The organism is Enterobacter cloacae complex sp. ECC445, assembly GCF_021892025.1.
Taxonomy (GTDB): Bacteria; Pseudomonadota; Gammaproteobacteria; order Enterobacterales; family Enterobacteriaceae; genus Enterobacter; species Enterobacter chengduensis.
This window is the reverse complement of sequence record NZ_JAKLRZ010000009.1, coordinates 1-55113: the sequence shown is the minus strand read 5'-3', so window position 1 is coordinate 55113 and position 55113 is coordinate 1. Positions and strand designations below refer to the sequence as shown.

Annotated in this window: 65 protein-coding genes and 1 pseudogene (1 of these 66 only partly in view); 52 read left to right on the top strand and 14 right to left on the bottom strand. The window is 51.3% G+C overall.

Features of this window, described 5'->3' with window-relative positions; all coding sequences use genetic code 11:
* The 3 genes from L6R44_RS10715 to L6R44_RS10705 form a co-directional block, all read left to right on the top strand.
* Positions 1 to 169, top strand: the 3' portion of a protein-coding gene (locus L6R44_RS10715; protein WP_237424147.1) for a hypothetical protein. The gene continues 29 nt to the left of window position 1, outside the view; only the last 169 of its 198 coding nucleotides appear in the window; its start codon lies beyond the left edge, outside the window; the stop codon is at positions 167 to 169.
* A complete protein-coding gene (locus L6R44_RS10710) occupies positions 166 to 921 on the top strand; it encodes a hypothetical protein (RefSeq protein ID WP_237424146.1) in 756 nt (251 codons plus the stop codon). Before L6R44_RS10715 ends, L6R44_RS10710 begins: the two co-directional genes overlap by 4 nt.
* A gap of 292 nt (positions 922 to 1213) precedes the next feature.
* A complete protein-coding gene (locus L6R44_RS10705; protein ID WP_237424145.1) occupies positions 1214 to 2062 on the top strand; it encodes a hypothetical protein in 849 nt (282 codons plus the stop codon).
* A 37-nt stretch (positions 2063 to 2099) separates the two neighbouring features.
* Here L6R44_RS10705 and L6R44_RS10700 read toward each other — a convergent pair whose 3' ends face one another.
* Positions 2100 to 2921 (bottom strand): DNA adenine methylase, encoded by an 822-nt coding sequence (locus L6R44_RS10700; protein WP_337249839.1) that lies wholly within the window; start codon positions 2919 to 2921, stop codon positions 2100 to 2102.
* Positions 2922 to 3327: 406 nt separating this feature from the next.
* Between L6R44_RS10700 and L6R44_RS10695 the strand changes: the two genes are divergently transcribed.
* The 6 genes from L6R44_RS10695 to L6R44_RS10670 all read left to right on the top strand — a co-directional run bounded on the left by L6R44_RS10695 (position 3328) and on the right by L6R44_RS10670 (position 11491).
* Complete coding sequence (locus L6R44_RS10695) at positions 3328 to 4437, top strand: DNA-binding protein (RefSeq protein WP_237424144.1); 1110 nt, start codon at positions 3328 to 3330, stop codon at positions 4435 to 4437.
* Positions 4438 to 4634: 197 nt separating this feature from the next.
* Positions 4635 to 6296, top strand: coding sequence for a DUF4942 domain-containing protein (locus L6R44_RS10690; protein WP_237424143.1), 1662 nt, complete (start codon positions 4635 to 4637; stop codon positions 6294 to 6296).
* 14 nt (positions 6297 to 6310) lie between these two features.
* The gene (locus tag L6R44_RS10685; protein WP_237424142.1) at positions 6311 to 6499 is read left to right on the top strand and encodes a hypothetical protein; all 189 of its coding nucleotides are present in this window, start codon (positions 6311 to 6313) and stop codon (positions 6497 to 6499) included.
* A 198-nt stretch (positions 6500 to 6697) separates the two neighbouring features.
* The gene (locus L6R44_RS10680; RefSeq protein WP_237424141.1) at positions 6698 to 9157 is read left to right on the top strand and encodes an Ig-like domain-containing protein; all 2460 of its coding nucleotides are present in this window, start codon (positions 6698 to 6700) and stop codon (positions 9155 to 9157) included.
* Positions 9158 to 9362: 205 nt separating this feature from the next.
* The gene (locus tag L6R44_RS10675) at positions 9363 to 10226 is read left to right on the top strand and encodes an Ig-like domain-containing protein (protein ID WP_237424140.1); all 864 of its coding nucleotides are present in this window, start codon (positions 9363 to 9365) and stop codon (positions 10224 to 10226) included.
* A 338-nt stretch (positions 10227 to 10564) separates the two neighbouring features.
* Positions 10565 to 11491: a replication initiation protein gene (locus L6R44_RS10670; RefSeq protein WP_237424139.1), complete on the top strand. Its 927-nt coding sequence runs from the start codon at positions 10565 to 10567 to the stop codon at positions 11489 to 11491.
* Positions 11492 to 12651: 1160 nt separating this feature from the next.
* Here the strand turns inward: L6R44_RS10670 and L6R44_RS10665 are convergent.
* Entirely contained in the window at positions 12652 to 12978 is a 327-nt protein-coding gene (locus L6R44_RS10665; RefSeq protein WP_237424138.1) for a hypothetical protein, read from the bottom strand.
* Between the two features lie 488 nt (positions 12979 to 13466).
* On the opposite strand from L6R44_RS10665, the gene L6R44_RS10660 reads away from it, so the two are divergent.
* Positions 13467 to 14096: a hypothetical protein gene (locus L6R44_RS10660; RefSeq protein WP_237424137.1), complete on the top strand. Its 630-nt coding sequence runs from the start codon at positions 13467 to 13469 to the stop codon at positions 14094 to 14096.
* Positions 14097 to 14135: 39 nt separating this feature from the next.
* On the opposite strand, the gene L6R44_RS10655 is transcribed toward L6R44_RS10660, so the two are convergent.
* Positions 14136 to 14345 carry a hypothetical protein gene (locus tag L6R44_RS10655; RefSeq protein ID WP_237424136.1) on the bottom strand — a complete coding sequence of 70 codons (210 nt, stop codon included), beginning with the start codon at positions 14343 to 14345 and terminating at the stop codon, positions 14136 to 14138.
* Between the two features lie 318 nt (positions 14346 to 14663).
* Positions 14664 to 17084, bottom strand: a complete 2421-nt coding sequence (locus L6R44_RS10650) for an Ig-like domain-containing protein (RefSeq protein WP_237424135.1) — start codon at positions 17082 to 17084, stop codon at positions 14664 to 14666.
* A gap of 249 nt (positions 17085 to 17333) precedes the next feature.
* Here L6R44_RS10650 and L6R44_RS10645 point away from each other — a divergent pair, with 249 nt between their 5' ends.
* Positions 17334 to 17540 carry a hypothetical protein gene (locus tag L6R44_RS10645; protein WP_237424134.1) on the top strand — a complete coding sequence of 69 codons (207 nt, stop codon included), beginning with the start codon at positions 17334 to 17336 and terminating at the stop codon, positions 17538 to 17540.
* 228 nt (positions 17541 to 17768) lie between these two features.
* Here the strand turns inward: L6R44_RS10645 and L6R44_RS10640 are convergent, their stop codons facing one another.
* The 5 genes from L6R44_RS10640 to L6R44_RS10620 all read right to left on the bottom strand — a co-directional run bounded on the left by L6R44_RS10640 (position 17769) and on the right by L6R44_RS10620 (position 21181).
* Positions 17769 to 18020, bottom strand: a complete 252-nt coding sequence (locus tag L6R44_RS10640) for a hypothetical protein (protein WP_202668460.1) — start codon at positions 18018 to 18020, stop codon at positions 17769 to 17771.
* 71 nt (positions 18021 to 18091) lie between these two features.
* Positions 18092 to 18841, bottom strand: coding sequence for a methyltransferase (locus L6R44_RS10635; protein WP_237424133.1), 750 nt, complete (start codon positions 18839 to 18841; stop codon positions 18092 to 18094).
* 58 nt (positions 18842 to 18899) lie between these two features.
* A complete protein-coding gene (locus tag L6R44_RS10630; RefSeq protein ID WP_237424132.1) occupies positions 18900 to 19664 on the bottom strand; it encodes a hypothetical protein in 765 nt (254 codons plus the stop codon).
* Positions 19665 to 19830: 166 nt separating this feature from the next.
* A complete protein-coding gene (locus L6R44_RS10625) occupies positions 19831 to 20628 on the bottom strand; it encodes a hypothetical protein (RefSeq protein WP_237424131.1) in 798 nt (265 codons plus the stop codon).
* A gap of 202 nt (positions 20629 to 20830) precedes the next feature.
* Positions 20831 to 21181, bottom strand: a complete 351-nt coding sequence (locus L6R44_RS10620) for a hypothetical protein (RefSeq protein ID WP_237424130.1) — start codon at positions 21179 to 21181, stop codon at positions 20831 to 20833.
* A gap of 417 nt (positions 21182 to 21598) precedes the next feature.
* Between L6R44_RS10620 and L6R44_RS10615 the strand changes: the two genes are divergently transcribed.
* From L6R44_RS10615 to L6R44_RS10590, 6 genes are all read left to right on the top strand, one after another.
* A complete protein-coding gene (locus L6R44_RS10615; RefSeq protein ID WP_237424129.1) occupies positions 21599 to 22069 on the top strand; it encodes a hypothetical protein in 471 nt (156 codons plus the stop codon).
* 48 nt (positions 22070 to 22117) lie between these two features.
* Complete coding sequence (locus L6R44_RS10610) at positions 22118 to 22414, top strand: type II toxin-antitoxin system RelE/ParE family toxin (protein WP_202668454.1); 297 nt, start codon at positions 22118 to 22120, stop codon at positions 22412 to 22414.
* Positions 22415 to 22423: 9 nt separating this feature from the next.
* The gene (locus L6R44_RS10605; RefSeq protein ID WP_237424128.1) at positions 22424 to 23605 is read left to right on the top strand and encodes a flavin reductase; all 1182 of its coding nucleotides are present in this window, start codon (positions 22424 to 22426) and stop codon (positions 23603 to 23605) included.
* Between the two features lie 220 nt (positions 23606 to 23825).
* Positions 23826 to 26213, top strand: a complete 2388-nt coding sequence (locus L6R44_RS10600) for an Ig-like domain-containing protein (protein ID WP_237424127.1) — start codon at positions 23826 to 23828, stop codon at positions 26211 to 26213.
* 311 nt (positions 26214 to 26524) lie between these two features.
* Positions 26525 to 26788 (top strand): hypothetical protein, encoded by a 264-nt coding sequence (locus L6R44_RS10595; protein ID WP_237424126.1) that lies wholly within the window; start codon positions 26525 to 26527, stop codon positions 26786 to 26788.
* Between the two features lie 90 nt (positions 26789 to 26878).
* Positions 26879 to 28129, top strand: a complete 1251-nt coding sequence (locus tag L6R44_RS10590; RefSeq protein WP_237424125.1) for a site-specific DNA-methyltransferase — start codon at positions 26879 to 26881, stop codon at positions 28127 to 28129.
* Between the two features lie 41 nt (positions 28130 to 28170).
* On the opposite strand, the gene L6R44_RS10585 is transcribed toward L6R44_RS10590, so the two are convergent.
* Entirely contained in the window at positions 28171 to 28620 is a 450-nt protein-coding gene (locus L6R44_RS10585; RefSeq protein WP_237424124.1) for a hypothetical protein, read from the bottom strand.
* A 248-nt stretch (positions 28621 to 28868) separates the two neighbouring features.
* On the opposite strand from L6R44_RS10585, the gene L6R44_RS10580 reads away from it, so the two are divergent.
* The 10 genes from L6R44_RS10580 to L6R44_RS10535 all read left to right on the top strand — a co-directional run bounded on the left by L6R44_RS10580 (position 28869) and on the right by L6R44_RS10535 (position 37848).
* Positions 28869 to 29180, top strand: coding sequence for a hypothetical protein (locus tag L6R44_RS10580; protein WP_237424123.1), 312 nt, complete (start codon positions 28869 to 28871; stop codon positions 29178 to 29180).
* Positions 29181 to 29750: 570 nt separating this feature from the next.
* Positions 29751 to 30536: a hypothetical protein gene (locus tag L6R44_RS10575; RefSeq protein ID WP_237424122.1), complete on the top strand. Its 786-nt coding sequence runs from the start codon at positions 29751 to 29753 to the stop codon at positions 30534 to 30536.
* A gap of 58 nt (positions 30537 to 30594) precedes the next feature.
* Positions 30595 to 31041 carry a hypothetical protein gene (locus tag L6R44_RS10570; RefSeq protein WP_237424121.1) on the top strand — a complete coding sequence of 149 codons (447 nt, stop codon included), beginning with the start codon at positions 30595 to 30597 and terminating at the stop codon, positions 31039 to 31041.
* Between the two features lie 182 nt (positions 31042 to 31223).
* Positions 31224 to 33641 (top strand): phosphoadenosine phosphosulfate reductase domain-containing protein, encoded by a 2418-nt coding sequence (locus L6R44_RS10565; RefSeq protein ID WP_237424120.1) that lies wholly within the window; start codon positions 31224 to 31226, stop codon positions 33639 to 33641.
* An 86-nt stretch (positions 33642 to 33727) separates the two neighbouring features.
* Positions 33728 to 33931, top strand: a complete 204-nt coding sequence (locus L6R44_RS10560; protein ID WP_237424119.1) for a hypothetical protein — start codon at positions 33728 to 33730, stop codon at positions 33929 to 33931.
* A 51-nt stretch (positions 33932 to 33982) separates the two neighbouring features.
* On the top strand, positions 33983 to 34204 hold the full coding sequence (locus L6R44_RS10555; protein ID WP_237424118.1) for a hypothetical protein: 222 nt from the start codon (positions 33983 to 33985) through the stop codon (positions 34202 to 34204).
* 37 nt (positions 34205 to 34241) lie between these two features.
* Positions 34242 to 34850 carry a DUF6012 family protein gene (locus tag L6R44_RS10550; RefSeq protein ID WP_237424117.1) on the top strand — a complete coding sequence of 203 codons (609 nt, stop codon included), beginning with the start codon at positions 34242 to 34244 and terminating at the stop codon, positions 34848 to 34850.
* A 214-nt stretch (positions 34851 to 35064) separates the two neighbouring features.
* Positions 35065 to 35850: a toxic anion resistance protein gene (locus L6R44_RS10545; RefSeq protein ID WP_237424116.1), complete on the top strand. Its 786-nt coding sequence runs from the start codon at positions 35065 to 35067 to the stop codon at positions 35848 to 35850.
* A complete protein-coding gene (locus L6R44_RS10540) occupies positions 35847 to 36959 on the top strand; it encodes a toxic anion resistance protein (protein WP_237424115.1) in 1113 nt (370 codons plus the stop codon). The genes L6R44_RS10545 and L6R44_RS10540 overlap by 4 nt, the downstream gene beginning before the upstream one ends.
* Positions 36949 to 37848, top strand: coding sequence for a hypothetical protein (locus L6R44_RS10535; RefSeq protein ID WP_237424114.1), 900 nt, complete (start codon positions 36949 to 36951; stop codon positions 37846 to 37848). The genes L6R44_RS10540 and L6R44_RS10535 overlap by 11 nt, the downstream gene beginning before the upstream one ends.
* A gap of 72 nt (positions 37849 to 37920) precedes the next feature.
* On the opposite strand, the gene L6R44_RS10530 is transcribed toward L6R44_RS10535, so the two are convergent.
* A complete protein-coding gene (locus L6R44_RS10530) occupies positions 37921 to 38367 on the bottom strand; it encodes a hypothetical protein (protein WP_237424113.1) in 447 nt (148 codons plus the stop codon).
* A gap of 96 nt (positions 38368 to 38463) precedes the next feature.
* Positions 38464 to 38754 (bottom strand): hypothetical protein, encoded by a 291-nt coding sequence (locus tag L6R44_RS10525; protein WP_237424112.1) that lies wholly within the window; start codon positions 38752 to 38754, stop codon positions 38464 to 38466.
* 282 nt (positions 38755 to 39036) lie between these two features.
* Between L6R44_RS10525 and L6R44_RS10520 the strand changes: the two genes are divergently transcribed.
* The 17 genes and pseudogenes from L6R44_RS10520 (at position 39037) to L6R44_RS10435 (ending at position 48755) form a co-directional block, all read left to right on the top strand.
* Positions 39037 to 40767: a hypothetical protein gene (locus tag L6R44_RS10520; RefSeq protein ID WP_237424111.1), complete on the top strand. Its 1731-nt coding sequence runs from the start codon at positions 39037 to 39039 to the stop codon at positions 40765 to 40767.
* Positions 40768 to 40856: 89 nt separating this feature from the next.
* Positions 40857 to 41396, top strand: coding sequence for a DUF262 domain-containing protein (locus L6R44_RS10515; RefSeq protein WP_237424110.1), 540 nt, complete (start codon positions 40857 to 40859; stop codon positions 41394 to 41396).
* A 304-nt stretch (positions 41397 to 41700) separates the two neighbouring features.
* Entirely contained in the window at positions 41701 to 42057 is a 357-nt protein-coding gene (locus tag L6R44_RS10510; RefSeq protein WP_237424109.1) for a hypothetical protein, read from the top strand.
* Complete coding sequence (locus L6R44_RS10505; RefSeq protein WP_237424108.1) at positions 42057 to 42350, top strand: hypothetical protein; 294 nt, start codon at positions 42057 to 42059, stop codon at positions 42348 to 42350. The genes L6R44_RS10510 and L6R44_RS10505 overlap by 1 nt, the downstream gene beginning before the upstream one ends.
* A 160-nt stretch (positions 42351 to 42510) precedes the next feature.
* Complete coding sequence (locus L6R44_RS10500; RefSeq protein ID WP_237424107.1) at positions 42511 to 42783, top strand: hypothetical protein; 273 nt, start codon at positions 42511 to 42513, stop codon at positions 42781 to 42783.
* A gap of 16 nt (positions 42784 to 42799) precedes the next feature.
* A complete protein-coding gene (locus L6R44_RS10495; protein ID WP_237424106.1) occupies positions 42800 to 43345 on the top strand; it encodes a hypothetical protein in 546 nt (181 codons plus the stop codon).
* Positions 43346 to 43569: 224 nt separating this feature from the next.
* Complete coding sequence (locus L6R44_RS10490) at positions 43570 to 43881, top strand: hypothetical protein (protein WP_237424105.1); 312 nt, start codon at positions 43570 to 43572, stop codon at positions 43879 to 43881.
* A 2-nt stretch (positions 43882 to 43883) separates the two neighbouring features.
* Positions 43884 to 44375 (top strand): DUF3085 domain-containing protein, encoded by a 492-nt coding sequence (locus L6R44_RS10485; RefSeq protein WP_237424104.1) that lies wholly within the window; start codon positions 43884 to 43886, stop codon positions 44373 to 44375.
* Between the two features lie 94 nt (positions 44376 to 44469).
* Positions 44470 to 44661: a hypothetical protein gene (locus L6R44_RS10480; RefSeq protein ID WP_237424103.1), complete on the top strand. Its 192-nt coding sequence runs from the start codon at positions 44470 to 44472 to the stop codon at positions 44659 to 44661.
* Complete coding sequence (locus L6R44_RS10475; protein ID WP_237424102.1) at positions 44646 to 45092, top strand: hypothetical protein; 447 nt, start codon at positions 44646 to 44648, stop codon at positions 45090 to 45092. The genes L6R44_RS10480 and L6R44_RS10475 overlap by 16 nt, the downstream gene beginning before the upstream one ends.
* A 274-nt stretch (positions 45093 to 45366) precedes the next feature.
* Positions 45367 to 45525, top strand: coding sequence for a type I toxin-antitoxin system Hok family toxin (locus L6R44_RS10465; protein WP_202668434.1), 159 nt, complete (start codon positions 45367 to 45369; stop codon positions 45523 to 45525).
* A 330-nt stretch (positions 45526 to 45855) separates the two neighbouring features.
* Positions 45856 to 46142: pseudogene (locus L6R44_RS10460) on the top strand (type II toxin-antitoxin system TacA family antitoxin).
* On the top strand, positions 46130 to 46615 hold the full coding sequence (locus L6R44_RS10455; protein WP_237424099.1) for a GNAT family N-acetyltransferase: 486 nt from the start codon (positions 46130 to 46132) through the stop codon (positions 46613 to 46615). Before L6R44_RS10460 ends, L6R44_RS10455 begins: the two are co-directional and overlap by 13 nt.
* A 413-nt stretch (positions 46616 to 47028) precedes the next feature.
* Entirely contained in the window at positions 47029 to 47259 is a 231-nt protein-coding gene (locus L6R44_RS10450; RefSeq protein ID WP_237424098.1) for a hypothetical protein, read from the top strand.
* A complete protein-coding gene (locus L6R44_RS10445) occupies positions 47237 to 47863 on the top strand; it encodes a hypothetical protein (RefSeq protein ID WP_237424097.1) in 627 nt (208 codons plus the stop codon). Before L6R44_RS10450 ends, L6R44_RS10445 begins: the two co-directional genes overlap by 23 nt.
* Before the next feature lie 223 nt (positions 47864 to 48086).
* On the top strand, positions 48087 to 48257 hold the full coding sequence (locus L6R44_RS10440; RefSeq protein WP_237424096.1) for a hypothetical protein: 171 nt from the start codon (positions 48087 to 48089) through the stop codon (positions 48255 to 48257).
* A gap of 78 nt (positions 48258 to 48335) precedes the next feature.
* Positions 48336 to 48755, top strand: coding sequence for a hypothetical protein (locus tag L6R44_RS10435; protein WP_237424095.1), 420 nt, complete (start codon positions 48336 to 48338; stop codon positions 48753 to 48755).
* Between the two features lie 116 nt (positions 48756 to 48871).
* Here L6R44_RS10435 and L6R44_RS10430 read toward each other — a convergent pair whose 3' ends face one another.
* Together L6R44_RS10430 and L6R44_RS10425 are read right to left on the bottom strand one after the other, a co-directional pair.
* The gene (locus tag L6R44_RS10430) at positions 48872 to 49303 is read right to left on the bottom strand and encodes an ATP-binding protein (protein ID WP_237424094.1); all 432 of its coding nucleotides are present in this window, start codon (positions 49301 to 49303) and stop codon (positions 48872 to 48874) included.
* 39 nt (positions 49304 to 49342) lie between these two features.
* Entirely contained in the window at positions 49343 to 49912 is a 570-nt protein-coding gene (locus tag L6R44_RS10425; protein ID WP_237424093.1) for an HAD domain-containing protein, read from the bottom strand.
* A gap of 379 nt (positions 49913 to 50291) precedes the next feature.
* Here L6R44_RS10425 and L6R44_RS10420 point away from each other — a divergent pair, with 379 nt between their 5' ends.
* The 8 genes from L6R44_RS10420 (at position 50292) to L6R44_RS10390 (ending at position 55023) form a co-directional block, all read left to right on the top strand.
* The gene (locus tag L6R44_RS10420) at positions 50292 to 51515 is read left to right on the top strand and encodes a DNA-binding protein (RefSeq protein ID WP_237424092.1); all 1224 of its coding nucleotides are present in this window, start codon (positions 50292 to 50294) and stop codon (positions 51513 to 51515) included.
* A 541-nt stretch (positions 51516 to 52056) separates the two neighbouring features.
* Positions 52057 to 52353 (top strand): hypothetical protein, encoded by a 297-nt coding sequence (locus L6R44_RS10415; protein ID WP_237424091.1) that lies wholly within the window; start codon positions 52057 to 52059, stop codon positions 52351 to 52353.
* Between the two features lie 39 nt (positions 52354 to 52392).
* Positions 52393 to 52830, top strand: coding sequence for a hypothetical protein (locus L6R44_RS10410; protein WP_237424090.1), 438 nt, complete (start codon positions 52393 to 52395; stop codon positions 52828 to 52830).
* A complete protein-coding gene (locus L6R44_RS25005) occupies positions 52802 to 53158 on the top strand; it encodes a DUF905 family protein (protein ID WP_442876504.1) in 357 nt (118 codons plus the stop codon). The genes L6R44_RS10410 and L6R44_RS25005 overlap by 29 nt, the downstream gene beginning before the upstream one ends.
* 78 nt (positions 53159 to 53236) lie before the next feature.
* Positions 53237 to 53527, top strand: a complete 291-nt coding sequence (locus tag L6R44_RS25000; protein WP_442876503.1) for a hypothetical protein — start codon at positions 53237 to 53239, stop codon at positions 53525 to 53527.
* Positions 53514 to 53798, top strand: coding sequence for a hypothetical protein (locus L6R44_RS10400; protein WP_237424088.1), 285 nt, complete (start codon positions 53514 to 53516; stop codon positions 53796 to 53798). Before L6R44_RS25000 ends, L6R44_RS10400 begins: the two co-directional genes overlap by 14 nt.
* A 545-nt stretch (positions 53799 to 54343) precedes the next feature.
* On the top strand, positions 54344 to 54661 hold the full coding sequence (locus L6R44_RS10395) for a hypothetical protein (protein WP_237424087.1): 318 nt from the start codon (positions 54344 to 54346) through the stop codon (positions 54659 to 54661).
* A 26-nt stretch (positions 54662 to 54687) separates the two neighbouring features.
* Positions 54688 to 55023 (top strand): hypothetical protein, encoded by a 336-nt coding sequence (locus L6R44_RS10390; protein ID WP_237424086.1) that lies wholly within the window; start codon positions 54688 to 54690, stop codon positions 55021 to 55023.
* Positions 55024 to 55113: the final 90 nt, after the last annotated feature.

Here is a 55113-nt window from a genome sequence, read left to right as displayed (position 1 = left end):
AACATACAAGTCCCTCCTTATTACCAAGGAAGCACTTGAGAAAAATATTGAACTTATCAATGCTGGTCACCGGTTTGATAACAGTGAAGGTGGCCACAACGAATTTGTTGACACTATCCAAAAGTCACTGTCCATAGTTAATCAACGACTCAAGGTGCTCGAAAAATGACGGAGATTTTTTTCACACACGATTACTTTTTAATTCCGTCTTCACTTAAGGTTTACGAAGAAGAAGGACGTTCTTTTGCATACATTGTTCGTGAGTGCCCGACTTGCGTTGATCTGCTTTTGCCCAGTAAAGATTGCAGTATTTGCCTTGGTTCAGGTACTGCCGCACCTGAAAAGGAGCCACTGTTCAAATTCAACAGCCCCAGCATTTTTGAGGATCTACCTGCATTTTTGAAGTGCCCTGCTCTTGAACGCTGGAAGCAGTCTAATGCTATGGCACTAAAGTTACTTTATGAAGATGGATCAGAGTTTGCTTCTGGTTTGAAACGTCAACTGGACGCTGGCTTGTTTCTTACCACAAGACAATTGCAGAGCTTTAATTCCTCGTTTGGTCAGGGCTTTGAAACCCCTGTTGTTGTTAAGAAACCTGTGGCAGAGGCAGAAACACCCTTAGCTTCCTCTACTGATATTCATGTGAACAGACGTTATAAACCGGGAGATGTAGTTAAGGTCATTATCGCGTTTACAGAAATCAGGGCTCAGTATTCAAAATCAAGCGGTTCTAAGTTCTTTACCTTTACCGGAATGACTAATCTTGGTGGGTTCGCATTCACACACAAGAGCCAGGATGCCGTTGAATTGGGTGAGAGCTACACGCTATCAGGGAAAATTCGACGTTATTTCACTTACGACTCTACATCCTATGCCATTACATCACTAACCCGTCTGACGCGGAATACAAATACAGCCTGACGGAGCAGGCTGTTATTCTGGCACTGTCGTGCCGACTCACTCACGGTAGACCAGGCTACGCACTATTCTTAACCGGTTTTTTTTCACGCCCAATAAAACTTTTCATTTTTTTTAGTCTGCCATTCAATAAAAAATATCTTTTTTAACTGATAATCTAAATAAAACGGACTATTTATTATTTAACACCCACTCGCCTGTAGATCGGAATCTTTGATTTTTAATACGGTTTAATTGTCGGCCGGGATATGCATATCAGTGCTAAGTGGAGAATGAGAAATTATCGGAGGATGTTTTGAATAAAGATCTCACGTTTGGATTTATTGCCAAATCAATTAGATCTTCTGGTAAGTCTGCTCAGCGAAAGATTGTAATCCCGTCAGACGCTGGATTATTCCAGCCAGACGCGGTGGGCAGTGACTTGTCTTCCTCGGTGTCCTTAAATGGCGTCCAGCTACAGCCAGTATGTCGATATCCATACTTGCAGTTACTGATGCATGTCCATAATCAGATTCTCGCCAATGCTCACATTATTCATGATGACGTCAGTTTTGCCGTAAATATAAAGGCCAATGACTGGCTTAGCCGTTCCCGACTGGTATTTTCAGATTACAGTTCGATGCGAAACAGTGAACGCATGGGTTTAATCACCCACGGTAACATTGAGGAGTTGCTGATTTGCCTTTCAACAACGCTCGCTGAATATGCCCCTTATTACAGAAAGCGTTACACGTTCAGTTTTCTGTTGGCATTCTCGTATTCTCAGGCTTCTGATACGTACACCCTGACTTTTCCCCTTCGGCTTCTGACGATGATTGATATTACCGGCGATCTCATCCAGACAAACCTCACAGAGCATCTTTTAAAGCGCAGGGCCATCCTCTATCCGCTTTATGATTACTTGCGAAAAGCCAATCGCACTGCGTTTCGGGTATGTGAGCTGACGAAATGCTTAGGCCCTGGCAGGGAGCGAGTCAGAATTATGCCTAATCTCATCTGTCTGGCTGAGATGGGGCTAATCCAGTTTGTCAGCGACGGGCGAGGGGAGTCACGCATCATTGAGGAGCTGGAGATTATCCCTTATGCGCAACGGGCACTTAACGACGCACTCACAATTGAAGAGATATCGTCCGCAGCTGCCTGACGTATATTGTGAACGATGCTGCTGCGGCACCAACGGTCTATTCGAGCACGGCGAGAATTTCGTCTGCGGCCTGGCGGCTACCTGTTGACGAGCCAATTGACCGATAAACACTCCTTGAATGGATAGCAAACCCCCGCTCTTCATACAGCGCTCTGGTAAATGGCGTATCGCTGTTCGAGACAGCGACCCGGGCTCCTTTGATAGCGGCACTCACCAGAAGGTCTGCCAGGCGGGTATGTGCCGCTTTGTCAAAGGGCGTTCCGTCATACGACACAAAGCTACTTTTGGTGATCTTGTCATAGGGCGGGTCGCAATAAATTTGGTCCTGCCCACCAGCTCCCGCCAGCGTTTCTTCAAACCCGGACAGTTTCAGTTCAATTCCCGACAGCCGGAATGAGAGATAATCAAGTTTTGCGGAGCTCAGCTTGAAGCTACTACGCTGACCCCAGGTTACTGAGTATTCCCGGGCCAAGTTATAACGGCAAAGCCCGTTGAATCCGAGCCGGTTAAGGGCATAGAAAAGCACGGCCCGCCGCAGGCTGTCGGACGTGTTATTGAACTCTGTACGCAATGCATAGTAATCCGGTTTCGAGAAGGTGCATTCTGCCAGTTGATTAACCTGATGACGAAATTCCGCTTTGTTTTCCCTGATGCAGCGATAAAAATTAATCAGATCGGGGTTACTGTCTGCCAGGAGCGCCTCTGTCGCAAACATGTTGAGAAACACCGATCCGGCACCAATGAAGGGTTCAACCCATCGGCGTTGCTCATCTCTCTGGAAGTGGGAGCGAATGAAGGGCATAAGCTTTGTCTTGCCTCCGGCCCACTTTAGCATTGGCTGATGTAGATTCTGGTTCACATTCGCTCCGTATTCTGGAAGAGTCAAAGAGTCAGTCAGTCAGTCAGTCAGTCAGTCAGTCAGTCAGTCAGTCAGTCAGTCAGTCAGTCAGTCAGTCAGTCAGTCAATCATAGCGAAACCACTAAGATAGCTAACAGTTTACGAGGACAAATTCGGCTGCTGCTGGCTCATAAAAGTTATTTTTGATTTTTTTTGCTATTTTTTAGAAATTTACAATTCTTACATTAAATTCCTCACCATGTTGATTTAACACATTTTTTTCATGCTTTTGAATTCATCATAAAGTAACTTTTTTCCCACCAAAACGTCATAAACCGAAAAAGTGCCTTTTACCCAACCTTGCTTACCGAATTTTTTAGATAGCATTTCCCTCATCAAGCCCCCCAGAATGATTACCGGAGTTACTATGAGTGAGATTATGACTGAGCTTAAGACTGCTAAATCTACCCCCTCCCCGATGCCGACAATTGCGTGTCAGAACATGACCGGGACAGGGCGTGTTATCTCTGGCATTAAGCAATTTCGTGATATGAACATTGATCTGTGTGCAGAGGTTTCTGAGCTGAAAACCTACGCTCTGCATCCCGGCGTCATTCAGGTCACTCCCGGTTTCAACTCCCGCGAAATGGGCATGGGTGCCGACTTTTACAAGCTGCCGGAAGTGGCTGAGCACATCGCTAACATCAAAGCGGCTTTCATTCGTGGTGACTATGTAGACCCGATCCGCATTCGTTTCATTGATGGCGTTCCTTTCGTCCGTCAGGGCCACTGCCGGTTAATAGCTGCACAAACTGCCCTGGCGGAAGGTCACGACATCAGTATCCGTGCCACCGAAATCAAAGAAGATGAAGTCGGCTGCGAACTGGCCACTATCGACGGCAACCGTGGGATGGCACTCTCTCCTGTGGCACTCGGTGTATCTTACCGTCGTTTACAAGAAATCGGTGGCTGGTCCCTGGAGCGTATCGCCCAGCGAGAAGGCAAAAGCGCTACGGCTATCAGTGCTCTGATTCGGCTGGCATCCATCCCTGTGTATCTGAAGACGCTTATTCATGCCGATGCAATCTCCTACGTCGCAGTGCTTGACCTGTTGGATCAGTTTGGTGAAACGGAGGCGATTTCACGTATTGAGAAGTTAATCGCCGATCTTGAAGAGGCTTCGTCCAAAGGGGTGATTGTCCGTAAAACGCCTCAGGGTCAAGTACGCCTTCGCCCGTCCGACTTCAAGGCACCACGCATTCCACCTGTGCTGGCAACCCGCGTGGTGGAAGGGGTTAAAGTTATTAACGAACAGCTGTTGCAGAAACTTAACGCCATCGAGTTGCCGGAGGTCACGGATTCCAGTGCAGATGTGGAAATCCCAGTGACATTGAACCGAAGTACTATTGAGCTGCTCAAGTCGCTTGCCAGTGAAATCACCGCGTCTGAAAACAAAGCGCTTCGTCGTGCAGAAAAACGTCAGGCTAAATTAAATGGCGGAACAGATCCCAATAATGGATCTCCGGCAGAAGAGTAAGATAGCGGCCCCAAATCCGAGTAAATGAAAACCCCAACCTGTAGCAAGGTTTGTTGTTTGTTCTGACTTCGTTAAATCCAATCCCCATGCTGTTTGTTAGCCCCCTTCGTGGGGCTTTTTTTTTGGCGCTGGGGATTATTAGGTTTTTTCGTCGATTTGCTAACCTGGCGATATACCTTCACTGAACAGGCAGCATCATGAACACACTGGCGCTTACCACCAACCCTCACGCCGCAGAGCCACGCGCTCATGCAGCACTTTATACACAGGACACCTTCCCTGAAATGCGGGAAGAGCTCAACATCATTGCGAGCCTGGTCGGGGAGTACAATGATGACCTCATAGCACTCCGCAGCCTTGCGGACCTGTTTTCGAAGGGAAGTACCCGCACCTTTTACAGCTACCTGTCGGGTTATAACCACCAAATCACTGATAAAGATGCGCTCTATGCTGAAAACGCGCTTCGCTCAGACTACTGGAAGCGCGTCATGGCCCTGACAGATGTGCTATCGGTTATGGACGCGGAAAAGAAAAAAGCCTGGGATAAGCAGTTCACCGCAGATCGTTATTTTAATCCACCGCAGGTTATCCCGGAATTCACTCTGGACGCCGTGACCAGTACCGTTGTCAGCCTGCTCAATGATCGCAACCAGTTCATGCATGAGCGGGTTTACGGCGTCTTCAAATCGCTCAGTGTCCACCATAAAACCAACAAAGCGTTCGGCTTTTCAACACGTATGATTACCACCGGAGCCTGCTCCCGGGAGCGGTATCCCTCCGGCAAGTTCATCACTGAAGTCAGGGAGTCCGGTCTGGAGGCGCTTTCCGAGCTACGCGTGGTGTGTGCCTTCTTTCGGGGTGAAAAGCTGATGCCGGTACATGACACCACAAAAAGGGTCGAAGAGGCTCTGGAGCATGTGGGGTTCGGCCAGTGGTCCGCATTCGACGGCAACAGCCTGCGTTTCCGCCTGTTTAAAAATGGATCACTTCATATTGAGGTCCATCCGGACATTGCCGGGAAACTCAACAACATTCTGGCCGCGTATATTCCGCTGGCTCTCCCGGCGGACCGCTCAGCCCATGCCCGCAAGACGGTCAAAGCTTTTCCCGTGCTGAAGAAGTGTATCGATTTCCATTCCCGGATGCTCATTGGTGATCTGACGGCAAATAAGACCGCTCGCGAGGGTAAGCCCGCCTGGTCAATCTGGCTGTCCTCTTCGTTGCTGGCGGAGAACGCGGGTAAGAACACCATTGCCGACGTCCTCCGTTTTATGGGGGCGAAGCTCGACCGGCACACCGCCGAATTTGATTTTGACCCGAGTGAGCCGCTGCGGCATGTTGCCCGCATGGGTGATGTGCCTGATGTGGTCTCTCACCAGTTTTATCCCTCCTCAAGCACTCTCAGCGAGTACGTTGACTCGCTTCTGGGTCCCGGCGAGGGTGATACATTGCTTGAACCCAGCGCAGGGCAGGGAGGCTTACTTCAGGCAATCTCACCGACGGTGGACATCACCTGCGTGGAGCTCGATGCCCTGAATTGTGAAATCCTTCGCGCCCGTGGGTATCAGGACGTGACTGAAGGCGATTTTCTGGCCTGGTCTCAGAAGAATGCTTCACGAAAATTCAGCTGTGTGGCGCTCAACCCGCCTTTTTCCGACCGGCGGGCGCAGCTCCATCTGGCGGCTGCGGCATCACATCTTGCGCCCGGGGGACGTCTGGCGGCGGTGCTGCCGCTCTCCCTGGAAAAACAGGATCTATTGCCCGCTGACGCGTTCTTTATGCAATGGGGGGATGTGTTTCATAAACAGTTTGCCGATACCGCTATTTCAGTCCGCGTTCTCTATGTTGAGCGCCATTAACCACCGGAGGCACAATGACGAAAGAAGATAACCGCAGTCGAAATGAACGGGAGCAGGGTGACGTAGACGAAGACGTTCCCTTTACCATGGACGCTTTTGAACGCAACCGCCCCACCCGTTATAAGGTGCAGCATGTACAGTTAAGAGGGGAATCGGCGCAACGCCACGATCCTGACAGTAATCACCAGCTGGATGACCTCTGATCCCAGGGAGCGCGTCACTCGTCACCGACGCGCTTTCAGACTTCATTTCCCCCTAATCAACTGCCCCCCCCTCCACCAAAAGTAACTTTTCGAAATGGCACTAATGCCGCTGTTGGGCATTGAAATTAATGTCGTAACTGGAAAGGCAACTTACACGATCCCGGTACAATAGGCTGACTTTTATCCCGGGAGTAAACCATGCGTAAAACGACATTGAGCTGCATGCTGGTCATGGCACTTGTCTCATCCTGTTCGGTCAATGCTCAGGTCTTTAGTTTTTCTTTCAAAGACACCAATTCGACTGACCGCAGCGTGAAGCCCACTGCACTGACCTATCTCAATCCCACCAGCACCATGACGCTTAACCTGATCTCCGGTCTGGACCGCTATGAGCGGATAAAAGTCATCCGCGACAGTGATCAGAAAGTGATGCATTCCGCTATGACATCGCTTGTCGGCGTGGCCGACCGTGTTACTGCGGCGGACGGGAGCGAGTATTATGGCAAAAACATGGCCCTGCCAGCGCTGGGTGAAGGCAGCTATACTATCGTAGACGAAACCCTGGACATCCATCAGGCCGTGGTCAGTTCCGCCACCTATAAACTGATGCTGGATGTCACCCGGCCCGCATACACCTCCTTTTACCCACGTCAGGACGCAGGATATGGCATGGTGCTGAGCGGTCCCCTCTGGGAACTTGGCCGTGCCGGTGCTGGCCAGTTTGATATTTTCCTCGACGGTGTCACCGATGCTAATGACATTGACAACGTGAGACTGGTGATCAGACGCGCCGATGGGAGCGCGATTTCAGACCAGTCCATGAATTACGATCCGGCCAAAGATCGGGCCTTCTACACCTGGGCTAATGACATGGCCTCAGCGAAAACGATGCCCACCAGCGATTTGGATGAGACCTTTACTTTTAATGTCTTCATTTCCGACAAAGCCGGAAACATCCGCACGGTCCCGCCGCAGTCGTTTAAATATGACGATCAGCTGGGTGAGGTCACCGCATTTGCAGTTCATGACTCCCGGTCGCCGACCAGTAACGTGCCCGGCATCTCAAGTGGATATGTTCCGTACAAAGCCGGTCTATCTGTGCTGGAAAACCCTTACCGCGTGGTGCTACGTATTCCCAGGACGAACTGGAAGGCTTACCGAAACGGGGGGATAGACGTCACGAATACCTACGGCGGAAACAGCATTATAGCCAGTGACAGCACCTATATTTATCTCGAAGCAAAATTACCCCAGGGAGTGATAGACGGTAACTATTTCCGCCCGAACAACACCTATCAATGGGGAGGAGGAGATTTAACCTATGTCGGGAGAGAACTCACATGGGACCCGGCATCATTGAAATCCCCAGTCTGGGCGGGGAAAAAAATCGAGCGTCAAAAGGCAGACGGAACCTGGATTGACAGTGTGAACTGGAGCCTGTTTACGGCCGCAGACCTGCCCCTGACCTTCAAGGCTATTCGCTTTACCGTTGAGGCTCGCCCGTACGACCAATACATAACCAACGTTACCAACTGCAATATCCCGGCAGGATCCACATCCTGCACAGTAAGCCTCTCTCGGACTCTGGCACAAAATACGACCGGATATATGCACGACGGGTTTAACATCAAAGCCAGTCAGGAGGCTACATTTAATACCCCTATGTGGGAAAATATCAGCTGGCATGCACTGAAAACCTCGGTCACGGGCTACAATTACGACGAAAAAACCAATTTGCTGAACGCCTATGTCAACATTCCAGGCGATGGGAGCTATTTCGACCGGGTTAAAGCTAAAAAAGTCTGGCTCAGCGACAAAAACCAGGCTGACAAAGAGATACTCACTGGTACTCAGACATCCCGAAATGTCTCCACGGGAAACAACACCTTCCAGTTCGACATGAAATCCATCCCGGAAGGAAGTTATAACCTCATCATTAACGCCGTAGATACCTACGCCAACGCAAGTTCACTGCCATTCAGGACTTTTATCGTGGACCGAACGCCTCCTGTGGTAAACGTCAGCTATGAGGGGAAACAGGTCGATAAGAACGTCACCGTCATGGGCCTGGAGAACCTTCGGATCAGCCTCAGTGATACGCTGACCACGCCGAAAATCAGCCGAATCGTGATGCGTGGGGGTCCCACCAGCGACTTTGTCGAACTGTCCTGGGCGAGCCTTGGCAACAATGTGTATTCCCTGAATTACCCGCGCATCTTCCCGTCACTCAATGAAGGTGAGACCTACCGGCTCACGGTGACTGCCACCGATGAGATGAACAACACGAAGGATTACGAGTCAGAATTTGGCTACCTGCCGAATAACCTGGTTCGTCTGGATAACCTGCGCACACTTGCCGTCAATGCGAGCCTCAAGACCACAACAGATGTGCCGCTTGCCGTCCTCAGTACCGGAATGCTTCGGCGTAAAGATGGCCAGCTGGCAACCGGGGTCCAGAATGCGATCCTGACCGTCAGGCGTGATGCACAGTACGGGATAAACCTTAACGGAACGGCGGCAGCGCCTGGGGAGAGTAAAAACCTCGTGCTGGATCTGGGCCTGGGTGATCCCCGGACGTTTCCAATCTACCCGACGGAGTCCGGGAAAACCGGGACGTCTGAGTTCATCATAGAGATCCCTGAATTGGCGAGCCAGTAGTAAAGTATGCCGCCCGAAAGGGCGGGATTTAGGCGGGCCTGCATACCGTAACGCTTTAAATAACACTCAGCAAAAGATCTACATGGTTAATCACACAGTTATCCCCCGAAAATGTGGATAACTGTTTTTCAGCTCAGGTTCACATCAGGAATGCAACAAAATCCGGGGCCGTTAGCTACCCGGATGAGTAAGCCATCTCGTTAAAATGACCGAAGATTTTTCCCTGACTCTGAAAGATGTTGCCGGGAAAGACACCGCGCTCAAACCGGCGACAACCAGTGTCATCAACTATCAGCAGAAGAGCCTCACTTTTAATTATGCCGCATTGCCATCAGGCCGCTACACTGCCACCGCAACGGTGAAAGATAGCTATGGCAACGTATCTACGGCAACCCTGCCCGGAGGCATTCTGCACGACACCATAGCACCTGTCGTCTCGATTGACTTTAAAGGCAAGCCAGCTGAAGGGCAGCTGGTGAAGGGGCTGGAAAATCTGGTCATTCAGGTCACCGACGATCTGACTAAACCATCGGTAGTCAGCATTACGCTAGATGGTGGGCCGACGTCAGATAAGGTGAATGTTGGCTGGTATCAGACCGGAGCCAACAGCTTTGCTCTTCAGTATCCAAGGGTGTTCCCGTCGAGCGATGATACTGACGCCTACAACCTGATCGTCACAGCCATTGATGAAGCAGGAAACTCGACAACAAAAACCAGCCATTTCCGCTATGTGCCGGACAACATGATTGAGTTTAATACCCTCAAAACCCTGGCGGTCGGGCAGGCCCTTAAAACTTCTGATGACAAACCGCTAGCCTACATCCAGTCAAACAGCATCCGGAAGAAAGACGGGGCGCTGCTGACCGGCGATCAGAATGCTGTGCTATCTGTCCGTCGTGATGCCAAATTTGGTGTGTCAGTGAATGGAGTCAGCGTTGATCCCGGCGAGTCAAAAGAGTTCATCCTCAACTTTGGTACCGGCGAGGGAATTCTGATACCCGTTTTTCCGAATCAGTCCGGTATAAGTGGTGCGGCAGACTTTATGGTGGAACTGCCCCAGATTATGTGATTTTTTGTGGATTTTTAGGTCCCCCTTTTGCCCTTTTCAGTGAGAAGAGTAAAAGGGGTATACTTCTGCAATGGCAGTTCCACGGCTTGTGAGTAACTTCAACGTGAAGTCCTGGTTTCTCAGAATCGTGGAATTATTGACACTTAATTATTCACAGGCAATTTCCAGACTACTTCCAGCATAGTGCACGGATCTGCAAAGATCGCCATGCTTTCATCTTGCAGTTACCCACTTATCCACCGGATTCTTTTTAATAACATTTTCATCCTTTTTAATTTCTTTTTCTTCTTTTTAGGAGGCTGGAACCCGCGCCATATCTGGGTTCAGGAGGGGGAACTATGGGGAAGACATCAAGTAGTCATGGGAGACACCACAAGATCCTATGGGGATCACATCAAGATCCTATGGGAAAGGCATCAAGTTGCTATGGGAAACAGCTCAAGTTTGATATGAGTTGTACACAGTTTTCTTTAACAGATCCTTGTCAATATGATTCAGGCATGTACACTGTGGGTAACTTGAAATTCCCCACAATGAAAATTGGCGACCTTAATATGGCGGCGGCACAGATAAGAAAAAGTGTAAAGGCTTTGAAAATCAGTCAGTCGAACGAATTGACTGAGGCGGCATACTATTTGCCGCTTCAGGCAAAGCGGGCGCTGTGGCTATGCCTTGTTGAATGTTATGCAAAAAAAGACGAAGAACAGATAGCCGAGACCAACTTTACTATCTTGGTGTCTGATTATCAGGCTCACTTCAACGTCAGTGTGGAGACCGCCAGCCGGGATTTGAAGAAAGGAATTCAGGCCTTATCTGAGAGCAGTGTGACCTTTTTCCCCAAGGGCGGTAAATATGAAGAGGTAAAAATGCCCTGGTTAGCACTTTCCGGTTTACGTCGTGGAAGGGGGCAATGGGAGGTTGAGTTCAACCATCACATGATGCCCTATATTCAGGGACTGACATCTCAATTCACGACTTACGGGCTTGTTGATGTAGAGAAAATCAGCTCAGTCAGAACTATCCGGCTTTACGAAAGCCTCTGCCAGTATCGCTCTACGGGGATTTGGAAAGTAAGCCAGGAGTGGCTTGCAGATCGCTTTAAACTTCCCGATACACAGCGCAGAAACACTGCGGAGCTGAAGAGAACATTTTTGAATCCTTCGATCAAGCGTATCAATACCAGCACCCCGCTTCTGACTGAAGTTAGCGATGACGGTAATGGTAATTTCATCTTCACGATACTGCCCAAGAAAGATAAAGCTTGATGTAATTACCCTATGTTCTGTCTTGCCGACTTCTCCCCAGCCGGTAAGACAAAATTCCTCTGCATTGAAGTGGCTGGTTCGTTACGCTACCTCGCAGCATGGCCCCTCAAGTTCTGAAAACCTTCAGACGATAGTTATCCACTTATTCACAGCCTTCTTTTTAAATCCTTTTCTCCTTTTAAATCCTTTTCTCCTTTTTAACAGGCTGGACCCCACGTTGTGTCTGGGTTCACAAGGCATACGTGTGGGAAACACCGCAAGTAAAAATGGGAATCACAGCAGGTATCTATGGGGTTCACCTCAAGAATGTATGGGAACCTGATCAAGTTACTATGGGAAACACCTCAAGTGATTTTTTCATTATCCACAAGGTTTTTACACCAAGTAATTGCCCGTAATTCAGAGCACTGCAATTTTGATGGTCCTTTCTTCAGGCTAACCTGCTTAATTGTCAGTATGGGGAACGGCTCAAGTAAGTATGGGGATTAGGTCAAGTTGATATGGGAAACACCTCAAGTTCAAATGGTAAATGTGAGTTTTATCCAGATTTCAGCCCATTTTAAGCCCTTCAGATGGGTTAACTTGAGCTGTTTCCCATAGTCATGAAACTAGTTAAATTACATGCCGCATAAATATCCTTTATAATCATTATCTTAAAGTTCGTATTGTTTTTTTTCCGCAGTGGATTTCCCTCAACATCCACCTGTCTACGAGAATACGAACTTGAGCTTTTCCCCACAATTACGATCATAAAACGCTCTGATTGAATGCATTACGAGCAGCGTTATACCCTGACCAGACCATATCCGATACCTTGCGTGGCTCCCCACGTCCTGACTGGTGCTGCAAACTTGCGGTGTTCCCCACATCCCCGCCTGTGCTGCAAACTTGCGGTGTTCCCCATATCCCGGCCTGTACTGCCAACTTGCGGTGTTCCCCATATCCCGGCCAGTGCTGCAAACTTGCGGCGTCCCCCACATCCCGGCCTGTACTGCCAACTTGCGGTGTTCCCCATATCCCGGCCTGTACTGCCAACTTGCGGTGTTCCCCATATCCCGGCCAGTGCTGCAAACTTGCGGCGTCCCCCACATCCCGGCCTGTACTGCCAACTTGCGGTGTTTCCCACATCCCGGCCAGTGCAGCTAACTGGCGGAGTACACTCAACCGGCTGGGCATAGTAACTTGATCTGTTTCCCACATAAGCCGCAGCCAAAGTAACTTGTGCTGTTTCTCACACCAGCCGAAGCCAAAGTAACTTGAGCTGTTTCCCACATAAGTCGCAGCCAAAGTAACTTGAGCCATATCCCACACCAGCCGCCGCCAAAGTGACTTGATCTGTTTCCCACATCAGCCGCAGCCAAAGTAACTTGAGCCATATCCCACACCAGCCGGAGCCAAAATAACTTGAGCTGTTTCCCACACCAGCCGGAGCCAAAGTAACTTGATCTGTTTCCCACATCAGCCGGAGCCAAAGTAACTTGAGCCATATCCCACACCAGCCGGGACCAAAGTAACTTGAGCTGTTTCCCACACCAGCCAGGGGCAAAGTAACTTGAGCTGTTTCCCACACCAGCCGGGGCCAAAGTAACTTGAGCTGTTTCCCACACCAGCCGGGGCCAAAGTAACTTGAGCTGTTTCCCACACCAGCCAGGGGCAAAGTAACTTGAGCTGTTTCCCACACCAGCCGGGGCCAAAGTAACTTGAGCTGTTTCCCACACCAGCCAGGGCCAAAGTAACTTGAGCTGTTTCCCACACCAGCCGGGGCCAAAGTAACTTGAGCTGTTTCCCACACCAGCTAGGGGCAAAATAACTTGAGCTATTTCCCACACCAGCCAGGGCCAAAATAACTTGAGCTGTTTCCCACATCAGGCAGAGGCACGGCGTTATCCGTCGTGAAAAACTATTAGATAACCGCAGCCTTCAGATACACTACAATCAATGCCAGTCCAAGAGACCATACAAAAAAAGAGGCTTTATGGAATTTGATTTTCACAATTTGCCTGTGACCGACGGCACATCCGGGGAATGGGCTATTGAATCTTTTTACGTCAGCGAGGTTGAATCAGCGTCAACCCTTCTCAGATCTGCCTATACGAAAGATGACGACGCGTATATTCCGGCAGGGGACTATCGTCGGCTAATGAAATCTGGCGAAGTTGTGATGTCAAATACTCCCATGGAGATACGCACCTGCACCGAATTTCTGGAGAATGCCCGGGGCAGTCTCCTGATAAACGGACTGGGTTTGGGAATGGTGCTTCATGCTGTATTGCAACTGCCGCAGGTCACCCGCGTGACGGTCATTGAGCGTGAACTGGATGTTATCAAGCTTGTCGGGAATACCTTCAGCTCCGATCCACGTGTAGAAATCATTCACGCCGATGCCTTCCTGTTCTGTCCACCTGCCGGAGCTATCTATGACGCGGCCTGGCATGATATCTGGCACTTCCATTCACACCGCAATCTGGATGAAATGGAAGCGCTTGAGAGGAAATATCTGTCTCTGACGAACTGGCAGGGCTGCTGGGGCAAGCAGGAATGCGAGAGGGCCCTTATCAACTTGCTGGCGCTGGAAAAGAGGCTGGATGCGGAACTGAATGGCTAGAAGAGAGAGGCTGCTTGTCATCCAGGCAGCCTGATAACGTCAGACAGTACGATTCCACTGGCCTATCTGCTCGTAGATATTGCGTTGGACCTGCTGTACTGTTTTCTTTATATCTAATAGTCCCGGATTTTCCTGGCCTATTTCAGAGTCCCATTGCTCGCTGATGTCTTCAATTTTTTGATTAATCATATCCAGCTGGGCCAGCTTTTTCTTAGCAAAGGCCATTTCTTCTTTGTAGAGTTTGCGCATGATCTTGATCCGTAGGGCCAACGAATAAGTTGATGGGCCTTCGTATGACGTTAACATATTGTTACATGCGTGACGACTTAAGGCAAATTTTCAGAGAGATGGGTCTTTTCTATTACCGTGTTTTCTGATGCATTGCCAGCCATGTGGACTGGTCTACAGGGAGAGGGCGTAATCTCACCTGGTTGTACGCATTCTTGCGGGATTTAATCGGTCATGATAGGTGTCTTAAACGGGGCCGCAGGGCGGAGTCATTCGCGGGTATGGGAAACGGGTCAACTTAATGGCAGAGCCGCCAGCTCAGCTGACGGCATATCGTGGTTACTTCAGCTCATCAATTTGGATCATGAATTCGGCCAGGCCGGTCTTGCCGTTCTCCGAGGGGAAAATCGGCAACAGCAGAGTATCTCCCTGGCCCGTGTCGATATTCACGTTCACCGCCTCCCCTGGAGCTGCTTCAGCCCCGTTAAATGCAATCCCGAAGCTGGCATCTTTGCGCACAGACAGCGTGGCGTTCTGCAAGCCTCTGGCTATTTCACCATTGGTCTTGCGCAGCATGTTTGTTGAGAGATAGGCAAGCGGCACGTCCGTGGAGGTTTTGAGTGCGGACTTCACGGCGAGCGTCCGCAGGTTATGCAGCTGGACGAGGTTGTTGGGCAGATAGCTGAACTTCTGGGTGTAGGTTTTGCTGTTGGACTGGCTGTCTGAGACCGTCACGCTGATCGCATAGCTCTCTGATGGCTCGAAATTAGGGAAAATGCGTGGATATTCAGGAGTATAAGTGTCTTTTCCTGCCGGTGCCCAGGTAAGTTCCACACTATCCGAGGTTGGCCCGCCGGTGAGCTGAAGACGCGTAATACGTGGGGTGGTCAGGTTGTCGCTCAGCGCAATTCGTAAATTTTCCAGTCCGTAGACCACAGTATCATCGGTGAGTGGCTTACCTTCGAAGGAAATAGCAACCGTAGGCGGTGTGGCATCAAGGGCGATGTCGCCATAGGTTTTATTAGTCTGATTGAGAAAACGGTCCTGAATGTTCACTTCCACGTTGTAGCGGCCTTCGGCCTGCCTGGAAAAATCATATTCGATGGTGTAGTTCCCGGCATCACGCGAGAGTACGGTTCCCACAGGTGTCATGCGCTGATTGGTCAGTTTGTCGGTCAGGTAGAATCCGAGGAGGCGGAACCCGTCAAACCAGTCATTGTCCTGCTCCAGATGGGCCTGAACCGTCATTTTTTTCGTTGCCGGATTGTAGGAGATGGCCCCGATTTCCGGCACGGTTTTATTGTTCCAGCGTGTCATTATCCACTGCTCTGAACGAAGGATAGTGTTGCTGACGCTGCGGACATAATAGAGAGTCCGGTTATATCCCAGCGTACCTAGCGCCATATCAAAGTTTTCCGGTGCTTCGCAGCTGGTCTGCCCCGCCGGGATGCGACAGGTTAACCGTCCTCCCACTTCCTGATCGAACGGTCTGGCTTCCACGTTAAATCGCGCCCGGACAATTTTAATGGGCAACCGGGAAGAGAGCACGGTTTCGAATTCTTTTGAGCTGTACCAGGTTCCCTTGCTGTCCTGGAAGTCCTCCCAGGTTCCGGTAAAGGCCGGGGTCTTTAATGCCGCTGGATTGAGCGTCATTGAGTAAGTCGGGAAATAGCCGCCCCACTGTCCAAAATTCGCCATTCGGGCCATATCGCCGTTTGCAGTCCCGAAAGGCAGCGTCATCTCTACGTAGCTGTAAGTGGCGTCAGATGTCAGCTCCTTGGGCGCGGCGTACTGGTTAATGAAGGTCAGACCGCCTTCGGCATATTTGTTGTAGTTCGTTTTCGGAATGCGATACACCAATCTGATGGGGTTTTCGTTGACGACCATCCCGGCTTTATAGGCCGGGTAATTCGTCAGCCCCGGCACGACGCTGCCCGCATTGTTCGGATCATGGACGGCAAAGAGCGTTATCTCGCCAACCGTATTATCAAAGCGGAAAACCTGCGTCGGCAGGGTGCGAATGTTTCCGGCGGTATCGTAAATTTTTACTTTCGCCTGAAAGTCCTCATCGAGGTTACTGTCGGGGATACCGGGTTGCTTTACACTCGCAGCCGTGTATGGCAGGTACATCGTCTTATCGGCGACGTTGTATTTCATGGGGGTCGAACTAAAAAGCGAACCATTAGCCCGATAGATCTCAAAAATACCTTTATCAATCCCATTTGTGTCATTAATGCCTGAGGATATAAAACTGTATTGATAAACGGCTTCAAGGCCCAGCTTGAAGACCGGTCCTGTTCCTGTGCCTACGCCAACGGTGGCCGTCAGAGGATTGGCTGTCGGAGGCGTGGTGTCGAGAGTCCAGTTATAACTGTAGGTGGCCACGACGGACTGATTCAAATCCAGTATGTTGATCTGAACAATGAATTTGCCTTCACCGAGCGCCGGTAAAGTTACTTTCTTTCCGTAGAATTCGCTGCCATCACCAGCGGTCAGGCGATCCGCAACACCGGTACGGTTGGTGGTGAAATTGTAGAGCTGCGCCCCGGTGTCCCGCGTCACTTTTACGTTCACGAAGCGGTCCAGCCCGGAGATGAGTGTCAGGGCTACGGTGGAAGCCGGGTTCAGCAGAAGCCGGGTAGAAGGGGCATGAATCACGACGCCGTTGGTGTCCGTGAACGTGGACTCATAAATTTGTGCGGATGCCTGCGAGGATGCCAGAATGCCTGCCAGGACGCTTAATGTTATGAAGTGCTTCATGGACTGACTCCGTTTAATATTGTCTTGTTTTGACGACATTTTAAACAAATCAGAAACACCCTCGTGCCTGTATAGAGCTTCATTTTCTCTGTTCTTTACGGGCATACCGGAAGTGAATCCCCTGGTGCTAACGAACGCTCATACAGAAGACCCGCTGATTTTTAGCGTAAGATGGCTACCGCAGTATCGGCTGTCCCCTGGCTGGCGATTACCTGCCGCAGGAAATAAACCTCATAAGGCGAACTGACCATGACAGATGAACAACAACGCATAGACCGGGCTATTGAACTGGCCTGTAGGTTTGGCAGTACGGACGAATTGCATCACCTTCAGTGGGGGGTGGATCAGATGGTCCGGGAGCTGGCGGGCAGTCGCTATGACCAGATAGTGGTTGAGGCGAAAGCCGGTGAAGATGGGGAGAATACATATGCCTGGCACGTGGGTATTGCACCGTAATGCTGACATGGGACTGGATTATCGCCCTGATATGGCACTCAATCAAGACGTTAATGCGTGTCCTTTGACCCGCACTGTTCGTTCCTTCAGGCTCTAAACATCAGCATTCAGTTTGAATTCAGCGCGGTGATGCCACTCTCTTATTCATGTGCCGCATGAATAAGAGAGTGTGATTATGGAGGAATGCGTCCGAACGATGCGGACGTCTGCCGAAGGACAGCCACCCCCTTAACGCAAAATGACCAGGTCCCGCCCAAAGGCAAAACCATCACCGGCCCTGTCTTCAAAACGAGAGACATACGACTTGCCGTATTTATCGAGGTCTTCAATGGCACTACGGGTAAGCCGACGGGAATAATCGTAGCCCCAGATGTCCCCGTTGCGCTCTTCGAACCTGGAGGGCTTGTAGTGCTTTTTCAGAAAATCATATACCTGCTGAAAGTCGGGTAACGCCTTCGCCTGTAATTCCACGTTGTGCATCGTTCACTCTCATCGCTGATGATGAGCGGGTTTACTGACCCGCTTCTTTTCCGGTTGCCATTGTGGTGATGTCAGATCTTTACCATCACTGTATTAACGCGGGTGCCGACGGATTTAAACGTATCGGCAGGTAATTTCTCGATACTGCCCCCCAAATCGGCGATCCGCTTACGCAGTTCCACCGTGAGAGTGTCCTGACGAAACTCGATGCTCGCTGGCATGACGGAGGCAAAACGCCCGCCGGTCTCCAGCATATCAAGTGCATGATTAACATGTTTCACATCTGAGCGTTTAAAGAACGGGGGATTCATCAGAATGACGTTAAATTTTTGATCAGGCTCCCAGCGGAGGAAGTCCGCATGGATTAACGTCGCCGTGGAACTAAGCGCCTTATCCGCACTGGCCTGTGCGAAACGATCATCCATCAGCTCAACGCCCGTAATGAGTGCGCCGGGTGACACTGCCTGTACTGCCCGGATGATTCGGCCATCGCCAAAGCCAGGCTCAAGAATTCGATCACCGGCAGTCGGAGCTGCACCGGCAATCATGGCCGCAATAATGTCAGGCGGGGTAGGGAAGTAATTAAATTCATCCTGAGGAATGACAATCTCGCCGGTCATCAGCAGCTGGTCAAGGCGCTCACCCGCATCCGAAGGAAAGACATGGGCCTTTTCTTTGCGGTTCCATTTCCCCCCGGCGGCATCGAGCACCTTGTTGGTCTTCAGGTACAGCGCCCGATCCAGCTGAGCGGACAGAAACAGGCGGTTTTCGTCGGTCCGGGCATGGCCCAGGGCAATCAGTACGTCAGTGGCAATTTGCATGGTATCTCCGGTATCGGGGTGATCACCTGCCGCAGGGCAGGTGATGGCATGGGAATGATTAGTTAAACGGCATCAGCAGCGCCGGTAAGTCGTAAGAAAAGCGGTCTACGGGGGCATCTTCAAAGCGTCTGTCCGTCGCATCAGGGGCAATCACCACGCCGCCATGGGCTGCATGGAGATGGAGGACGCAATCCTGACCGTCGTTGATGTGCAGGGCGGGGACACCCTTATTGACTTCAAACATGAAGCCAAAACACGGCTCGCCATCCGGACCGCTGACTTCCACTGACAGATTTTCACCCACCGTGGCGCTCACGGTATAAACCTTGCTGTCCTCTTCAGGCAGCGCTTCGTCCTGTAGCCGCCAGTCCTGCATGGTCAGCACCATCTCATCCGGTGTGACCGGGGCCAGCAGCTGGCGGAGTTCACGGCGCACGGACTGGCACATTTCAGGTGTCGGGATGGTGGACTCGTCCTGGCCTTGCTCGACCCAGCCTTCCGTATCCACGTACATCCACACGTTTTGCTCGCGTGATGGCAGGCATTCATTTTCCTGCACCACCAGATACGGGGTACTTTCAGGGACTTCCAGATACCGGACCGGCTTACCGCTGACCAGGCCACCATCGGCTGAAGTACCGTCGGTTTCCGGTTCAGTGACGTCAGAGATATAGCCTCCACAGTGCGTGGCCACGACTTCCCCCAATTCGAGAAACAGGGAACGGTGTTTTTCCGGGGTATCCAGCTCGCCCAGCAATTCCGGTTTTAATAACAGCCCTGCGATAATTTCAGTCAATTTCTGAGGGCTTACAAATTTAGCCATGATATTTACATCCACTCTGTCTGCTTTCGATGTCGCTATTTTATCAAGGCGTATTTTCTGGCTAATAACCTCTGAATAAAAAAATCAAAATTAATTAACGTCAGGGAGTAACAAAAAAGGTCCGAAATAATTCGGACCCGGAGTAATTTAATTCATCGCAGTTTGGTTAATTAACATTGTGCGTTAAGGACTCGCCCGTCCGCACCAGCAATCCGGAGCGTCCGTAGGTAAAGCAATCGACGGGGGCGAGGGTAAAACTCGTGTCAGCTGACCCGGTCGCCAGTACCAGACCTTCGTGGGCGGCGTGGATGTGCAGGCTCGCAAGCTCGGTATCGCCGGGGTTAATATGCAAGGATGGTGTATCATTTTCAATCGTCAGCACTGCGCCAAAGACAGTCCTGCCTTGATGATTCTGTACCGCAATCTGCGCCACACCGCCGAGTGCGGCGCTGACCTTAAAAATCTTTTCTTCTGGCAAAGTGTCGCCGCCGTCATGCTCATTATCCTGCATCCGCACGATGTGCTGTTTGAGATTGCACTGTGCCGTATCGACGGGGATCAGCAGACGTTGCAGGCCGGTTCGAACTTCACGACACTCCGCCCGGGTCGGGAGCGCATCCGTTGAGGTATCTGGCGTACCACGAACTGCATCCACCCAGCCGTTTGCACACATGTAACGCCAGACGTTGTGGGTCAGGGAAGGCAGGGACGCATCCGGGCTGACAACGAGATACGGCGTTGTTTCCGGGCATGACAGATAGGGCTGACTCTGCTCTTCTTCCCCTCCCTCCGGCATCATGACACCGTCAATTTTTCCGCCGCAATGGCGGGCGACGACATGGCCCATCTCCGCAAGGAACGCCTGGTGATCACCCGGCTCAGCAAATGCCCCGAGGCGTTGAGGGTCCACCAGCAATCCACTCACGATTTCAGCAAAGTCAGAAGGGGTTAAAAATTTAGGCATGTTGTGATCTCCGTTTGTCAGTTAATGACACGCTAGCATTTTCGTTCTTCAGCCTAATAACCCACAGGACATAAATATTGATGAAATATTAAATTCAGATCTGTCTTATTTTATTGGGGCTAGGCGTTTTTATTTCAGGCAGGCGAATAGGTGAATAACGGGATATGAAATAACGGGCAGGTTGATTTCCTGCCCGGGACATTCAACCGAACTGACGTTCAAGCGAAGCGGAAAGTGCGGTGGCTTTTTTCAGACACGGCTCAAGGCTGAGGGAGTTATCGGCAATGACATCCCAACCATCATTACCGTAAATGAATTGCACAAAGCCCAGACGCGTCCACGGTGCGCCGGGGACGTCTGCCGGGGAATAGACTGTGAGGATGTCCTGGTCGGTGGAGAACATCGCGTCCAGAATGGCCTCTATGTCATCGGACTTCGACAGCACTGTGGCCTCACCGTCATTCACCGAAACGCGAAAGCCCGACCCGGTAATGCCGGATACGGCTTCTCGTGCAATCTGTTGTTCTGTCTGCTGCCGCTCATCTGTACTCATAGGAGGTGTCTCCGGGTTTATCATCGTGGTTATCCCAGTCATAGGCTGGAAGGGGGTAGGGCAACCGGAAAGGAAACTTTTTTCACCGGCACGGCGTGAAAAACGCTCATACGGGCAGCTATTCCGTGATGCCGTCTGGGTTCCAAATAATACGGATATGGACGTTAACGTTTGTATCTCAGGTGGTCATAATATACCAGCTGAGATATTACGCTGTGAGTAGTTATAAATTACTTTGGCGATGTCCTGCAAGTCGTTTCAGGTTATTTATTTTTATGTTCAAGTGGTAATTAAAATGGACTGATTGAGTTTTAACTTTTTTTGCATTTTATTCATTTTATTTCCCCGACAGATTATTAGATTTCAAATGCGTTCTGTCATTCTGTATCTATCAAGACGGATACCGGAGTGAAGCAAATGAACAAATATTTTGACCGCAGCGGCATTGAAGTCTCTCTCTCTGCCATTCAGTGCGTTAATGATGTAAAGGGCACAGCAGAATATACCTACCGGGTTGTCTGCAATAAATGCAACGGGCGTGGTGAGCGTAAACACTTTTATAAAAGCCGCTGCATGGCGTGTCATGCAACGGGCTACAGCCTTATTACCACCCGCACCGCCTACACGCTGGACGCGCTTCGCCTCAACTTCCCCGCCGCAGCCCGTAAAGTGGCGGATGCGGAATTCACAGCGAAGCAGAAGGCGGTACAGGCGCGATACTCCCAGTTTTCTATCTGGTGTGAGTCCCACCAGAGCTTGCTGGATGCACTGACGGCACACACGGTAAAGAACAACTTCCTGGACAGCCTGAAGCACACACTGTCTCGCCGTCACCCGTTGAGCGATAAGCAAATCGCGGTAGCCGAGAAAATCCTCGGATTAAAATAATCCGACGTATTAGTGCTCATTCATAAGTTTAACTTTACGGAGGTTAATATGATCCACTCATTCAAAGATAGTCGTCTGGAAAAATGCTTCCGTAAAGGGAAAGGCCAGGCCGGTATTCCGTCGGATATTACCAATGCCATTCTGAGCAGACTGAAAATGTTGGATGAAGTTTGTTCGGAAAAAGAACTGGCATCCAACAGTCTCCGTTATGAAAGATTAAGAATGACCTCAAATCGGTATTCTTCCATTCGCGTAAATTCAAAATATAGACTATTTTTTGAATGGCAGGACGGGGCGCATAACGTGCATTTATCGGCACATGACTACAAATCGCTCATTCACTGAGAGTATATAATGAAATTATATGGAATTTCAGCAGCGGATATAAAAACGGATGCGTTGTTTTATATTCAGGCAAGTTCTCGGCAGCAGGCGCAATACGTATTTTCGCAGGTATTGCACACGGCGGAATTAAGGCGCTGCAAGCTGATGGGGCAGACCAGCACCAGGGTCATTCCTTCCATCAGCCGTGCCACGCTGTCGCTGCAACCCTGGGCGCAAAACCCGCTGGTCAGCTCCCGCCAGCTCACCATGAACACGCATGGACTGTCGCTGAACGGCACAGTCTCGGCGGTACAAATGGCTCATATTGTGGCGTTCTGTGATGACCTGAACCTGCCGCTCAGTGAGTCGGCCTCCGATCCGGCATGGGCAACGCACGTTAATGCCCAGTGCGCCCGTCTTAATCCACCCCGGCTCTATCCCGTACAACTCGACGCAGATTCCGCCAGTCCGTTCCAGATATATGTCGTCGCGCCCGCAGGTGATGAAGCCGCTGTGGTGATTGATACAGTGATGCAGGAGTATTTCCCGGCACGTGACTACATCCTCACCGGGGACAAGCTATTGCTGAATAAGCCCCCGCTCATCACCCTGGAGTCTTACCGTTCTGATATCGGCGAGTCCATTCTCGAACTGGGGTTCGCCAGCCAGGGGCTGATGCTGACCACCACTGTCTGTAAAGAGCAGCTGCGGCAAGTGCTGATGCTTTGTGAGGATTTTGGCGTACAGCTTCAGGGCAGGGCAGGGGCAAGCTGTCATCCGGGGATCAGGAACGAGCTTCGCCGCCTGGCTGTAGTGGGCGTCTATTCCCGACCGGGAGCCGCCGATGACCGTCGGGCTTATACCTCGGATGAAGAAAAAGATCTGATCTATGGGCTGCTGAAAAAGGGTCAAGAGTCCACGGATCTGCCACCTGCCCGCCACGGCGTTACGTTCAACGGTGTCATTTATAACGCCACACCTTCGGGCGGCACAACGGGATTCTTGTATCTGTCCCCTGACTTCCCGGAAGGGCAGTTCATGATGACGGCGGAAGTCGTTAATGCAGGACTGACCAACAACGGTGTCCGCTATATCGAAACCATCGACGGATTTCGCTTCATCCTGACCGCTTATGCCCGCCAGAATATGGACTCACTGCTTTCCGACCTGGCGGCTAACAAGGAATACTTCTCACTTTATCGCTGGGCATGACCTCGTCTGCCCGGTGCATTCCCTGCCTGTGCAGGAACCTGTTCCGGGCTATCAGTAAGATTTTTCTCGGAAAACGCCGTTTGAATATTAAAAATACGCCTGCGATGACAGCGTTTTTGCTACGAATTCATCAAAATGCTCATGTTTTATTCCCCTGAGGCTGAAAACCTGCGCGCTCGCTCCCGGTATGATTAATGTCTTAACCTGGGGGAGGGGAAGTATGAAACGAAAGGTCACGCTCTTGGCATCATTAATCGTCTGCACGTTTGCTGCACAGGCTGAAATTGCAGAGCTGCGGTTTAAAGATATGCAGAATCAACTCAAAATAGTCACGCCTTCCGACCAGTGGATTAACCCTGCCACCGCCTTCGATGTTGACGTCATGTCTGGTCTTGACCGTTACGTGCAGGTGTCGTTGCTCAATGGCAGCGGCACGAGTCTGTGGAGTATGAAAAGCAGCAAAGTCACGGTTGACGACCGTATGACCTCCAGCACCGGCAACGACTATTACGGCAAAAGGTTAGCTGTTCCGGCATTTGGGGAAGGAAATTACACTCTGCGGGAAATTATCACCGATCTTCAGAACAATGAGGTTTCACGCCGCGACTATACAGTGTCAGTCGACCGCACTCCGCCAAAAACAGGCACCATTGGGTATTCCCGTAATGGCTGGCAATTTGGCAGCGAAGAAATCTTTACCAGCCTGCCACCCGGTATGCAGTATGCGTCTGTTCAGGCCATTGTGTTCAGCGGCCTGTCTGATGCGCAATCTGGCCTGGACCGGGCAGAATATTTTCTGATTGACTCGGGTGGCGTGGAGCGTAAGCGGGAGGCCGTCATCAACCAGGTTGAAAAATCGGTCACCGTCCAGAATACCACGGCGAGCGATCCCGCCCTTGCCCCGGTAGCACAGGCAGATTACCGAATGGGACTTTATGTGTATGACAAAGCGGGAAACAGGGCAGTCATAAGCCGGGAAAGCACCATTGACCGTATTAGTCCCCCGGTAATTATTCAGGTACTTAACACTCGTACAGGTGCCTGGGAGAATTACTCTTCGGGGATGCCGGTTTTTACCAACCCTATATCAATGCGAGTCTTGCGGTACAAAAGTAACTTTACTGCTATTAATAAGACAAACTATGGATGGGCAGACTCACGGTATCAGACCTCGGACAGTACCTTTAATATCTTTTCTTTTAACTATGTCTACCCCAATGTGGGCGACACGTACCACGAGTTCGAAACTCTGGCGGGTGGCGTTAGGCGAGTCCATCACAATGATCTTTCATTTACGCCCGCAGCAGGGATGGAAATCGCTCCACGAATAGTCAGTAAGGAAATTTACCGAAGCGATACCGGTGAATGGTCAGGCACGGTAGACAAGATCAGAAACGGGCGTTTCACCCAGATCCGCGTAAATGCAGAACCCCGAAACTATGAGCAGCGGATGGCGGCGGCGAGTAATACGGGCTGGTATTGCCTCATTCCGGCAGGGGCTACCACCTGCACGATGAATGTCGATTATGCGTACACCAGTGATAAAGGGTTTCAGTATATCCACATTATTTCTGGGAAAAATGGCAGCAGCATTTACGATAATCTGGCGGGAAATTTTGTAGTGGTCTGGGATACCAATCCCCCGATAATTAACACCGCCACCGTCAACCGTAATGTAAAGAATGTGTCTATGACTGTTACGGATAACGACCGAGTCAATGGCTGGCAACTAGGCTACTGGGATACACGTACCATTGGTGTGGTGATGAAAAATGCCGCAGGGACGGTGATTAATTTGCCTGCAAAAACCTGGACTGAGAGCGATTTTAAAACCAAAAATGCGGTCATCTCCTATGCTGACCTTCCCGATGGCAAGTATACCGTGCAGTCGGCTTTTGCCACGGATCTGGTCGGCAACACTGCCTCTTACCCGCTTAATGAGGTGCTGGTCATCGACTCGACATCGCCGGAAATAACCTATCGCTATCAGGGCGACGACCCGGAACAAAAACTGGTAAAGGGTCTGGAAAACCTGCGAATTAATGTCACTGACCCTTCCGCCGATGCCTCGCTGGAATCGCTGGTTTTAAGCGGTGGACCGAACAGTGAGCATGTGACACTAGCGTTCACCAGCCAGGAGGCGGGGGTGTACACGCCGGAGTACCCGCGCATCTTCCCAGTTAGAGTGGCAGAGGATGGGTTGTATACCCTTGAAGCACAGGCCGTTGACGCCTCAGGAAACCGGACGGCGAAAAAGCTTAATTTCATGTACCAGCCCGCGAACATGGTCACGCTCGACCGGCTTAAAACCCTGGCCACAGCCGTTGCCCTGAAAACCACTGACAACCAGCCCCTGGCGTTTATCCGCACCAGCGTCCTTCGTCGCAAAGATGGTTCCGTCATTACCGGTAAGCTAAACGGAACGCTGTCGGTACGTAAAGATGCGGACTTCCCGATAACGGTGGCTGATGTCACCGTGGCTCCGGGAGAAACCAAAACTATCACTTTTGATATGGGGCAAGGTGAAGAGCGCATCTATTCTGTTACACCCGGAAAAAGTGGGGTGACCGGCGCATCCGAGTTCGCCCTGGAGTTCCCGCAGCTGTAGCCATCACAGGGTGTCGTTAAATCGGCACCCTGCTTATCCCGAGCTCGCCACGCATTCCCGCCCGTACCGTGTCCTGACATGGGCAATCTTCACATAATCCCTTTACCTCAGGCACTACGCGGTATGCCCTGACAGCAGCCGGGAAAGTAACTTTTATCTTTTCTGGCGCTGCACCTATCCTGGTGTCTGCTGAATTTATCTGCTCTGAATATTTTCGAATATATTGAGTGCAGGTTATTAGCCTGCAAAGCCAACCTGGTAAGATCATTGTTAACAAAGCGACGTTAACCCTGACACCCTGAGAGGCGACCATGCTGAACAAACACTTTGCAGTAAACCTGTGTATCGTAAACGGTGAAGTTGAAAAATCTTCTCTGCACGTAGTGGATGCGCAGAATGAGCAGGATGCCACCCGGCTGGCGCTCCTCGATGAGTGCCATTCCGATGCCGACTTCGGGGTGGAATGGGAGGACGAAAACAGCCTGTCGGACATGTTTGGTGAGTATTACTACAGCATGAAGAGCTGCGTCGAGATCTCCCCTGACCACGCTGCCGTGCTCCGCACGTATCTCTGATGTTGACGTGCCCGGAGCCAGTCCGGGCATTTTACTGCCCGATCATCAGACCGGGCACGGTTTATTATCCGTCGATGCCGTGAGTATACGATGAAAGAAATCACGCCTGAACTGATTGCCCGACTTTATGAAAAGGCCGACGCTCCGGTCTCCAATGACGAGCTGTATGCACTGTTGCAGCAGTCCACCGGACTGAGCGATGCCGAGCTGAAGGCACAGAAGTCCTTTGGCAGTAGCGAAATGAAAACCAGCGCCGTCAAACATAAAGTGCGCTGGTATCAGCAGACGCTTCGCAAAGCCGGAGTGATTGAACACGTCCCAGGTGATCGGGGCGTCTGGCGCTACGCGCTTAAAACAGAAAAGAATCTGCATGAATGCTGGAATAAAATGGCGCTGGTCGGTTTCTCAACCGACTTAGGGGTCGCCATCTTTGGTAATGCACAGCAGGTGTTTAACCGGATAGATGAGCCAGTGACTCTGTGCGTCACCTCGCCACCCTATCTTTTGCGCCACGCCAGGGCATACGGAGCCGGTTCCGGCAGAGGTGAGCAGGCGTATATCGACTTCATCTTGCAGACCCTGGAGCCGATTGTTAAGCAGCTGGTCACTGGCGGGTCAATTACTCTCAATATTACGCAGGATGCGTTTAACCCGGGCAGGCCATCCCGGTCACTGTACGTGGAAAAGCTCACCCTGGCGTTGTGTGAGAATCTGGGGCTGGAGCTGATGGACAGACTCATCTGGGTAAACCGTGCCAAGCCGCCGTCGCCTACGCACTGGGCGTGTAAGCATCGGGTACAGCTCGCAGTCTCCTACGAGTGTGTGCTTTGGTTTACCAACGACGCGATGCAGGTCAAATCCGATAACCGCCGGGTGCTGCAACCCCATTCTGAGCAGCATCTGAAGCTGCTGGACGCTGGAGGAGAGCAGCGGGTGACAAACTATGGCGACGGAGCATTCCAGCTTCGCCACGGCTCTTACGGGGTAAAAACAGACGGGGCTATCGCAAAAAATACCTTCCAGTTCGGCAACGCCTGTGCCGATACGCGGTTGTGTCACAAAGTCTCGCGTGAAACCGGGATGCCGCTGCACGGTGCGTCGTCACCCACCCGGCTGGCCTCCTTTCTGATTGAGTTTCTGAGCGAACCGGGCGATCTGGTGGTCGAACCATTCGCCGGTCTCTTTAAGACGCCGCTTGCCGCTGAACGACTCGGAAGGCGCTGGCTGGCAACCGAGAAAATCATGGAGTGGCTGGCGATTTCACGTAATTTGTTTATCGGTGCGCCGGGGTATCAGTCCAGTCCGTTACTTGATGCCCTGGTGCTTGATTATCAGAAGTGAGTGACCGGATGCGTTCCGCATTGCCTGATGGGGTAAACCGATCAGGCGCAGTTCTGCTGTATTTCAGCCACCAGTTTTTGTAACGTCGGCGACATCAGGCGCATGCGTTCCGAGGAGGTTTTTTTAAGGACGCGAATAAGCGAGGCGTTATACACAGCGGAACGACTCGCGCAGCCGGTCAGAAAACGGTCTGACTGGCGCAGCAGCCGATGGGTTCGAAGGGTTTCGGGTAAGTCAAAAATGTATTCAAGGAAATGCAGGTTTTGCTTCAGCCACGTATGAACGACGTTAATGCTGATGGCGCAGACAATCTGATGTTCTTCCGGCGGTAGCAAAGACGGATTTGCCTGTACGGTTTCATAATCGGGATCGTACTCATAAGCCAGATCCTCAGGGTTGCCGAGATACCGCACGGATTTTCCATTTACGTTGATTCTGAGTTGTGGGTCGAATGGCTCAAACGTTTTTCCTTCCCATAATTCTGCCTGCATGACCAGGGCCTCCACGTATTCCAATATTTAATATTTTATCATGTAACTCTATCAGAGGGGTGTTATTCGAACGTACACCTTTCTCCGGCTTTTTTCGATGTTAAGGATAATTGTGATTAATTTCGTCACTGGTTATTAGTTCATGCACCTGATTTGAGATAATCAGCGCAGGCGTTGCCCGGTTTACACAGCAAACCGGCACAGCGGAGAATTCAGCCAAAATAGCACAGACAGGGGCGAATATGGCCATGCAGGAATTGATCACTAAAGTCACTCAGGATTTCATCCGGGAAGATGGCTCACAGGCTCGGATTGTGGCACAGGAAGCGTATGGCAGCGGCCTGACTCGCTCCGTTGACTACTTTGTGCTCCGTCGGGCTGATGCCAGTGCTGACTGGACGCTGTGCAGCAAAAAGCCGCATCCGGAATGGCGCACCATGTCGGTGGAGGATTACCTCCATCACGGACGTTCAGAAGTGCTGCGTACAGTGACACAGGGAGAGATTTTGCGCCTGCTCAGCGCGCTCGGGAAACCCCTTGATTATCTGGAGACTCATTAGCCTGGTGCGGGCAAAGCAGAAAGGGCAGGGTATACAGTCGGGAAAGAATAGGGGGGCTTAACGGCTGTATGCCAGCAATCAGCCCCTGATAATCAGTTATAACCATGTTTCCATTAAATCGATCTGAACTGCCCTCCAGATTAAGATGGGATTTGCCTTTATCTCTTCTTCACGGGCTTTGTCTCTGCCTCATTCCCTGCTGTATAGGCTTTATTCACTATATCTTTATTCAGTTCAGGCTAGCACAATTCTTGTGTGCCGAATGCAGGAAGGAATTTGTCGCTACTCCTGCGCTGAAGTATCTTATCGTCAGTCTACTGTAACCATCGCGTTTTGGCGTTCAGAAGGCAACGTTATTTATTTAATTTAATCCCCGTCCAATATAATTAACGAATCTCAATAATAACGACATCATTAATCCGGGTAAGCCTTGTTTTTAGTTATTTTTAGAGCGCAAAAACCTTCTTGGAAATATTTCAATTATTTTGAGTTCTGGTTATTAGCCAGTGTGTGCATTCAGATATGATTAATTCATCGAAAGCAAATGTACTTACATCAAAGGAATTCACCATGGCAAATAATTATACCTCGGCATCCTTTCTAATCCCCTGCACTCTCGAACAGGCGACGATTGTTGAATGTGCCATTGACTTTATTACTGAAGGTGCGGTGGACGTGGGCAATGCTTTACTGAAAGAGTCCCCGGACTCGCTGACCCTGCTTCAAAAGCTGATTGTGCGCATTGTGCAAGAGCATCCTGAGTTTGACAGTCAGGATCCGTCCTTCACTTATCCAGGCTGCCCGGACGAAAATCTTCTGTTGGAGCTGGCAACGGAAGCCACCGCCAGCGGGCTGATGGTTTTCCACAACGAGTCCATTGACGTGGATGTCGCCATTGGCCTGACCCGCGCTGTTCTGGCTGTGTTTGAACTGCCTCACATGGTGCAAATAAGTGCCGCCTTCACCTGCGACAGTCCACGGCTTGATGAGTTTGGTGGCGTTAATGTCGTGGTTAATGCTCAGGGCTACAAATACCTGGATCGGCATCGCTTTCTTCAGACAATGCAAAAGGCACATCAGGACGGCCTGAAACATGCCCTGTGCAGCATTGTGCATCATAACGGCAGCGACAAGATTGAAGCTTCTTATCTGATGACCTGCAAGTCCACCGAGGATGCCCGTACCGTGGCGCTGTCGATGCTTGGAGCTCTTCCTGATGTCATTCAAATGAACGGGTATTTCACCCAGCCAGCCAAAGGTCAAGGGGTCTATCTCAAGCTGGATAAAGTGACCGAACTGACGGCCTTTGAAATCGACGGTATTTGTCGAATCCTTCCATCTATTGACGTCCTTTAATCTACCACCTGCTAACCCCTTAATCAGCCCGCCGGTTGCGGCGGGCACAGGAGTCATTATGAATAAGCTTATTGTGTCTACCGTTTCCTGCGTCAACGAATTTGCCTCCGGGTATCCGGAGCTGGTCAGTCTTGTGATTGATGATGCCCTGGCTTCCCGCATCCGGGAGGTGGCGGCGCTGGTGAAGGAACACGACCTGCTGCTGGTAGAGCTGACTGATTTTGGTGCAGTCTGGTCTGACTGTGATGAAGATACGGCGCTTGAGACCCTTCAGGCCGAGCGCCTTTCCGTCCTGGATAGTGAGCAGCAGGCGGCATTGAGTGCGTTAATTGAAGCGCAGGGCAAACGGATGGATGCGCCACTCATCCGGGTATTTGATTCGGGCTTTGTGCTTGCCGCCGTTCCCCGCCACTGCGGGGATGATATGGCACTGCATACCCCACGGATTCCGCTGGAAGCCCTGGACAACCCGGATTATTTATTTAACGAAGTCAATTATTCGTAATTTCAAATCTGGCTATTATACGGGCAGTGTTCGCCCGTATATTCCTAGGATTTAAATTAATATTGATATTTAAATTTGACGCCAGCTGATTTAATTATTTTTTATATACTCCATTGCTTTATTTCGAGTCGGGATATTAAATAACCCCAATTACTCAGATTGATTATTTGTGGACAATTATTATGTACACTGAATCCGTATTAAATAATGTGCGCCAGACAACAGACCATTTCGTTAATCCGGCGGCGAATGCGTCGTTATGGGTTGAGGATAAATGGTCTGCTGTATGGCAGACGCTGCAAACCAACCCGGATCTCAATTACACCGATGACAAAGAGCCGGTCAGTATCGCAGAGCGCATCGGGCTTGCGACCGCGTCGATTTATGAGGCTATCACGCAGGGCTGGACCTGTTCCGTGGGTTTTAGCGGCGGCAAGGACTCCACCGCCGTGCTGCACCTGTTTCTGATGTCGCTGGTCCGGGCGGTCCGCAACGGCACGAACGTCAGTCAGCACCACTTCATTACGTCCGCCGATACGCTCATCGAAAACCCGGAGATGCACTACCACGCCACGCAGGTACTGGATGCGCTTCAGACGTTCATTGATGCGCAGGGCCTGCCGGTGACTATCCTCGTTGCCCGCCCGTCGCTGACGCAGAGCTGGGTTGGGCGCGTTCTCACCGGGCGCGGATTGCCGACGTACAAAAACTCGGCATCTCGTTTGTGCTCCAACGATTTCAAGATCTTACCGATGCGACAGGCGAAGGCCCGTTACCTGAAAGGCCTTCCTGCATCGGTGCGTGAAAACGTCTGCCTGATGCTGGGCTCTCGGGATGCAGAAGGCCACCAGCGGGCCGGTAACATTGCCCGGATGGGGGGGCAGGCCACGCGAGTGACCCGCACCGCCCACGGAGGTGAACTGTACCCGGTCAAGGAATGGACCACGCAAGACATCTGGACGTTTCTCACCGCCAGCGGTTCGGACGCGCGTTTCCCGCTGCCGGGGTTTCAGCCGGATAATTTCGTCCTGGCTGAACTGTATAAAGATGCGACCGGAGAATGTATCTGGAGCCCTGAGAAAACGTCCCCTTCGCCGTCAGCCTGCGGAGCCCGTTATGGCTGTTCATTGTGTACCGCTGTCGGAATTGACCGCTCGATGGAAACCCTGATCAACACCAATCCGGAGAAGTACGGGTATCAGGCCGGACTGAACCGGCTGCAACGATACCTGACGAAGATCCAGTATGACTGGAGCCTGCGTGATTACGTTGGACGCTCCCTGTTTGAAGGCGGATTCATTCGCCTACAGCCCAACGTTTTTTCTTCCGGGCTGACCGAGAGGCTATTCCACATCTGTTGCAGTCTGGATTATGCCGAGGACAGGCGGGCGGCGTCAGTGGGGGAGAAGCTGCGTTCAGGCGAGCTGCCCGATACGCCGCACCATCGGCGCATGAGCGCACCGCAGTTTCGTCTGGTGGAAGAGCAAAGCGTCCTCTATGTGGATTTCCTCTGGTCACTGCACTGCTATAACCCGGAGCCGTTCCGGGCTATCGCCATTTACCGCCGGGTATGGGAGCACGGAGAACTGGATCTTCTCGATGACGAGCCCGCGATGTCCACCGTCCCCCGGACTCCCATGCCTGCACCATTGTGGCTGCGTGTACCGGGAGGACAGCAGGAGCGCAATACCGACGGACTTACCGATCCCTTCACCTCCTCAGTCTATTTTGAGGGCGAACGGGATGAACGGGCGGCACGAACGCTGGTTACGGCAACCGGGAAAAAGGCCATTGTTGCGTTTGACGAAGAGGAAGAAGTCACAGTCGATGCCGACGCGGCTGCATGGGTCATCTGGCATGAGTACGACGACTTACGCCAGCGGGTGTCTGATGGTGGCTTGTCATCGTGCTACGCGGCGCACTACCTGTTGCGCTGCGGCGCGGTACGCCTGGCAAAGGGGAAGGGGTCGCTTTACCACAAACTGGCTCAGCGGGGTCAACGCTACCAGCGGATCGGGCTGACCGTGAAACGCAGTCTCCAGGCGCTGCTTGACAGTCAGCAGTACCTGGTACTGGATGATGCCGCGTACCGTGACCTAGTGGTTCGGCGCATGACACGTCAGATGAAGAAATGGCGATTCTGGAGCTGTGTGGCGTTGTGCGCCGAACTGCACCAGTACAACCACACGCCCGTGGGCAACGCGCTGACACAGGCACTGTTGCGTGAAGTCCGCGAGGCCGACGCTGCCGCTGCCGCCGTCATGACGGAACAACTGACCGACGCTATTTTAACGCACTGCCATCTGCGGCTACAGGGGTTCGCTGGCGCACACCGCCCGTCTGAAGACCGTCGCTATTTCCGACTGAGCCGAAATCAGTCACTCGCTACGGTGCGTCACTGCCTTCAGGCCGGAACGGAGGAGGCCTTCACCGGAGCTCTGTGGAACCTGCGTCTGCTGACCCGGTCCGGACGGACAATCTGCACCGGATTTCGCTATCTGGATGCACGGCCCGACGCCTTGGCAACCCTTTTAAAACCGCTGCTCCGGCGGCTTATCCGGCAGTGTCTGGCAGGACCGGTCCGCAAGACATTGCGATAGAAGCAATATGAGCGGTTATCCCAGAAAATTTACGCATTACGTTGTGATGTAATTGTGAGGCATTTTAACCCGTCAAGGTAAACGCTATGAAAAGTTACTTTACTCCTCTGGTTCGCGGTGTGCTGTTTTTGTGTCTGCTGTTGCTCGGACTTCGCAGTTTCTCGTCGGCAACAGACGCTGTTTCTGACCCGGTCTTTTACAGCCTGGTCGTACTGTTCATTGTCATCGGGACGTTGGTCGCTCGGGCAGTGGAACGCAAAAAGGCCACGAACAAGGCCGCTGAATCCTAATCAAAAGCCTCCCGATGTCGGGAGGCTTCTTACCCCAGAAGGAAAAACATTATGTGTGCACCTGAATCCCAGATTGTGGCTATCTTCAGCTCCCGGCATGACAACGCGGAGGACGCGGCAAACGCCGGGGAGCTCTACTCGGTCGATATTGAGTACAACATGACGCTCAATGATTTATCGCGCTTGTGTGACGCTATTGCCAGTGCCGTGGGTGTTCCCGGTGGTGTGAAATACGGGTTTATCAATCAGCCTGAAACAGAAGAGCAGGCGTAATTCGCCCCGTCAGACCGACCCTGAACAGGAGGTTATCGTGTATCTGCACCTCGTCCCCAAAATTTTGCACCCCATGGGCAACCTATGCACCCTGGAGTCCGTATCGGTGCCGGAGCTGTCGCTCAGCCTCACGAAGCAGGAACTGACCACCATGAAGCCTTATGCCAACAAAAGCTACTGCGTGGGCATGCTGAAGGGCCGCAAGGCGCTCAACGGCTTTCTGGTGAAATCCCCCCGACCGCTGACGGAGTTTACGATGGAATCCGTCTGGGCGATTGAGGGCTTTGGCAAACTCTACTATAACCTGAAAACCTACGTTGACGACGATGAGTTTGATCTGGTGTCCCATGATGTCCTGTTGGCGGAAGCCTACTACCAGGCGGGCGAGCCACAGGGCCGACGGGTACACCCGGACTATGCCGATCTGGCCCCGGTCGATATTGCACCGAAAATGGAGTCACGCCTGTTGGGTGAGCCTGATCTGGTGAATGATGTCTGGGAGCATTACGCCTGGGGGGAACTGGTGCGCTCCCGTAAGGCCGGGTTCCGGGCGATGACCATGTCATCAGAACGCCTCAGCCATGTGAGACTGGGGCCGGAAAATCGCCTTCCGCAGGTAGCAAATGCCATCATCATTAGCGGGTGATAACCCCGTATAAACGAGGCTGGTTTGCTGACCCGGTGATCACGAAATTTTTCGGGTCAGCTTACTTATTTGAAAATTAGTGGTCCCTGATAATATCTCTTTCTCTTAAACTGGGCGCTAACTGACTGGCGTAAGGCGAATTTTCAGAAATGCGCCCGCCGTAACATCCGAATTCGCCGCTGGCAGGGCGGGTAAAATCATTTCAGAGGTCTTTATGAACGGTACAGAGGACGCCCGCATTCCTACAGTAGCAGAGCTGACGAACGGGGTATTACCCGGTCTGCTGCGGGATGCAGAGGCGATTAGCCATTACGGCGATTCAGCGATCTCCTCTGGGGCGATGGACCGCTACTCCACACTGATGGAAAGTGCTGCCGTCACCGGCCTGTCCGATACCATCAGCAGTATTGTCGATGCCCTGACGCAGGCCGACCCCCGCAATATCGCCAGAAATCCGTCCTGGTATGCCAGATTCACCGGCAAACACATCGAGAAACGCGTTCGCTATCAGAATGCCCGTGATGAAGTCGAAGCATTGCTTGTTGTCGGCAACACCCACCTCGACCGGGTGAATGAAACGCTTAAGGTTCTGGATGAGTTACAGGTCATCTACCGTGACGAAATTGCACGGCTTCAGGTATTCATTCAGGCCGGTCGCGATTTTCTCGCCAGTAAGGCAGGCCAGGACGAGCAAGATAATGATGCTCTCGGATTTGACCGCCCACGGGAACGATTTGCCCGCAAGCTGGCCAACCTGGCAACCCTGCTGGCATCTAACGAGATGGCCGCGATGCAGATGAAAATGACCCGGGCCCAGTGCATCGATCTGGTTGACCGCTTTATTGAAACTACGCGGGTACTGGTCCCGGTCTGGCGACAGCACACGTTGTCACTTATCACGATTAAGAATATCGATCCTGACGACATCGCAAAAGCCTCTCAGGCTCACCAGGCGCTGCTGTCGAGCCTGCACACCAACTTAGAAGGAATGGATAAATGATTGGTCAATCTCAACGCAGCAACGAAGTCGCCCCCTTTGTACTGACTCAGGATGAGCTGGAAAAGTTTGGGCTTCAGGTGCAGGATGGACCTGAGATCGAGTCCATCGCCCGTCGCATTGATGCGACGAATCCTGACACGGTCTATCATTTTGGTCGCGATGTGGCCGAGCACACTGCGAGCTATGCCGACAGCCTACTGGAGCAGATCCGCAACAAGGACCTCGATGAAGCAGGTTCCAAGCTGACGGAGATTGTAAACCTCGCCCGGAACGTGAATATCACCAACCTGACTCAGAGCCGCTCAACCCTCCCGATTATCGGTCCGCTGGTGGATAAAATCCGCACCCGGGGGAAAAACTTTGCCGCCCAGTTCGCTTCTTCCCGCGAGCAGATTGATGCGCTGGTTTCCGAAGTTGCTATCACGCAGAATAGCCTGAGCACCAATAACGGGGCGCTTCAGAGCATGTTTGACGAAGTGGTCAAAGAGCATCACCTCATTGGTCTCCATATCGCGGCTGGTAAAGTGCGCCTGACCGAACTGCAACAGACGGCAGCTGAACGTCGGGCCGAAATTGGCAATAATCCGGCCAAATTCCAGGACGTCGCGGACATGGATACGCTGATTGCCAACCTTGATAAGCGAATTGGCGATCTGATTGTTACCCAGCATTCCGCTATGCAGGTTTTGCCGATGTTGCGGATTATTCAGGCCAATAATCAGAGCCTCATCGACAAATTCCACAGCGTCAGGGAAATTACGGTTCCGAACTTCAAACGCCAGTTCCTGCTGGCGATTTCTCTCAATGGTCAGAAAAACGCGGTGACGCTGGCGAACGACATTGACGACGCTAATAACGAATTGCTCCGCAGTAATGCGAAGTTACTCCAGCGTAATGCCATCGCAACGATGAAGGCGAACCAGCGTTTGGTCATTGACGTCAGCACACTGAAAGAAGTTCAGGATACGCTGATCCAGACGGTAGGGGACGTGATTAAAATCCAGCAGGAAGGGGCCAGTAAGTTGCGGGAAACCGAAAAGCAGGTCCTCGCGATGCGTGAAGATCTCCGCGCCCGCCTGACCGCCAAAGGGGTCAGTCATGGCGAGTAATATTCTGGAGGCCGACGTTGTTCTGGAAGTAAAAGCGCTGACTCGGCGGACTTCATGGATTCGCCGTACAGGTCTCTCACTTGCTGTAACGGGGGGACTACTGTCTTTGGCAGCTTTAGCAAGTAAGGTAACTTCATGGGTCCTAGAGCCCACTATCAATGGTTTTGAATTCGATATTCCGGCAATTTTACGTGGTCCCGAATCGAGTTTTGATGCGGCATTTTCTGGTATCGGGTCCGTAATGGGAGACGTTGTAAACGGACCGCTTTTTTATGTAACGTCCACCAGTGCCGTTTGTTACCTGGCCTATTTCTTCATTAAGGTGATCCGGGGGGATGTTGCTATGCATATGTTACCTGTGATCTTTACGGTATTAATGATGGCGTGTATGCCCAAAGTGGCGTCCGTGCTTATTGGCGACACCTCCGATGATGCACCGGGTGATAGCTTTAATAAAAAAATTACCGCTTTCATTGACGATCATGAATACGCAAAGCTCATGGCTTTCCTCCAGGAAGTTAACCCGAAGGCACAGCCCGGATTTCTGCCCTTTGACTATGTCGTTGCTCAGGCAGGTGTGAAGGAAGGTAAGCCCGAAATTCCTGCCATCAAAAAGGTGATTGAGGGGTATAACACCACACAGCCTTTTGCCACGGTGCCGGGGGCAGTCCGCTATGCACTTGAGATGACGGCGTTTGGTGACGTTGTGACGGCCAGTGCGAGGCAATATCTGACAAAGCAAACCACGGATGTGGACTACTATGCAGATACCAGCAGGCAGGGTGGGCTTATCGGGAGCGGGTTGCTGTTGCTCGGGGCCAGTATCCTGTTGTGGGTCAGGCAGATTAGCCGCCGCGTGAGTTTTCTGAAAACCAGCCTGAGTAAATAAACACAACAGCCTGCAAAAGACTCAGGCTGTTGTCGTTTACCCCGGCCAGTTCTCGCCGGGGTATCCCACCTCTTAATGCCAGTCGTCTTCGTCGTATTCCACTTCAGCGCTCGTTGGGCTGACCTCAAGACTATCATTGGCCAGCTGGATTTTATATTCGCTGCTGTGTATTACCACGTCGAGGGTAAAGTCGGTAATTCGGTGGCTCACTTCTTCGGCTTCCACCTGCACATCAAAACTGTACTCGCTGTTGAAGTAGACATAGAGAGCCCGATAGCCACGTACGCCGTCATAATTGCGGGTCCCGGTTTCCTCAAGGCTGAAATCAGAGGCATCAATCGTAATAACCTCCAGCTCATTATCATCTAAGTCGCTGACCTCATAGGTCAAATTACCTGTAAGATTCACAATAACAGTCTCTCGTTTAATGTAGTTTTGTATAAAGTCTGCACTGAAGAACTGCCCGAAATAGCGAAAAGAAAAGTCGCCAGTCGCCACTTCGGGCCGGGATAGTTCCATCTACCTTAATCCTGCCGTAATAGTTTATGGGTGAGCCCTGCCAGGTAAGTCAGATCATTTGGACAGTTTCGCCTTCAGAGCCCACTACCATGCGGTTTATTTCAGCTTGTCCCGAGCGGCTTTACCGTAACCCTCTCCCGCAGCTGCTTGCAGCACACCGTGAATATAGAATGCGGCTTTTGGGCTCGCTTCGATGAAACTGATGCCCTCTTTTTCCATAACAATCTGCGTTAAAGCAATAGTGACTGCCTGTTCGCCATAGTCCTTGATGGCTTGGAGAAGATGATAGCTGTCGTTGCCAACACGCAGACTGTCGCGGCCGAGTTTGATGGTGTTGTATATGCCTGTAAGCAGGTCTTGCAGGTAAATAGTTGTCGTCGTGTCCATAGGTCCTCCGGTTTGTATTTAAAGAAAGCCTAGGTGGTCGCGAAGATTAAATCAATAGGTTAATTTGTTATTAATCAATGACTTGCACAGTAATATAAATGTGAAAAATGTATTATTCATATAAAAATTGCGAATTAAATGGTGATATGAATACAGAGATAACAAAGTATGTATTTAAAATATTGATGAGTGACGTAAACGCATACGATAATGTATGCCTTGATATGCAAAACATCATTGATTACGGTGACTGAATTAAGGTCCTGAAAAAGGAGTATGTTGATGATTAGCGAAAAAAATTTGTTGGCTGCTGAAAAATTGGCCAGAGATTCGCGACTACCGGCCATAAACAGCTTTGCTAGATGCGCTCAGGCATGTTTAGCAGAGTGGATTCAGTTACTAATGGTTATTGAACGTATAAAAGCCAGCAAAACAGAAGCATCAACTACGCTAATGGAACTGGTCAGTCTCGCTGACGTCATCTGTGCCGATAAGCAGGTTATAGACTACATAACGAGTGACCCTTCGCGATTTGCTTTTAGTAATGACCTGCACTGGAATCCCCAAACTTCAGACGAAACGAAATGTTTGAATTTACTTCAGTCATTTTTTATCGCGCTGGACAAGGGGCAAACACAGGGCCACTATTTTACTCAGGCAGGTAAAGATTCGCGGGATAATCCCCGAAACCGAGACTGGCGTCGGGAGGTTTATGACTCTATACAGTGTGAAGTCATCCCCGGAATTTTAGATAACCATAAATTTTCCTGGAGCAACCTTAACTCATGGCGTTTGCACTATCCACATGAAGTCATCATTCGCGCTATTAAGTATCATACCCCAATGATGGTCGCCATTAATGACTTACGCACATGGAAAGATCAGGAGTTTCTGGCGTTAAAAATTAAGATTCTCAAAGATTTTCTGGATAGCAAAGAAATAATCCTTAACGATAGTGATAAAGCACCCAGTGCGGCGCAAATTAGGGCTATTCACAATAAACTGATGGAACGCCTTTCTATTCAACTGGTCAGTATGATAAATGTTATCCCGGCATCTATTGGCATCAGAAATTATCATCCAACACAAAACCGTGACTTTCCTCTGACAGCAACGAAGGCGAAAGAAGTTATTTCTTTTTACCAGTACCAGCAACCGGAGGAAGACCAAGATGTCATTACAATAAAAATTGATGCGAATACGTTACAGCAATGTATAGATAATAACGAGGAGGGGGCCTTTCTCATGACGTTCAATGAGAAATTAATTGGTGCTCTTTCCAGTGATGGCATCCGTCAATTTGGCAATATATTAAATTCGAGATTGTTTTTACCTTCACCTGTCCGATTTGCATTGGATTACACTTTACGCTGGACAAATGATGATGTTTTTATGCTCCCAACACCTTCTGGTTCACGTATCAATGAAGAGGTGTTGTTAACAGGCCTTACGTTTAGTCACTGGCTATGGGAACAAAGAAACAAAGGTAAGCTGACTATTCGTCAGGGCACAATCGAGTATTATGAAAAGCAGAAAAAGCTTAATGTAAAACCAAATGCATCCACAATTGAACAATATTACGTTCTGACCCGTCGCTGGTGTAAAGAAAGTTTAAATGCAACTGTTAAAGAACAACTCCGGAGCCGGGTGGAAAACATCACGATGATAAGATGGAACCTACTATGGCCGCTTAATTTTGGCCTTATCAAAAACTACAACGACTTTATTACTTCGGTTTATTCATTAGTTGGCTCTGAAGTTAATTATGGTTGCGATGTTGATAAGATAATATCAATATCCTCTTATCTGAGGGGTTTTATTAAAGATGCCACTGACCAGGCCGTGCTGGGGTTAGGAGAATACCTTTATAAGCAACTTGGCGTTGAGCATTCAGATTGGAACGCATTCAAACCCGAAAATCTTAATTATTTGCGCTCTGAGCTCCAGAAATTAGTAGATCTGAATATTGATATGGGGTGGGGTGATGACACTGGAAATAGGCATCAGGAATGAATTTTAACTACTGTTAGTTTTTAGAGTGAAGATGATATGTTGTTTGTGCAGGCAATGATACCTGCACAATTACAAGGACAGAACAGCATATGGCTTCCTCAGACAATGCTCAGGAAAACCGCATCCGTGCTTTGCATCGTTTTTCATGCACAACCAAACCCATTTGCATTGAAAGCTATATTCACTGGCTACAGCACGGAGCGCTGTTTCTTGATGGGGATTATCAGCGTGATTACGTCTGGGGTGCTGCGGAACAACAGGCTTTTCTGATGGCGGCGATCCAGGGCTTTCCATTGGGCCACGTCGCACTGGCCAAAAAAGCGGACTGGGGGGTTGTGGACGGTCCGTATATCGAAGTGGTGGATGGCAAGCAGCGGATCACAACGCTCCGACTTTTTATTACTGACGCTATCCCACTTATGCTTCAGGATGGCCCGGTCATGTGGTCAGAACTGACCCGTGGTGAGCAGCTGGCGTTCGGCCACACGTCACTACCTGCAATTGAACTAGGCAATGCAACGCGGCGTGAAATCGTGGAGTATTTTGCCCGGGTGAACTTTGCTGGTGTGGCACAAAGTATGGAGCACAAAGAACACATTCACGCTCTGCTGAAATCGCTGTCGGGCTGAGGTGGGGCAATATCCTGCATCCGGGGAAAAGGCAGGGGGACACGTCGGAGCCGGAAAAGTTACTTTTCTTCTCTGTGTCTGACAGTAATACCGTCTGTGGCTGACGTAATTCAATTTTCTCGCCTGAGCGGTATTTTAAATGCTGACTAAAACTGACGGGCGTGAATTTACTATTCGATTCTTAAGCCCGCTTGAGTGCGGCCTGAATATTTCTATCGTTATTATCAATTTTATTTCCCGCCAGATTATTAGTCTGACGATGCAATCTTTTAAAATAGTGAAAAGACCACTGAAGGAGTAGAAGATGACCCCGGAACTTTTCGCGTACAGTCAACTCACAACCCACCAGCAGGCCGTGGCCCGGGCCAGCGTGATTGCCGCAGAATGTGCGGCGCTTCAGATCAGTATGAAAGTGGCGAAGCATGACTTTCGCCGTGACCTGCATGCCGTGATTAACAGCGTTCACCACATCCCCCGACTGCTTTATCGCCAGACCGTGATTAAACGCCTGCGGACCGATCCCGCGCATCTGGAGGCCGTTATTGAGTCGAATCAGTGTCGTTTTTCCCGTGACGGAGCGATGTATCTCTTCATGAAGAAGGCCTTTGTCAGCGCTGATCCACAAAAGGCTACGGTGCAACAGCACCCGGAGGAAAAATAATGTCTGTATTCACACCGAGCACCGTACCACGGGAGCGCAGAGTCATTTCCGACCCGAACCGGGCAGCAGTGAGGATCATCGCAGACTACATGCTGCGGTTTATGCGTAATAACCCCGATGCAAAACTCTATGAGGCCATGGCGCGGCTTGAAACGAAAGTTGTCCAGTTTACCGTGGACGGCTGCGATGAAACCACGCTGCGGGTTTCCCTCACCGCCGCGTTGCGAACCCACACCCGTGCGGGTCTGATTGAGGCATGCCACCAGCTCACTGTGGCATTTACTGATGCCTGAACCGGCGTATTGATCTGACACCGGGCCACTCCCATCCATGCCCGGTTACTCACAGAGGACGCACAGGCACTCAACAACACTCCACCGTTGCGGTTATACTGCCAGCATCTGAAATCCGTCTGCGGTGTATCCCGTCACCGTACCTTGCAAGGAAGAAGCCATGAAAAATCTGAAGTGGCCTGAAGATCCCGTTATGTCGGCGAACTGCCCAGTCTGTCGCTCGGTAAAGGACGTGCAGATTGAGTTGGTCAGAGAGATGGGCTTGCCCGGAAGGCCGGACGAATGCCGGGTATGTGGCTGCGAATTCGATCTGGACCACACCGGCAAGACTACCCCGCTGATCGCCCATCCAGCCCGGACAACCCAAAAAGGACGGATGCTACTGGCACAAGAGTTCGTGTTCGAACCGGATTGCGACGAGCCTTCACGGTAAGGGCGGAGGACATGCTATGACATATTATAACGGACGCTGGCATCTCTACAGCGAGGCCGAACGTCGGGCTTATGGCGAAACCCAGCGGCAGAAGCAACGTGATAAATGGCATGCTGCCTGGCTCAGTAAGACCGGACTAAAAGACCGCCTATGGACCGATAAGGCTATTGCTACGTTTCTGGGGCAGCCGAAAGAGGCAGGTCCCGTGAAAGCCTGGCGTCGTCAGGATGTGACTGAGGCCGAGTCCACTGCGGCATTTAAAAACTGGATGCAAGGCCGCTGCCGAAGCCTTGTGAAACGCGGTGTGCTGGAGGAAGAGATACTCAGCATGAAACTGACGACACCACAGCGGGAGCTGCTGGCGAGCATTGCGGCAGGAGCAAGTATCCGACGTGTCGAAGAGAAGCCGGAGAGGTTTAAGTGGTATCGGCGGAACAAATCCTGTACCCGGGTAGCCCGTCAGCTCGAATCCCTGGGGCTAATAAACTACTGGAGCCAGACCCGACTGTCCGGGGAAATGCGCATCACCGCAGAAGGGCTATGTGTGCTGGCATTCTCCTGAATGCTGGATGGAGGCGTATAATTACATTCGGGAAAAGTGATTGCAGTCGCCTGTTCTCGCTTATCCTCGCGCTGGACATATTTTTTGTTTCTGATTAATTTATAAATGCGGCGATCTTAATCATTTGAAGTGAACTCAAATTATTTACGCAGTTTCTTTTCTCGGGTTATTAGCCGGAAAAGTAACTTTGATATTATTGCTCTACATTAATCGAGGGCGATAATATGCACATTGAACGCATTATCTCTTTACTAGGAATTCTCAATACGTGGCTTGAAGATAATATTCAATGCGACTCAGACCTTATTTTCGATAATGACGTCGATAACACCACGTCCGCAGACATCTATCCGGCGGTGAGTTCCGCACAGGCCGTTATTGAGATGGTGAAGTCGCTGTCTGACGGAGATGTCATGGCGTGTATCCAGCGTTTGCAGAATGCTTTCGATTCGCAGGGCACATTGTTGCCCGCCGATGTTGCCACACTGCTCACAGCGATCCGCCCTCTGGTACTGTCGGCTCAGGAAGGGGAATGATCATGGCCACACTCGTATTCAAAATCGCAGATGTGAAAAAGGTGCTGGCGGATCTGGCTGCGGCGACCGACTTTCAGGCCACGGAAGATGAACTTTTTGACCCCGCGTGTTTCGTTGGCGGGGTGGCGCGTAATGCCGGGGGGAAGACGGAAGAAGAAGCGGAGGCGACAGGGGAAGTGTTCTGGCCTTCCGTAAAATACCTGAGACCTGAATGCCTAGGTCCCCGGATTATTCTGGCTAACAGCCATGGTATTTATCTCCTGAGCAATGCGGTATTGCCAGGTTCCCCGGCGTCCCGTGACGCCCTGGCCTATGCTCGCGGCATTGACCCCAGGACTGATGCTGACTGGCATGCCAAAGCCCGTATTGCTATGGGCGGGGATGATGGCAGCATGACCATCCCTGTTGCGTGGCTTCACCGTACCGTAGCATCCGGGGACAAAGAATTGCGCCTGAGCATCACTGCAACCGCCGTGAAACTGCTTAACGCATAGGGTCAGACTGGACGGTTCTAGAGCAACACATATGCGCCGTGCGTCCAGGCGCTTATGTGTTAATCCGGACACTACGGAAACAGGGGCATGTAGCATGATCACTTCACAACTGAAGCCAAAAATTAACGATGCCGTTCTTCGCCGATGGAATGCTCAGCGCGGGCAGCGAAACGGCCGGGGCGGTCGATATAAACGCATGCCATCGCGTCAAAGCATAAGCAACTGGGTTGTCGACCGTATCATTGATGAGATTCTGGAGGAGGAAAAAGCATGTCTAATTCATTAATGCCTCCAGTACAAATGACTGCATCTGCCAACCCTCCGGCGCTCACCATGGCTCAGGTTTACGTCCTGCGTCGGATGGCATCCGGAACGAAATACTCGATTAATGGGGACTTCAGCCGCGCTCTGGAACTGCGAACGTTTATGGGCCGACCGGATGATATCTGCTGTCGCAGCTCCCCGGTGCTTTTTCGTCTGGGATTGACTGAAATTGAGGGGAGACCATCAGTGCTGGAAAAGGGACGCTACTACCGTCTTAAGCTGACCCCATCCGGGCATGAAGCGCTCAGGGCGAATGCGGGCAGGTCAGCAAAAACTGGCGCCAGTCTGTTTTATCAATCTAACCTGATATCGACATTCACGGTTATCCATGCGCAGCCGTCGTTACCAGCAGCTGGCAACCGGAAAAGAAAAGTTCTCGTAAAATCCAGATGAATGGTCGGGCAACAGACGGGATTTCGCCCGCGAGTTGATTCGCCAGATCAGGGGCAAGATTCTGATTTATTTACTGAATAAGTATTAGACGTGGGAAGCAATAGGGTATAATGGCTTTGGTGCTGGAGGCTTTATGCTCCGGTCTGCGGTTTACTGTTGGTTGTGGCATAAAGAAGAAAGCCCCGAGTAATTTTTCAATTAACCGAGGCAATCCGTATGTCTAGTCAACGTCAGATTAGCCTCTTACCTGCCATTTGGCAAGGAGAAGTAGTCTATGAAACTGCCGCAGATAACCGTTCTGTTGTGTGTACTGATAGTGTGTATCACGCTGCTGGTATTCACCTGGCTTACCCGCGCTTCGCTCTGCGAAGTACGGCTCAAAGACGGAGGACGGGAATTTGCTGCTGTAATGGCCTACGAATCCGGTAAGTAGCTGGGAGCGGGGGAGCGATCCCCCGCTTTTCGGTCGCGATGTTGGCTGGCTAAATCCTGCGGCACCTTTTGAAAGGGCTTCTCTTCGGGGAAGCCCTTTTTTCTTGCTCTGTCTGATGCCAAATGGCAACGGCGTTCATCCGGGAAAACAACCAAGGGGTCGCGAACTGTTACCCCGGGGCTTTGATGCAGGCTGGGCAAGGTCGCCTGGCAAGGGGGGTAAACCTGGCGCCGTCCGGTTTAATTGCCTCAGTCTCCGAAATATGAAAAGCGATAACTTAACGTAAAGCGTTTGATATACATATCCATTGTGCTATTCTATGTAAAGCAAATGCTATACAAGGGTGAATCATGAAATCAGATGTTCAACTTAACCTCAGAGCCAGGGAATCGCAGCGGGCACTCATTGATGCCGCTGCGGAGATCCTGCATAAATCCCGCACCGACTTCATTCTGGAAATGGCCTGTAAGGCTGCTGAAGAGGTTATCCTTGACCGCCGCGTTTTTCATTTTAACGATGAGCAATATGCCGAGTTCATCGATATGCTTGATGCACCGGTTGCTGATGATCCTGTTATCGAGAAACTGCTGGCAAGGAAACCTCAGTGGAACGTGTAACCGCACCGGAACCGTTATCCGCTTATCATCAGGTGGCTGAGTTCGTCAGCGGTGAGGCTGTGCTCGATGACTGGTTAAAGCAAAGAGGCCTAAAAAATCAGGCCCTCGGAGCGGCCCGAACGTTTGTGGTGTGTAAGCAAGGCACGAAGCAAATAGCCGGTTTTTACTCTCTGGCCACCGGGAGCGTGAATCATACAGAAGCCATAGGCGGTCTTCGGCGTAACATGCCAGACCCGATCCCGGTCATCATTCTCGCCCGTTTGGCTGTCGATATATCATTTCGTGGAAAGGGTCTTGGCGCTGATTTGCTGCATGATGCAGTGCTTCGTTGCTATCGCGTTGCCGAGAATATCGGAGTACGTGCAATCATGGTCCATGCACTGACCGAAGAAGCTAAAAATTTCTACATTCACCACGGTTTCAAACCATCACAAACTCAGCAAAGGACATTATTCCTTAAGCTCCCTCGATAGGCCGTCCGTTACGAACGGGTAAATTCGGCGGTGTCAGAGTTACCCGCCCACATGTTTAACCGCCGCCCGGTTAAAGCCCGGACCCCGTCATAAACTGCCTTTTTTCCGGTTGCCAGATTTCTCAAATACCGACACCCGCCTGACACGGACATCCGGAAAAATTACCCATGTCTGTTGCCTGACCGACGTCCCTGTTCCAGACACCGACGGCCCCTGACACCGCCACCATCCGCTAAATCCGCCTTAATCCGTTTTACCAACAAAATACGGTCCTTATCCGGAAAAAAACCCCTCGCGTATGCGGTAAGATCGCCTGGAGCAAAACGATTTTTCCCCTTATTCCCCCTGGCGGAGATTTGCCGCACATCGGATATACAGACAGGTATCTCTAACCAGTGAAGGCGTACATAAATATGCAAAAGTTAGCCGATAAGAAAAATGAAGCAATAGGTGACCTGTTTAACGAAGTGATGGGCCGACTGACCGAGTTTTGTGAAAATGAATACCGGCGCCTGGCGGCAAATTCGATATCGGGCATGGGCGTCCCCATTAACGATCCGATTTATGATGACAGCCGTCCGGAATGCGGGAATGCCACAGGGAATTACGGGTTTACCATGGGTGGCACGCTCAATGTGGATTGAGCTTATCTGGTCCGCTGCTGTCATTGTCGGGCTGACCGGATACTCCTTTTTCAGGAATAGGAGAGACCCGACCTGGCTGATTCTTGCCCGGGTACGGGTGGCCTCGGGTGGACTGGTCAGCGGTAACGATGAGAAGCAGGGAGGGGCTGCGGTACAGCAGCTGAAGCTGGTGATCACTGCTGATGCGGGATGTCATTCCCGGGATATCGCCCGATGCGTCCGTTCCCGGGCAATGCTGGTCAGGCAGCTGCCTTTACCGGCAGAGGGGGGCGATCTCATGGAGCGTAGCACCATGGGTCATACCGGGCTCGATGAGCAGCGGGCTGTGCTAACGGTAAATCTGTCTGAAATTCCGAGCGCGTACCCAATGGACAGTCGCGGGCAATACACACCTCCGGCACCGGTACGCGTCGATGTCCTCCACCCTTTTTCCCTACTTACGCTGTCAGCGCAATGTCCTGCATCAGTGCCGGTCAGTCGCCTCGCCGACTATCTGGACGCTGCCGCGAAGGACATTGAGAGCGGTTTGGACGCAGGTGCCCGGATTGAACGCGGCTGCGGCTATCGCTTCAGACTGACGCCCGCACAGCTGCCAGAGCACTAATACCTGGTCATTTTCGTCGTACTGGCGTTACGGTACGAAAACACTGAGGTCACCTGTCACAATGCGAATTTCGGCGATTCAGAAAGACATCCTGTTTGTTCTCTATGCCCTGAGGGTCCGGGGGAACGAAGGCCCTGTTGCCAGCACACGCCTATTGTCCCTTATCAATGCCCACCGGAACCAGGAGATCCACAGTTCCAACTTTCGGATTTCCTGCCACACCATGGCACTTCATGGGCTGGTTGTCCTCTCGTACAGCAAAAGCCTGAAGCTTCTTGTCGGGCTTGGCGTGGACGGACACATCACCGGAAATGAGATCTATGAGGCCCGTCTTCGTGAATTGCAGGAGGACGCGGCATCGCCCGTGCGCCAGCCCGATGTCATTTCTGCCTGAAGCAAGTGGCAGCAGCTACCGATATATATCACACCGCTGCCGGAAAACCCGGACACCCTCGCAACAAGAGAGAGAATAATGAAACGAACACTTATCGGTTTTGTACTCGCATCCGTCTGTACCTTCCAGGCTCATGCCGGGACGTCTTCTGACCAGCAAAAAGTAATGGATTTCTGTGCCACGACCAAGATCCCCCTGGCCGTTGCTGCGATGCAGTTCACTAATCTACTGGCTAACAACACCCCACCTGAAAATGCCCGTACCGAAGCGACCCGGACGATGAAGAGCTCATCGCAGTACAGGCAGGCGTCTGCCGAACTGAAGGACGTGATGGACAAAAACACTTACATGGCCACGGACAGTAATGCCATGCTTAATCACCAGAAGGCGATGATGGGTATGGGAGAGAATATGCTCAGCACCATCGCAATGAGCTGGGGCATGAAAAGCACGGAATCTTTTTTGGCGTGGTGCAATTTCAATCACCTCGCCAGTTGACGGGGAGTCCAGCACAGTCTGTGCGGGATTAGCAGCCGGAAAGAGAAACGGGTCTCAGTATCTTACCGTCTTCTCGCTTTTGGAATATGGCCCCGCACACACGACGGGGCCATTCTTTAAGAAAGGAGTTCTACAGCACATGTACTGTCGCCCTTAAAACCACCGGATAAAGTAATAACCGCACCGAATAATGGTTTGAGCTGCATGACGTCCGTCGGATATGCGACAACAATAAGGCGTTTCCCGTGCTTTCTTGCTGTCCTGATAAAATGCATTACTTTCGAATTACCCGATGCATCACCTGCGGTGACGCCATCAAGAATTAAGGTTCGCTCCGGCGTGTTCAGAAAATCAAAATCATCAAAGTTGTCATCACAAAGCTCCCAGCGTTTTTTTCCGGTATTCAAATCCGGGAAGTGATAGTACCTGAAGTCACTATCGACCATTCGCAGTTCTGATAACAGTGTAGTTTTCCCTGAACCCGAATCACCCGTGACAAGGATATGACTATCAAGATTTTGTAATACATCTATAGCGTGTTTGCGCATAACTACCCTCGGTTAAATTTGTTTTTTCCTGCAATCAATTCAACTTCCCCATCGACTCATCAGCGTAAGGTATCGGGTACTGAGCTTCGTGACATCAGCTTCCGTAAGTCCGCTGTAATAATCCGTGCGGTGCAGATGCGGGTAGCCTACGGGGAACAGGGAGGCATCATCATCCAGACAGATGAACGATTTAATCCGGTACGTATAGGCAAAATCCTCGCATTCCGCAGCCCGTACTCCGGTCTGCCCCGGCATCAGATAAAGCGAGCTTGTGGCACCAATGAGCCGATCCTCGCACGTCTTAGGGAACAATGCTCTCAGGTAGCCCACGCTGGCGCATTCCCGCCACGAGCTGGAAATCACGATGACCATCGCAGGGCACTCCTCCAGCAGGCGTTCCAGCAACGGCATCTTCTCAAAGGTTTCACTCTGGCAGGGGTGACATACGCCGTCAAAGTCCAGAAAAAGCACCACATGCTTTTCCGGGAGCGGGCGCCACAGACCTGCAACAGCTTTTTCTTCCATTCGCGACGATGTGACCGGGGCAGGGACCGCGATTTCGGGTGACTGAAAAAGACGCAGCAGCGGTTTGATAATGGAAGCAATCATCAGTGATCCTCACAGGGCGTTTTGTAAAGTCTATCACTTTCAGAAATGCCTCCCCGCCGACACGGAAGGTTGTTTTTTATGCCTCTCAACACTTAATCTATCCCGATGCTAGGGGCGGGCAGCAGGGTTTTCCCCAGAAGGACCCCCGGACGTACAGACTGGCAACCGGAAAAGTAACTTTCTCCGGGACACTGACAGAACGCCCATCACTACAGGCCAAAAACAGGCGCTTAACGTCAACTTTTAAAATGGCGCGATGCCGTATTATTTCGCAACGCCTCTCCGGAAAAAAGTTACTTTTTTTCTCCGCACATTATTAGATAAATAAGCCGACTGTGTATTGTGGTTACACAAACCACTGAAATGAAGGAAGACCGAAATGACTGCAATTGCCACTGAAGCAAACAAAACCGCCACTCCTGAACAGAGCCTGCGTGGCTATGTTGAACGTACAGGGAATGGCAAGCGTAAAGCCAACGGACTGGTAATCGACCCTGCGGTAATCGTAGAAATTGAAGGGTTTAATACCCGCACGGCGGGGATGGGGGAAGCGTACTACTCCATGCCACACGTGATTGAGCACCTCAACGGTCTGGCTGAGGCCTACCTTGAAGATCCGATGTCGGTCACCCCGGTAGTGCTGCAAATTCTGGACGGAAAACCGGTGCTGCGTCAGGGTGCATGCCGTATCCGCGCAATCGCCATTGCTAACCGCCAGCTGGAAGCAGAAGGCCTCCCACGAATCAGTGAGATCCGCACAGAAGAATTCCGGGGTAGCTCCGCAAAAGCCGAGCTCTTCACGCTGACCGGTAACTCCACCTTGTCCCTGTCTGTGGTGGCACAGGCGCTGTCCATCAAGCGGCTGGTGGAGGATAAAGAAGAGCCTTACAGCTACGCGGAACTGTCCAAAAAGCGCGGCAAGTCCGAACAGCATCTTCGCCAGATGGTGCGCGTACTTGACCTGCCAGAAGCCCTTCAGGCCATGCTCGTAGCGGATGAAGTCTCTATGTACGTTGCGCTCGACGAATATCTCTACAGCGGCGAAGCGGCGGTGGAGAATATTCGCAAGGCTATCGCCGTCTACGGCAAAGCGACCGCCAGCACACTGAAGCATGTTAAAGCGGTCAGTCTCAGCACCACCGGCACCAAAAGCGCCCCGGACCTGACACACGCCAACGACGCCGAAACGCAGACGCAAACCGATGACGGGGCAACGCCACCGGCTCACAACCCGGAAGAGGAAAATACCTCTGACAACGCCGCTAATAACGGAACTGAAAACGAAACCGGGCAGGGCACTGAAGTCCAGCCACCGGAAGGACAGACCCCGCCGGTCAACAAGTCGCCGACGCCTGAACCTAAGGTGCCTTCACTGTCCAGCGTTCTGAACAAGAAAACCGTGACCACAATTGCTGATACGGCTATCCCGCTGTTTGGCCGCATTGCCGAAGCTGCGGCACACAAGCCTGGTGAGTCCATCGGCGAGGACACCTACACCCTCGTGCTGACTCATGACGAAATGACCGCGATCATTAACGCCCATGCCGACCTGGAAACCTTCCTGCGTAAGCACAAAGATAAGCAAGACCAGGGTAAAGCATGAAGCTGACTCCGGTCCAGTCAGCTGGATGGACCGGAACATTCCCCTGTTCCCCGTGAGTCAAATGTGGTGACCTATGATCCACCCCACCTCCAGCACCGTGAAAGCAGCGGACCGGTCGAACTGAGCATTTTCCCAGCCGGTGCCAACGCCTCATCTCTCAACCCAATATTTCCAACAACAGCGTAATCGTACCCGCCACTGCCAACCCACAATCGGATCTGAACCGTTTTCCCTGCCGCTCTGCCATCGTCACCTCGCACAAACAGCACCCTTCTGTTCGTCGCCATGGGCAATCTGTCTTCCGGGCGACCGGCCCGACGCTGCCAACGCCCCGGTTGGGTCCTCAGGCAACTGCCGTGGAGTCGTGCTGCCGATGTAAAAAGACAGGCAGTCGGAAAAAGAACGCGTCTGGATCAGCGGTCAGCCTTAAATCAGCCATCGTCTGATTTTATCTATCTGAATTAATTTTAATTATTTACTCATCATGTTGTTAGCCTGGAAGTGCAGCCCGGTAAAATGAGGAAAAATTAAAGGAGCAGATATGAATACCATCCTGACCTATGCCGGTAATGCCTCCGACGCAGAATATCGTGTTATCTACCAGGCCCTACAGCGACTCTCAGCCGCTGAGAATGAAAGCCTCTACCAGCTGGCCATTGCCAGGTGCCAAACCCAAAAGCAGATCCAGGCCAAGGCAGGGCGTTATGCCGGTGTCTGGCAGGCCGTCTTTAATGCCTGGTGCGAGAACCGCCTGCCGAACGTGGCCGTGCGTCCACTACTGTTCAGACCGGTACTCTCCACCATGGCATTTGACCAGCTGGTGGCCCGCTGGAAATAAACCCCTTATGCACGGGCCCGGCCCGACAGGAGCAAGACCATGTTCAGCAAAGATCGTGACACCACATTCCTGAAACACATTAATGCCATCCAGCCGGTCTATCGCAATAACGGGGGAGGCCAGTTTGAGTTCGACCGCCAGAAGATGACTGATACAGTCGACCTCATTTTTAATAATCTCATGCCCGGGCGTGATTACCTTACGGAGTTTCCCCGCTGGGTGCAGGTGAAGTCCGCCCGTCGCGTGGCCCAGTTCGATGAGGGTACCGTCCGCTATGGCGTTCACGTGGAGTTCTACAGCAACGCCGACATTAACGTCTTTCGGATCTTCAAAGAGGAGGGGCAGGACCGCCACGATTTGTATTTCTTTAAAGCCAGCCAGGACCACGCGGATCTGCTCGACTGTCAACTGGATGTCACCGGCATGTACCTGAGCTCAGTGTTTACGCATGCGACCGGCCTGTACCTGTCCTATTGAGGTGCCCGGGCGGAAACTATCAGACAGATGCCAGATTAATCATGAATCAGGGGAACTCAATGAGCGAACAAGTAACGAACGGTACCGCAATTTCAATGGCGCAGGCGCAGGAAATTGCAGCGTTATACCGAAATGTCACCATTGCAGACGTCCAGCTGGGGGGCATTTCCGTATCGTTATCCGCAATATCGCCTTGCCATGCAGTCCGATGATCTGGCGTCACTGGAATTTCGATACTGATGCGCTTGCGGCGTTGGAACTTCATCTGCAAGCAGACGGGGTAAAAGCCTGTACCGACAACGATCCCGGCAGGACATTCAGCGGGTAGTGCTGGATACTGCCATCGGCAGTGACGTACTGTGCCTGCTGATGGCTGGTTGAAAGAGGGCAGATGACTGAGGAGAAAATGATGAAAGACGTCACGATGACCAAAGAGCAACTGGTCGGAAGTATGAAAGCCCATTATCAGCGGGTAAATAAGCTCGGCAGTTATCAGCAAGCCTGCCTGGCATTCGTAGAACGACATGGAGTGGTTTACCCCAACCAGTGCAGTAATCGCGACCGCAAAATCTATGACCGTCTGGTCGAGTTAGGTTTTCTGGTACTGTCGCACGGAAAGACCCGGACAGACTATCCAGGCTATCGACTGCCCCACAAAACCCTCACTAAAGGAGTGCAACCGAATGGCAACTTTTGACGAACTGGTGGAATTCACCCCGGCCCAGCAAAAAGCATGGAATCGGTTTGAAAAAGCCTTCAATGATTTTAAAGCGGCAGGCGGCAAATTTTATACATCCCTTGAAACCGTACACGGGTACAACGGTGCCCATGTTCAGTGTATTGAGAACACGGGCGATCACAGCCTGCATGAACACAGCATGCCTGCCTTTATCTTCGATGCAGGACTGGCCGGGTTTGCTGATGATGAGCACTTTGTAACGTTCAAACGAGGTGTGAAAGTAGATTAGAGAAACGGCATCTCTAATGATGCAGGAGGGCCCCAGCCAGGCTGGGGGAGTTGTTCTGCATGGTATCGATGCCCGGTGACAGGACAGCCCCGTCGGCTGCAAGAAACGGTGGCGCCGGAAAGTGTTCTTCGCACCCGGGAAAAGTAACTTTTTGCAGCGCCATCCGAAATCGATGCACTACGGCAGGGACAACGTCCTGCAAACGGGAAAAAAGCCCTGATGCTTTGGTGCCGTAGCATGTATACGGAGCGCCGGTGGCGTTCTAATTTACAGCAGGCGGATTTGAAAACGGGGGGGGACGTCCGGCGGGTGACCGATGCTTAATCCTGTATCCGTCCATCTTGGCAGGTCCGCGAGGTGATGCGCTGCACCGGACATATGCCACCTGTCTGATGGATTGAGCCAAAGACACGCAGCCGGAAGAAAACCCTCTGGTAACGAACATAAAAACATTATGTTGCAGGCTGGTGGATTTAGTGCGCGGTGATTGTTAGGTTGATAAGGCGATTGCGTATAATAGGCATATAGAAATCGGGGAGGTCACTATGAGCTTAGAAACATTCTTTATTCTCTTTGTTCTGGTCATGGTTGTATGGCGCGTGATTCGCCATCTGAAAGCGAAAAAGAAGCAGAAAGTGCGGCTGATCAGCAATGGCCGCATTATTGAAGTGGCTCCGCTGGTGGTGTTTGACCATTCAGTACATGGGGAACTGACCAAAGAAAAAAGCAGCGAAGATAAAACCTGTATGGATTCATTCTTCGAAGAAGTGAATGAAGAACAAAATAAAAGGAATATGAATTACGTTGATGCCATGAACAACCCAGCGAATCCAATGCACGATGTTTTATTCCCTGAAAAGTGATTAGCTTTGTTTTACGGGAGGCGGTAATGCCGATGACGCAGATTTTTAAATCGACAGAAATTGTGCCCTTCAAGCGCCCTAAAGGGACTCTGGACAGCCGTTATATGCCGCAGGCGTATGCAATGGTGCGGGATTGGGCTAACTATCTGGAGAGGACGGAGTGCGATGGAGGTAAGGCGCCTGTTTTATTGCTCGGTTATCAGCTAAAAGGGACGCGTGTTTACTTAATGCTGGTGCCGGTCGAATTTGAACAGGATGATGTGGAACTGACCAGTACAGTATTGCGGCCCACGCAGCCATTGGGTGAGGTCATGCAATCCTTGCAGACTGCGTGGCAGGAAATCCCCGCATTAAACCCGTAGGGGCCATAGCATGGACCCTGTACACCATTCTGTGTAAATGCCTTTTCTCAGTAGTGACCGTCCAGGCGGTCACCGAACTCGATAATAAAG

Excerpts from the sequence above, each read along its gene's own strand:
- L6R44_RS10710 (WP_237424146.1), top strand. The coding sequence starts at position 166 with ATGACGGAGATTTTTTTCACACACGATTACTTTTTAATTCCGTCTTCA.
- L6R44_RS10695 (WP_237424144.1), top strand. The coding sequence starts at position 3,328 with ATGAGTGAGATTATGACTGAGCTTAAGACTGCTAAATCTACCCCCTCC.
- L6R44_RS10690 (WP_237424143.1), top strand. The coding sequence starts at position 4,635 with ATGAACACACTGGCGCTTACCACCAACCCTCACGCCGCAGAGCCACGC.
- L6R44_RS10685 (WP_237424142.1), top strand. The coding sequence starts at position 6,311 with ATGACGAAAGAAGATAACCGCAGTCGAAATGAACGGGAGCAGGGTGAC.
- L6R44_RS10680 (WP_237424141.1), top strand. The coding sequence starts at position 6,698 with ATGCGTAAAACGACATTGAGCTGCATGCTGGTCATGGCACTTGTCTCA.
- L6R44_RS10675 (WP_237424140.1), top strand. The coding sequence starts at position 9,363 with ATGACCGAAGATTTTTCCCTGACTCTGAAAGATGTTGCCGGGAAAGAC.
- L6R44_RS10670 (WP_237424139.1), top strand. The coding sequence starts at position 10,565 with ATGGGGAAGACATCAAGTAGTCATGGGAGACACCACAAGATCCTATGG.
- L6R44_RS10665 (WP_237424138.1), bottom strand. The coding sequence starts at position 12,978 with ATGGCTCAAGTTACTTTGGCTCCGGCTGATGTGGGAAACAGATCAAGT.
- L6R44_RS10660 (WP_237424137.1), top strand. The coding sequence starts at position 13,467 with ATGGAATTTGATTTTCACAATTTGCCTGTGACCGACGGCACATCCGGG.
- L6R44_RS10655 (WP_237424136.1), bottom strand. The coding sequence starts at position 14,345 with ATGCGCAAACTCTACAAAGAAGAAATGGCCTTTGCTAAGAAAAAGCTG.
- L6R44_RS10650 (WP_237424135.1), bottom strand. The coding sequence starts at position 17,084 with ATGAAGCACTTCATAACATTAAGCGTCCTGGCAGGCATTCTGGCATCC.
- L6R44_RS10645 (WP_237424134.1), top strand. The coding sequence starts at position 17,334 with ATGACAGATGAACAACAACGCATAGACCGGGCTATTGAACTGGCCTGT.
- L6R44_RS10640 (WP_202668460.1), bottom strand. The coding sequence starts at position 18,020 with ATGCACAACGTGGAATTACAGGCGAAGGCGTTACCCGACTTTCAGCAG.
- L6R44_RS10635 (WP_237424133.1), bottom strand. The coding sequence starts at position 18,841 with ATGCAAATTGCCACTGACGTACTGATTGCCCTGGGCCATGCCCGGACC.
- L6R44_RS10630 (WP_237424132.1), bottom strand. The coding sequence starts at position 19,664 with ATGGCTAAATTTGTAAGCCCTCAGAAATTGACTGAAATTATCGCAGGG.
- L6R44_RS10625 (WP_237424131.1), bottom strand. The coding sequence starts at position 20,628 with ATGCCTAAATTTTTAACCCCTTCTGACTTTGCTGAAATCGTGAGTGGA.
- L6R44_RS10620 (WP_237424130.1), bottom strand. The coding sequence starts at position 21,181 with ATGAGTACAGATGAGCGGCAGCAGACAGAACAACAGATTGCACGAGAA.
- L6R44_RS10615 (WP_237424129.1), top strand. The coding sequence starts at position 21,599 with ATGAACAAATATTTTGACCGCAGCGGCATTGAAGTCTCTCTCTCTGCC.
- L6R44_RS10610 (WP_202668454.1), top strand. The coding sequence starts at position 22,118 with ATGATCCACTCATTCAAAGATAGTCGTCTGGAAAAATGCTTCCGTAAA.
- L6R44_RS10605 (WP_237424128.1), top strand. The coding sequence starts at position 22,424 with ATGAAATTATATGGAATTTCAGCAGCGGATATAAAAACGGATGCGTTG.
- L6R44_RS10600 (WP_237424127.1), top strand. The coding sequence starts at position 23,826 with ATGAAACGAAAGGTCACGCTCTTGGCATCATTAATCGTCTGCACGTTT.
- L6R44_RS10595 (WP_237424126.1), top strand. The coding sequence starts at position 26,525 with ATGCTGAACAAACACTTTGCAGTAAACCTGTGTATCGTAAACGGTGAA.
- L6R44_RS10590 (WP_237424125.1), top strand. The coding sequence starts at position 26,879 with ATGAAAGAAATCACGCCTGAACTGATTGCCCGACTTTATGAAAAGGCC.
- L6R44_RS10585 (WP_237424124.1), bottom strand. The coding sequence starts at position 28,620 with ATGCAGGCAGAATTATGGGAAGGAAAAACGTTTGAGCCATTCGACCCA.
- L6R44_RS10580 (WP_237424123.1), top strand. The coding sequence starts at position 28,869 with ATGCAGGAATTGATCACTAAAGTCACTCAGGATTTCATCCGGGAAGAT.
- L6R44_RS10575 (WP_237424122.1), top strand. The coding sequence starts at position 29,751 with ATGGCAAATAATTATACCTCGGCATCCTTTCTAATCCCCTGCACTCTC.
- L6R44_RS10570 (WP_237424121.1), top strand. The coding sequence starts at position 30,595 with ATGAATAAGCTTATTGTGTCTACCGTTTCCTGCGTCAACGAATTTGCC.
- L6R44_RS10565 (WP_237424120.1), top strand. The coding sequence starts at position 31,224 with ATGTACACTGAATCCGTATTAAATAATGTGCGCCAGACAACAGACCAT.
- L6R44_RS10560 (WP_237424119.1), top strand. The coding sequence starts at position 33,728 with ATGAAAAGTTACTTTACTCCTCTGGTTCGCGGTGTGCTGTTTTTGTGT.
- L6R44_RS10555 (WP_237424118.1), top strand. The coding sequence starts at position 33,983 with ATGTGTGCACCTGAATCCCAGATTGTGGCTATCTTCAGCTCCCGGCAT.
- L6R44_RS10545 (WP_237424116.1), top strand. The coding sequence starts at position 35,065 with ATGAACGGTACAGAGGACGCCCGCATTCCTACAGTAGCAGAGCTGACG.
- L6R44_RS10540 (WP_237424115.1), top strand. The coding sequence starts at position 35,847 with ATGATTGGTCAATCTCAACGCAGCAACGAAGTCGCCCCCTTTGTACTG.
- L6R44_RS10535 (WP_237424114.1), top strand. The coding sequence starts at position 36,949 with ATGGCGAGTAATATTCTGGAGGCCGACGTTGTTCTGGAAGTAAAAGCG.
- L6R44_RS10530 (WP_237424113.1), bottom strand. The coding sequence starts at position 38,367 with ATGGAACTATCCCGGCCCGAAGTGGCGACTGGCGACTTTTCTTTTCGC.
- L6R44_RS10525 (WP_237424112.1), bottom strand. The coding sequence starts at position 38,754 with ATGGACACGACGACAACTATTTACCTGCAAGACCTGCTTACAGGCATA.
- L6R44_RS10520 (WP_237424111.1), top strand. The coding sequence starts at position 39,037 with ATGATTAGCGAAAAAAATTTGTTGGCTGCTGAAAAATTGGCCAGAGAT.
- L6R44_RS10515 (WP_237424110.1), top strand. The coding sequence starts at position 40,857 with ATGGCTTCCTCAGACAATGCTCAGGAAAACCGCATCCGTGCTTTGCAT.
- L6R44_RS10510 (WP_237424109.1), top strand. The coding sequence starts at position 41,701 with ATGACCCCGGAACTTTTCGCGTACAGTCAACTCACAACCCACCAGCAG.
- L6R44_RS10505 (WP_237424108.1), top strand. The coding sequence starts at position 42,057 with ATGTCTGTATTCACACCGAGCACCGTACCACGGGAGCGCAGAGTCATT.
- L6R44_RS10500 (WP_237424107.1), top strand. The coding sequence starts at position 42,511 with ATGAAAAATCTGAAGTGGCCTGAAGATCCCGTTATGTCGGCGAACTGC.
- L6R44_RS10495 (WP_237424106.1), top strand. The coding sequence starts at position 42,800 with ATGACATATTATAACGGACGCTGGCATCTCTACAGCGAGGCCGAACGT.
- L6R44_RS10490 (WP_237424105.1), top strand. The coding sequence starts at position 43,570 with ATGCACATTGAACGCATTATCTCTTTACTAGGAATTCTCAATACGTGG.
- L6R44_RS10485 (WP_237424104.1), top strand. The coding sequence starts at position 43,884 with ATGGCCACACTCGTATTCAAAATCGCAGATGTGAAAAAGGTGCTGGCG.
- L6R44_RS10480 (WP_237424103.1), top strand. The coding sequence starts at position 44,470 with ATGATCACTTCACAACTGAAGCCAAAAATTAACGATGCCGTTCTTCGC.
- L6R44_RS10475 (WP_237424102.1), top strand. The coding sequence starts at position 44,646 with ATGTCTAATTCATTAATGCCTCCAGTACAAATGACTGCATCTGCCAAC.
- L6R44_RS10465 (WP_202668434.1), top strand. The coding sequence starts at position 45,367 with ATGAAACTGCCGCAGATAACCGTTCTGTTGTGTGTACTGATAGTGTGT.
- L6R44_RS10450 (WP_237424098.1), top strand. The coding sequence starts at position 47,029 with ATGCAAAAGTTAGCCGATAAGAAAAATGAAGCAATAGGTGACCTGTTT.
- L6R44_RS10440 (WP_237424096.1), top strand. The coding sequence starts at position 48,087 with ATGGCACTTCATGGGCTGGTTGTCCTCTCGTACAGCAAAAGCCTGAAG.
- L6R44_RS10435 (WP_237424095.1), top strand. The coding sequence starts at position 48,336 with ATGAAACGAACACTTATCGGTTTTGTACTCGCATCCGTCTGTACCTTC.
- L6R44_RS10430 (WP_237424094.1), bottom strand. The coding sequence starts at position 49,303 with ATGCGCAAACACGCTATAGATGTATTACAAAATCTTGATAGTCATATC.
- L6R44_RS10425 (WP_237424093.1), bottom strand. The coding sequence starts at position 49,912 with ATGATTGCTTCCATTATCAAACCGCTGCTGCGTCTTTTTCAGTCACCC.
- L6R44_RS10420 (WP_237424092.1), top strand. The coding sequence starts at position 50,292 with ATGACTGCAATTGCCACTGAAGCAAACAAAACCGCCACTCCTGAACAG.
- L6R44_RS10415 (WP_237424091.1), top strand. The coding sequence starts at position 52,057 with ATGAATACCATCCTGACCTATGCCGGTAATGCCTCCGACGCAGAATAT.
- L6R44_RS10410 (WP_237424090.1), top strand. The coding sequence starts at position 52,393 with ATGTTCAGCAAAGATCGTGACACCACATTCCTGAAACACATTAATGCC.
- L6R44_RS25005 (WP_442876504.1), top strand. The coding sequence starts at position 52,802 with ATGCGACCGGCCTGTACCTGTCCTATTGAGGTGCCCGGGCGGAAACTA.
- L6R44_RS25000 (WP_442876503.1), top strand. The coding sequence starts at position 53,237 with ATGATGAAAGACGTCACGATGACCAAAGAGCAACTGGTCGGAAGTATG.
- L6R44_RS10400 (WP_237424088.1), top strand. The coding sequence starts at position 53,514 with ATGGCAACTTTTGACGAACTGGTGGAATTCACCCCGGCCCAGCAAAAA.
- L6R44_RS10395 (WP_237424087.1), top strand. The coding sequence starts at position 54,344 with ATGAGCTTAGAAACATTCTTTATTCTCTTTGTTCTGGTCATGGTTGTA.
- L6R44_RS10390 (WP_237424086.1), top strand. The coding sequence starts at position 54,688 with ATGCCGATGACGCAGATTTTTAAATCGACAGAAATTGTGCCCTTCAAG.